Below are 57,671 nucleotides of genomic sequence, written 5' to 3'. Positions count from 1 at the left end.
TGCGGCGCTGCCGTTCTCGACCTGCACGGATGCCAGGCGCTCCGGGGTCAGGTCGTAGCGGCGCAGCAGCAGCGTCACCGGGCCGACCAGCAGCGCGGGCACGAGGCTGAAGCCGAGCAGCACGCCGAGCTTCGCCCCGTCGGACTGGGCCGCCGCGCCGCTCGCCGAGGAGGCGTAACCGGACAGCTGGAGGACCAGCGCGTACAGGCCGGGGCCGAGCGCGAGGCCGAACGTCTCCCCCGCCGTCCACAGGCCGGTGAACACGCCCGCCTGGCGGCGGCCGGTGCGCGCCGCGTCGTACGCCACGCAGTCGGGCAGCATCGCCATCGCGAACACCTGCTGGCCCGCGTAACCGACCCCGATCAGACCCGTGATGACGTACGCCACCACCGGCGGCACCGAACCCGCCACGACCAGCGCCAGCGCGCCACCGGACAGCAGCACCGAGGCCAGCACCAGCGCCTTCGTCTTGCCGACCCGCGCGCCGACCCGGCTCCACAGCGGCATCACCAGCAGCGCCGGGCCGACGAAGCAGGCGAACAGCAGCGTCGGGCCGTCCTCGGGACGCTGGAGCACGTGGTCGGCGACGTACTTGACCCCGGCCAGCATCGTCGCGACGCCGATCGACTGCACCACGAACACGGTCAGCAGCACGGTGAACGGCCTGTTCCGGCGTACGACGGCGAGTTGCGCGCGCAGCGTCGGCTCGCTCTCGGTGACCCGGCCGACGGGCGCGCGCCGGGTGCCGAAGAACGAACCGAGCGCGCCGACCACGATCAGCGCGGCGACGAACACGCCCATCCAGCGGTGTCCGGGCACGCCCCCGCCCCCGGCCTGCACCACGATCGGGGCGACCGCGCCGGAGACCAGGATCGCCACCGCGAGCACGGCGACCCGCCACGTCATCAGGCGGGTGCGCTCGCTGTAGTCGTCGGTCATCTCGGCGGGCATCGCCACGTACGGCACCTGGAAGAAGGCGTACGCCGTGGCGGTGAGCAGGAACGCGACCGCGACGTAGAGCGCCGCCCCCGAGCCCGCCCCGAACGGCCCGGCGAACATCAACGCGAACAGCACCGCCACGGCGAGCCCGCCGAACAGCAGGTACGGCCGCCGGGCGCCCCAGCGGGACACCGTGCGGTCGGAGATGCGGCCCGCGACCGGGTTGATCAGCACGTCCCAGGCCTTCGGCACCAGCACCAGCAGGCCGGCCAGGCCCGCGGCGACGCCGAGGTTGTCGGTCAGGTACGGCAGCAGCAGCAGGCCGGGCACGGTGCCGAAGGCTCCGGTGGCCAGCGAGCCCAGCGCGTACCCGGCACGTACCGCGCCGGTGAGCGGTTGGTCGGGGGCGGTGACCTCGGCGGATGTGGGGGGCGACACGGTCATGGCTGCGGATGCTACGCGGCGTGTGGCGCAGCGCACAGAGGGAGGTGAGGGAATTTCACACAGTTCTTGAGCCTTCAACAATCAAGTAGCAACGTGCGCGTCACCTGGACGGAGCACGTGCCGACGACGAGATGGTGAGCCATGACCGAGCAGCTGGGTGTACGCACGAGGGTGACCGTTCCGCTGCGCTTCCCCGACGGGTACGCCACCACCGCCGAGGTCTTCACCTTCACCGGCCTGTCCGACGGCCTGGAGCACCTCGCGCTCGGCCTCGGGGACTTCGCCAACGCCACCACGCCGCTGGTGCGAGCCCACTCGGAATGCATGACCGGCGACGTGTTCGGGTCGGCACGATGCGACTGCGGCCCGCAGCTGAGAGAGGCCGTCCAACGCATCACCGAGCGCGGCGGCTACCTGCTCTACCTGCGCCAGGAGGGCCGGGGCATCGGCCTCTACGCCAAGCTCGACGCGTACGCCCTGCAGGATTCGGGCCTTGACACCTACGCCGCGAACCGCGCGCTCGGGTTCGGCGACGACGAGCGGGACTACACCGCCGCCGCGCAGATGCTGACCGCGCTCGGCGTGCCCAGCATCGACCTGCTCACCAACAACCCCGACAAGCCCAGCCAGCTGCGCGACCACGGCGTCGAGGTGGCACAGGTGGTCCCCACCGGAGTGCACGCCAAGCCGGAAAACCTCCGCTACCTCCGCGCCAAGGTCACCCACACCGGCCACACCCTCACGCTTCCCGTAGCCGCCTGACCGCTGCTCCACCCGCCACCGGCGGCACTCGCGCGGCAGCCATCCCCGGTCAGGCCCGGTCGACGGTTTGGAAGGGCACCTTCTACAACGCATAGCGATGTGAAGGTGCCCTTCCTTTCACTCGGCGCGGAGGTTGTCGAGGTCGAAGGAGCCGGGGCTGATCCAGAGGTAGACGGCGTGGACCTCGCTCAGGGAGGCCGGGTCGCAGGACAGGCCGGTGTTCAGGTCCACTTCGACGCCGGCCAGGGCCGTGTCCTGGTTGACCCAGTTGAACGGCCCCTGGCACCAGGTCCAGGACGGCCCGGTCTGCAGGACGATGCTGGTCGAGGTGCCGACGGGGCCGGTACGCAGGTCGTACTTGACGTAGGACTTGCCTGACAGGTCGACGGGCGCGGGGAAGCTGACGCCGAACCAGCCGCCGTCGGCGGCGTCGGCGTGCAGGCCGGACGTGCCGTCGGTGGCGAACGTCGTCTGCCCGCTGAGGGTGCCCGCGTTGGTCTGCCAGTTGCCGGGGGCCCAGCCCTCGACGCCGGTCTCCCAGGAGGCGAGCGGGATGGCGGCGGTCGGGTCGGGCAGCACGGTCACGGTCACGGTGGCCACGTTGGACAGCCGGGCGGCCGTGTCGCGGATCGTGTAGCCCACCGCCGCCTTGCCGGTGAAGCCCTCATTCGGGGTGAACGTGAGCTGCCCGGAGGCGGCCAGGGCGAACGCACCGCCGGGCACGGTCGCGCTGGTCTGCCGTCCGTCCGCCGCCGGATCCAGGTCGATCCTGTCGACCCGGACGTGCGTCTGGTACGCGATGTCGTTGGCCGCCGGACTGAGCGTGGCCGTCGTGCCGAACGGCACCACGACGTCGTCGTGGTCGGCGACGGGCGGGAAGGTGCGCCGCCCGCTGCTGATGATCGTCCCGGCGTTGGTGATGGTCTGGCAGACCGTGCCGGGGCATGCCACGGTGAAGCCGTCGTAGTCGGGGTACATGGTGCCGTCGTCCTGGATGCCGTTGAGCATCCAGTAGAGGAAGCCGTCGCCCCCGTCGCTCGCGGCGGCGTCGGTCCACTGCTGATAGACCGGGTTGCGGGTGGCCTTGTCGCGCCAGCCGAACTCGCCGAGCATCGACGGTTTGGCGACCTTCTTGGCGTCGCGGTTGTGCCGCCTGATCCAGTCGGCGCCCCACTGGGCGGTCTTGTCGCCCCAGCCGTCCGGGTAGAGGTGGAACGAGACCACGTCCACCGCGGGCAGCCTGCCCAGCGCCACCGAGTCGACGCCCTCGCCGCAGTTGGTGGTCCAGTCCGCCGAGGCCGGGTCGTCGCAGTAGAAGCCCTCGTCACCGACGCCGACCAGGTGCTTGCTGTCGACGCTCTTGACGTGGCGGGTCATCTCGTCGGCCCAGGCGGTGAGCGTGGCCGGGGTGCACGACGCCGACGGCGGGTACAGGCCGGAGCCCTTGCAGCGCGGCTCGTTGCCCAGCTCCCACATCATCACCGCCGGGTCGTCCTTGTACGCCAGGCCGGTCAGCGGGTTCACCCGGTTCAGCAGGTGGCTGATCCAGTCCTTGTACCAGCCCTTGATGACCGGGTCGGTGAAGAAGTCGTCGTGGTTGTCGGCCCCGGCCCAGCGCACGTACTGGTCGATGCCGCCGAAGTCGGACCAGTTGTTGGTGAACGGGATGACCAGCTTGATCCCGGTCTGCCCGGCCTTCCACAGCACGTAGTCCAGCCGCTGCAGGCCGTCCGGCCCGTCGTGGTACGCGGGCCGCGTGCCGTCCCAGTACTGCAGGTAGACGCCGTTCTTCTTGCCCGACACCGATCCGGAGTCGTCCTGGTTGCCGATGTCGAGCCAGCCCCAGCTGCGCAGCACGGTGAGGTCCGCACCCTCGGCGCGGGCGAACACGTCGTCGACCATCGTCGGCGACTGGTAGATCAGGTAGTAGTTGTTCGTCCCGGCGAACCGGAACGGTTTGCCGTTCAGTTTCAGGTCACTGCCGTGGCGGGTCACGAACCCCGCGTCGTGGTGGCCGCCGGCCGCGGCGGCGGTGCCGCTGCCGGTGCCGAGCAGCAGGATCAGCGCCCCGGCGGCGACCGCCAGGATCCGTCTGTTCATGTGCATGCTCCTTTCGCCGCCTGCCCGTGCGGCCCGCCCGGACGCCGTCGGCGGTGCAACTGGACGGCGTCCGGGCAGACCGCGATGGCCGGTCGGCATCCGTGGAAGGAATGGGCCTTGCCGGAATTCCGGAGATCTTGACGGTCTGTGGCACTTGGGGCGACCACAGACCGTCAAGATCTCCGCTGGTGGTGTCAGGCGGTGATGTCGTTGACGCAGCGGAGCACCGGCTGGGCGGCCAGGGCGGCGGCGTCGAGGCGGGCGGTGGAGTGGACGGTGAAGGTGACCGACTCGCCCGGCAGCAGGGTGACCAGGGCCTGATCGACGGTGGCGGCCGGGTCGAGGCGGTCGGGGAACAGGGACAGGTCGCGCAGGATGGTCCCGGCGGTGACGGTGACGTCGTAGCCGCCGGTGGTGGGCTCGACGGTCACGTCGTACCGGGCGGCCGGGTAGTCGATCTCGCGGTCCTCGGCGTGGAACCACCAGGCCTGCTGCTCGCCGGCGACGGCCCGCAGCAACTCGGACCGGGGCTCCTCGGGCAGCGCGACGCCGTCCGGGATCGGCGTCACGACCACCGAGCGCGGCGCGACGTCGACCGTGACGGTGACCGCGGCCAGGGCCTTGCCGCTGAGATCGTGACTGGTCACGGTCGCCTCGGTCTGCCACGGCCGGTCGGTGTCGTTGGACGCGACCAGGGCCAGGCCGCCGTCGCGCGGCTGGATCGTGAGCAGGCGGTCGGCGTACGCGGCGCGCAGCGCGTGCCACAGCGGCTTGCGCCGCCCGTCGCCGTCGATCGCCGCCCAGGACGTCACCGGCCAGCAGTCGTTGAGCTGCCAGACGATGGCGCCCATGCAGACGGGCTGGTGGGACCGGAAGTGCTCGACGGCCAGCTGGATCGCGCGGGCCTGGTTGACCTGCGTGAGGTTGTGCCAGTCGTCGAAGCCGCGCGGCTCGGGCAGGTGCGCGTCCAGCCCGCGCCGCAGTTTGAGGTCGCCGTCGGCGGCCTTCTGGTGGTGGCGCATGCCGGGTGAGTCACTGGCCAGCGGCTCGTCGTGCAGCGCCCGGCGCAGCGTCGCGTACGCCGGCGGGGCCTGGAACCCGAACTCGGCGCAGAACCGGGGGATGTAGTCCCGGTAGTGCGCGTAGTCGATCTGGTTCCACACGTCCCAGATGTGCATGGTGCCGTGCGCCGGGTCGTTCGGGTGGATGTCCGGCGTGCCCGACCAGGGGCTGCCCGGCCAGTACGGGCGGGCCGGGTCCAGCTCGGCCACGATCGACGGCAGCAGCTCGTGGTAGAAGCCCGCACCCCAGCTGCGCCCGTGCAGCTGCTCCGGCCAGCCCCAGTCGGCGAAGCCCCAGATGTTCTCGTTGTTGCCGGTCCAGGTCACCAGGCTGGGATGCGAGGCCAGCCGCACCACGTGCTCACGCGCCTCGGCCGCCACCTCGGCGGCGAACGGCTCCTCCTCCGGGTAGGCCGCGCAGGCGAACAGGAAGTCCTGCCCGACCATCAGGCCCAGCTCGTCGGCCAACTCGTAGAAGTCCTCCGACTCGTACCGGCCGCCGCCCCAGACCCGCAGGTAGTTGATGTTCGCGTCGCACGCCTGGCGGAAGCGCTCGGCCAGCCGCTCGCGGGTGATCCGGGTGACGAAGGCGTCGTCGGGGATCCAGTTGACCCCCTTCACGAACACCGGCACGTCGTTGACCACCACCGTGTACGGCGTGCCGTGCTCGTCGGGGGTCGTGTCGACCCGCACCGTGCGGAAGCCGACGCGCCGCTCCCACCGGTCCAGCTCGCGCCCGCCCTCGGTGGCCAGCACCACGCGCAGCGGGTAGAGCGGCTGCTCGCCGTAGCCCCGCGGCCACCACCGCGCCACGTCCGGCACGCTCAGCCGCAGCGTGGCGCCGATGCTGCCGGCGCCGATCGAGGCCACCCCGACGACGCCGCCGACCTCGACGGTGACGTGCAGCGACTCGGTGGACGCCCGCTCGACGTCGACGTGCACGTCCACCACACCGGTCGTGCCGTCCACGGTGATCTGCGGGCGCACCTGCGCCAGCCGCGCCGTCGACCAGCTGTGCAGGCCGATCGGCTGCCAGATGCCGGCGGTGACCACGGTCGGGCCCCAGTCCCAGCCGAAGTTGCAGGCCATCTTGCGGATCAGGTTGTACGGCTCGTCGTAGGCCCCCGGCCGGGAGCCGACCTGCCGCGCCATGGCCGCCGTGTACTCGTACGGCGAGTCGAAGGTGATGCGCAGGTCGTTGCGGCCGGGGGTGAGCGCCGAGCGCAGGTCGAAGCGGTAGCCGCGGTGCATGTTCGCGGTGCGCCCGACCTCGGTGCCGTTGAGCGAGATCGTCGCGACGGTGTCCAGGCCCGCGCACACGAGGTCGATCCGGTCGTCGACCGGCCCGGACCACTGGAAGCTGGTCTCGTACGTCCACTGGGTGCGCCCGATCCAGCTCAGCTCGGTCTCGTTCGCGTCCAGGAACGGATCGGGAATGAGACCTGCCGCCAGCAGGTCGGTGTGCACGCACCCGGGCACGGCCGCCGGCACCCGGCTGACCGGCACCGGCGTGTTGCGCGCCGACACCTGCCAGCCGTGGTGGAGCTGGACCATGCTTCGGGACCGAGACGCCATCATCACGATTTGACCGCACCCTCCATGATGCCGCGGACGATCTGCCTGCCCCCGACGAACAACAAGATGATCAGTGGCACGGTAGCCACGAACGCGCCGGCGAGCACCCGCCGGTACAGCACATAATTACCGCTGGCCAGGTCGAACAGTGCGACCATCGAGGTCGGGTAGTCCGTGCCGCCCAGCGTGATCAGCGGCCACTGGAAGTCGTTCCAGCTGCCGACGAAGGTGAGCAGGCCCAGCACGGCCAGCGCGGGCCGGATCGCGGGCAGCACGATGCTCCAGTAGATGCGCATGGTCGTCGCGCCGTCGACGCGCCCCGACTCGATCAGTTCGTCGGGCACCGCGCCCAGGATGAACTGCCGCATGTAGAACACGCCGAACGCGCTGACCAGGCCGGGCACGATGACCGCGAGCAGGCTGCCGTTCCAGCCGCCCTCACCGGGCAGGTAGCCCATCAGGATGTAGAGCGCGACGATGCCGAGCTGGTTGGGCACGGTGAGGGTCAGCACGACCATCACCATCAGGATCCGGCTGCCCCGGAAACGCAGCTTGGCGAACGCGAACCCGGCCACCGAGCAGAAGAACAGCACCGACACCGTGATCACGGTGGACACGATGAGGCTGTTCACCAGCGACTCGGCGAAGTACACGTCCTGCAGCGAGAAGACCTCGTCGAGGTTCTTCATGAACTCGCCGCCCGGCAGGAACTTCGGCGGGATCTCGGCCAGCGCCGCGTCGGTGCTCGTCGCGATGACGAACATCCAGTAGATCGGGTAGATCGACAGCAGGAAGGTGAGGCCGAGCAGAAGATACGTCCACTTGCCGGCCGGGGTGTCCTGGGGCGCGCGCCCCGACAAGGACGGCTTGGCCTTGCGGCGCGGCGCGGCCCGGCCGGGGTCTGCGCCGGGCGGCGGCACGACGCGGGTGTCGGTGGTGGTGCTCACCGCTTTCCTCCTCCGAGCCGGTTGGTCACCACGGTGTTGACGACCGCGACGACCACGATGATCAGGAACAGGGCCCAGGACATCGCCGCGGCGTAGCCCAGGTTGAGGTTCTTCCAGCCGACCTTGTAGATGAGCTGGGCGATGGTCTGCCACTCGCCGTTGGAGCCGCCGCTGGCCGAGGCCGGGTTCGAGTCGAGCAGCATCGGCTCGGTGAACAGCTGCAGCCCGCCGATGGTGGACAGCACCACGGTGAAGATCACGACGGGCAGGATCATCGGCACGGTGATCCGCCAGAGCTGCTTCCAGGCGGTCGCGCCGTCCAGCGCGGACGCCTCGTAGATGTCGCGCGGGATGGTCTGCATCGCCGACAGGTAGAGCAGCGCGTTGTAGCCGATCCACTTCCAGTTGACCATCGTGGCGATGGCCACCCAGGACTGCAGCTTGCCCGCGCGCCAGTCGATCGCGTCCACGCCGACGACGGACAGCACCCAGTTGGCCACGCCGGTGTCGCGCCCGAACACCACCAGGAAGACCAGCGTGGACGCGGTCAGCGGGGTGATGTACGGCAGCAGCATGCTGACCCGGAACCAGGTCTGCCCGCGCAGCCTGCGGTTGAGCAGGAACGCCACGCACAGGGCGAGCAGCAGCTGCGGCACCGTGGACAGCAGGAAGATGCCGAAGGTGTTGTAGAGCGCGTTGCCGAAGTCCTCGTCGGTCAGCAGGCGCTCGAAGTTGGCCAGGCCCGCCCACCCGTCCTGGGCCGGATCGTCCAGCCGCCAGGTGCGCAGGGCCACCACGCCATTGAAGATCAACGGGAACAGCCCGAAGATCGCGAAGAGGATGAAGAACGGTGCGATCAGGACGTAAGGCATGTGCTTCACGTCGAATCGGTGCAGCCGGTGCGACAGCCCGCGCACGATTACCTCCGTTTACCGAGGATGGTCGATATGATGCGGAACGTGGCGAGCGCCATGGCGGGCCACGTCCCGTCGCGGCGGGCGAAGGGGTGGACGCCGTAGGGAGACGCCCACCCCTTCTGATCCCCACTGCAACGCGTCGCGTGACGCAGGGTCAGGCCTTCGAGGCCTTGTCGGCTTCCTTGAGCGCTTGCGCCCAGGCGTCGGCGGGCTTGGTGGTGCCGGCCTGGACGGAGTTGATGACGTTCTCGACCGCGACCCGGGTCGGGCCGTTCTTCTTGCCCAGGTACTGCGGGGTCAGGCCCTCAGCGGTCTTGCTGAAGATCTGGCCGACCGGGGCGTTGCTGAAGAACGGGTTCTTGAAGTCGGCGATGGCGGGATCCTTGTAGAGGGCGGGCTGCGAGGGCAGGTTGCCGACCTTCTTGAAGATCTCGATCTGCTGCTCGGGCTGGATCAGCCACTCCAGCAGCTTGTACGCCTCGTCGGCGTTCTTGCTCTGCTTCGGCACCGTCAGGAACGAGCCGCCCCAGTTGCCGCCGCCACCGGGGATGGCCGCGACGTCCCACTTGCCGGCGGTGTCCGGCGCGGTGTTCTTGATGTGGCCCTGCATCCACGCCGGGCAGGCCAGCACCGCGAAGTCACCCTTGACGAAGCCCGCGTTCCACTCCGGCGAGAAGGCCGGCAGGTTGGCCGACAGGCCCGCGCCGACCGCCTTGAGAGTGAGGTCGAACGCGGCCTTCGGGCCGCCGTCCATCTTCAGCGTCTCGGACTCGTCGTAGAAGCCGACCGGCTGCTGGCCCAGGATGGGGTTGAACAGGTTGGTGCCGTTGTCGACGAACTTCTTCTTCGACTTGGCGGTGTAGTCCTGGCCGGTCTTGATGAAGTCGTCCCAGGTCGGCCACAGGGCGGACACCTTGTCCCGCTCCACGGGCAGGCCCGCGGCCTTGAACAGGTCGGTGCGGTAGCACATGGCCAGGCCGCCGACGTCGGTGCCGAGGCCGATCTGCGTCTTGCCGTCGGCCGACAGCGACTGCTTCCACTTCCAGCCCAGGTATTTGTCCTGGTACTTGCTCGCGCCCTTGTCCAGCAGGTTCACGAACTTGTCGGCCTGGCTGCGGAAGCTGACGATGAAGCCCTCGTCGATCGCGGCGATGTCCGGGGCGCCGGAGCCGGCGATGAGCTTCTTCTGCAGGTCCTCGTGCTGGGCGTTGTACTCGCCCGAGTTGAGGACGATCTTGACGTTCGGGTTGGCGGCCTCGTACTTGGCCTTGAGCTCGTCGAGGCCGAAGTCACCCCAGAAAGCGATCTTCAGCTCGACCGCGCCGCCGGGCTTCGACGGCTCGTCGCTGCCGCCGCCCTTGCAGCCGGCGAGCGTGAGCGCGCCGACCGCGACGAGCGCGGTCGCCACGACCCAGCCGGACCTGTGCAGTCGCATGTGTCCTCCGAAACAACTTGGAGCGCTCCCAGATATAGCGGAGCGTCTACTGAACCGGATAAGTGAACACACGGTATGGGTGCGCTCCCAACGTGTCAATAGGACGTCATTCTCGTGACGATCCTGTGACATGGACCATGAAAACCGCTTAAGCAACTTCGTCGTACATCGATGGCTACACTGATCGGGAGGGAAAACCGTGCGGTGAACGCGCTCTCCGTACGGCATGATCAGCGGGCCGCACGAGGACGCCGAAGGGGGTGCGCAGCGCCGTGGCCGAAGACTTGAAGATCACTGAACAGCTCGTGATACCCGACAGCGAGCTGCGCGAACGCTTCTCGCGCAGTTCCGGTCCGGGCGGGCAGGGGGTCAACACCACCGACAGCCGAGTGGAGCTGTCCTTCGACGTGGAGCGCTCCCACGCCCTCTCCGACGAACTCCGGTCGCGCATCCTCGAACGGCTCGGCGGGCGGCTCGTCGCCGGCGTGCTGACCGTGGCCGCCAGCGAGCACCGCGCCCAGCTGTCCAACCGCGAGGCCGCCCGCGAACGCCTCGCCGGCCTGCTGCGCGACGCCCTGGCGCCCCCGCCGCCACCGCGCCGTCCCACGAAGATGAGCAAGGGCGCCAAGCAGCGCCGCCTACAGGCGAAGAAACACCGCTCCGCCATCAAGCAACTCCGCCGCGGCGCCCACGACTGACCCCGCCCCGCCCCGGCCCGCCGGGCCCGGTCGCAACTCTTGACGAGTCGCGGCCACAGCCACCTGCGCGAGGCGCGACTTTTTAGGAGTTGCGACAGCTGGTGCGGCGGGCGGTGGGGGTCAACTGCGGGTTTGGCGGACGTCGGTGTTGACGGGGGCCTCGACGGCCAGGCGGAGGAACAGGTCGCAGGCGGTCTGGGCCTGTACGCGGCGCTGATAGGCGCGGCTGGCCACGGCCACCGCGCCCGGACCGGCCTCCAGCCGCCACGCCCAGGCCAGCCGGCTCACCCGGTGGATCACAGGCTCGGCCTCGGCCGCCGCGGCGCGCACCTCGTCCACCGCCCGCAGGCATGCGTCGACGTCGGCGAAGCCCGCACCCGACCGGCCGAGGTCACGGTTGTTGCTGGACAGCAGCCGCCAGGTGACGCCGGCGCACGCCCGCTCGTAGAACTCGAACCGAGCGGTCAACGTCATCTCCAGCGGTCGGTGAGCCGATCACCCGACCCTTTCCCGCGGAGATGGACAGCTGTTGTCCTGGTGGTGAACAGAATGTCCCCCGCTGGGCGAAGAGACGGTCACAGGACCTCGCCGCGCAGCTCGGGGAAGACCTTGCCGACCTTGCCGAGCAGGTAGTCGCCGTAGGTCCCGGTGAACACCCGCAGGTCCTGGCCGTCCCAGCGGGGACGGCCGTCCGCGCCCTCGCGCGCCCGGCCGGGCAGCGGCGGGACCTCGGCCGAGAAGGCCGGATCGAAGAAGAACGGGAACGACAGCCGCTCGTTGCCGCTGACGTTGCGCACCCGGTGCGGCGTCGACCGGTAGTACCCGCCGGTCAGCCGGTCCAGCATGTCGCCGATGTTGCAGACGAACGTGCCGGGCACCGGCGGCGCGTCGATCCAGCCGGCCGGCGTACGCACCTGCAGGCCGCCGTTGCCGTCCTGGGCCAGCAGGGTGAGCAGGCCGTAGTCGGTGTGCTCGCCGACGCCCCAGCCGTCGTCCCCGGCCGGCGACGGCGGGTAGTGGAAGATCCGGAACAGGACCGTCGGGTCGGCCGTGTACCCGTCGGCGAAGTAGTCCTCGGGCAGGTCCAGGCTCACCGCGACACCGCGCATCACCTCCTGCGCGACGCCGGTCAGCGCCGCCAGATACGCCGGGACCAGCGCGGCCAGCTCGGGCACCTGCCGCGGGTACAGGTTGGACCCGTGCAGCGGCAGCCCGGCCAGCACCCGCGGATCGTCGGCGGGCAGGTCCGCGCCGAAGTACAGGCCCTCCTTGAGGTCCGGGCGGCCGGAGGTCAGCTCGCCGCCGACCGGGAAGAACCCACGCCAGGCCCGCCCGCCGCGGACCATCGCGATCTCCAGCTTCTCGTCCTCGGGCAGCGCGAAGAACTCCCGCGACGCCGCGTCGAGCCGCGCGAGCAGCTCGTCGGGGACACCGTGCCCGGCCAGGTAGAAGAACCCGCTGTCGCGGCAGGCCGCGCGGATCCCGGCGGCCACGGCGACGCGGTCGGCGGACAGGTCGACGATCGGCAGAGCACCTCTCATCCGATCATTCTGGCAGCCCGCCGCGGACCGCGCCGCCACTGCTCAGCCCGTCGGTGCCGGGCCGGCGACCCGGACGCAGCCGGGCGGGGAGTAGCCGTACACCGGATCCAGCGGCAAGCGGTAGGCGCCGCCGCCGATGACGCGCGTGCCGTCGGTCCACAGCAGATCCGAGCCGTGGAAGCACAGGGGCCGGGAGAAGCTGCCGGTGGCCGACAGATCCATCCGGTTCAGCACGCGGCCATCGGCGACGGCGAACCTGACCACGGCGGTCACCAGGCCGGCCCGGCCCGGCCCGGACCCCGAGATCTCCACTCCCGCGGTGCCGTCCGCGACGGGCAGGATGAACGCGATCTCGCTGTGCTCGCCGTTGCCGTGGTCGGTCCTGACGGCGACCGCGGACTCGTCGGCGCGGAGCACGCCGCGCAGGTTCACCGTGATCCGGCGCGCGGCCCCGGTCAGCGGATCGACCCGGTCGAGGGTGACCGTGGTGTCGGTGACCTGGCCCAGCCGCAGCAGCTCACCGCTGTCCAGCACCGCGGCGACGGGCTTGGCCGCATCGGACGGGACGGACTCGCGCACCGACCAGTCGTCGATCCTGACGAGCAACTCCCCGATCTCCGGGTAGCGCTGCGCGAACAGCCACCTCCCGGACGGCGACCACTGGGCCTGCGTCAGCTCGTACGGCAGCCGGTGCACGGTCGACGTGGTCAGGTCGCGGGCCACGGTCCCCTGGGGCGACGACCAGAGCAGCCACCGGCCGTCCGGCGACAGGATCGGCTCCACGGTGAACCCGCCGGTCGGCCGCGACGGCAACCGGTACCGGCGGCCGTCACCGCCCAGCAGCTCATGGACGGGATCGTCCGAATTCTGCTTCGTCAGCACCAGCGCACCGCCGCGCACGCCCCGGTCCGCGGGCAACTCGGGCAGGGCGTCACCAGGCGGCACGACGGTGGGCAGCGGCGTCACCGGCCCGCTCGGCGGGGCCGGCGCGGACGGGCTCGGCGAGCTGGTCACCGGTGGCGGCGCGGGAGTGGCGCCGGCCAGCGTGAACCAGACCGCGCCCAGCAGCAGCGGCAGCGCCGTGAGCACCGCCGCCGCACTTGTCAGCCGGGTCCGCCGACGGCGTGCCGCAGCCAGCGCGGCTGGGGCGTCGGCGTACTGCCCGGCGTGCTCGGCGACCAGCGGCAGCGAGCGCCGGAGGTTGGTCAGCGCGAGGTTGGTCTGGCTCTTGACGGTGCCCACCGAGCAGCCCATGGCCGCGGCGGTGTCCGCCTCGGACAGGTCCTCGTAGTAGCGCAGCACCAGCACGGCCCGCTGGCGCGGGGCGAGGGTGGCCAGCGCGCGGGTCAACACGACCCGTTCCACCACCCGGCCGGGCTCGTCGGGACCGACACGATCGGGCAGCTCGGCCATCGGCCGCGCCGGGCGCCGCCGCCACCACGAGATCTGCTCGTTGACCATGATCCGCCGGACGTACGCCTCCGGCTGGCCGTACTCCATGATCTGCCGCCACCGGGTCGCCGCCTTGGCCAGCGCGGTCTGCACCAGGTCCTCGGCCGCGTGGTGCTCGCCGGTCAGCAGGAACGCCGTGCGCGACAGCGCCCCGCCCCGGGCGACCACGAACTCGTGGAAGCCGTCGTATCGGCTCATCCGTCACCTCCACTCCCCCTACGCGGCAGCGTGCCCGGAGGTTGGGATCATCCGGCACGGCCGTCGCGGCGGACGGGCGGGCCACGTGCTGCGGCGTCGGTCCGCCGCCCGCACGACTGCGGGAGGCGGACCGGTCGCCGTCACGGAACCATCGACTCAAGCTGCGCGGAACGCCCGCAGCCCGCGGGCTCCACGCCGTTCATGAGATCGTGGGTCATCAGCACTTCCATGCCCTCGGGCACCTGTGCCCGACGGATGGTCGCCAGGTCGGTCCACAGCAGGTCCCCACCCCGGAAGCACAGCGGGAACGCCAGGCCGTCTGCCGGCACGGTGATACGGCGCAGCACCCGGCCGTCGGTGGTGGAGAACTGGAGCACCCCCACCACCTGGGCGGACCCCTGCGCGGAGACGCCGACCACCTCCAGCCCGGCCGAACTGCCGGGAGCCGAGAGGATCGACCACTTGTACACCGACTCGCCCTGCCCGAGCAGGCCGGCCACGTCGACGGTGAGCGCCCGCGCTGCCCCCGTCACCGGGTCAACCACCTCCAGGGGCACCGCCGTCGCGGTGGGGCTGCCTGCGGAGCGCAGCAGCTCACCGCTGTCCAGCACGACCTTGGTCACCCGGTCCCACAACGACACGGGCGCCAGCTCGCGGGGCGTCCAGTCGGGCAGGTGGAAGAGGATCTCGCCCTTGCCCGCCTGGGCGGGCAGCAGGAACCAGTCGCCGCCGGGCGACCAGAGCGGGGCGTTCGACGTCGGGGGCAGCTCGCGCACCTCGCTCCCGGTGAGGTCGCGCACCACCCTTGAGGTGGCCGTCGACCAGGTGAGCCAGCGCCCGTCCGGGGACAGCGCCGGGGTGCTCACGTAACCCGCCTCGGGCGGCGCGACCTCATAGTGGTGGCCGTCGACCGTGACCAGCAGAGTTCTCGAGCCCGGCTGCACCCCGCGGTCGTGCACCTGCAGCACTGCCGGCCCGATGCCCCGGTCGCCGGGCAGTCGCTCGATCGTGGCGTTCTCGTCGAGCCGGGACGGCAGCGCCGGCAGCGCCTTGGCCGGAGTCGGGATGCCGGACGGTGTGGTCGCCACCGGCGGCGGCGCGGCGTCGGGGCCGCGTACGGCGTACCAGAGCAGGCCCGCCAGCATCGGCACGGCCAGCAGCGCGGCGGCGACCGTACGGCCGGTCCGGCGGCGTCGCGCGAGGGCCAGGGCGGCCCCGCTGTCGGCGTACTCCCCCGCCTGCTCGGCAAAGCGCGGCAGCGCGCGCCGCAGGTGGCCCAGCGCCAGGTGGGTCTGGCTCTTCACGGTGCCCACGGAGCAGCCCATCAGCTCGGCGGTGTCCGCCTCGGACAGGTCCTCGTAGAAGCGCAGCACCACCACGGCGCGCTGGCGCGGGGTGAGCGTGGCCAGCGCCTGCCCGAGCGCGATGCGCTCCACGACCTGCCCCGGCTCGTCGGGACCGGCCCGCTCGGGCACCTGCGCCACGGGCCGGGCGGGCCGCCTGCGCCACCACGAGATCTGCTCGTTGATCATGATGCGCCGGATGTACGCCTCCGGCTGCGTGTGCTCCACCAGCCAGCGCCACCGCAGCGCCGCCTTGGCCAGCGCCGACTGCACCAGATCCTCCGCCGCGTGGTGCTCCCCCGTCAGCAGGAACGCCGTGCGCGACAGCGCACCGCCCCGCGCCACGACGAACTCGTGGAACCCGTCGTACCTGTCCATCCGCCACCTCCGCCCCCATGACGCGAGGGGACGCTGCGGGGTTGGAGGTCATCCTCCGGAAATCCGTGGCTGCCCGCAGGACGGTCGCGCGGGCGCGACCGTCCTGGCCGGGTCGGGGTGACCGGCCGGCGCGGCGTCCGGTCACCCGATCCTCGGGTCGGCAGGTCCGTGCCGCTAGCGCCAGAAGGCCGTCCGCAGACAACCCGGCAGCTGGTACGCGTCGTGGCGGTGGTCGATCGTGAACACCGCGCGGTGGGTCGGTTCGGCGCCCGCGACCCGGACGGCGACACCGTCGTGCCAGAGCATCTCCCCGCCCCGGAAGCACATCGGCCACACGACGTCCGTGCCCGGCGCGCCGTGCCCGGCGAGGTCGAGCCGCTCCTGCACCCGCCCGTCGGCGAGCGAGAACTTGAGCAGGGCCACCTCTCTGCGCTGCTGCAGCACCGACACGGTGCCCACGTCGCCGGTGCCGACCATGACGACGACGAGCTGCTCCTTCTCCGGGGTGGTGACGGCGACGGTGGTCTCGCCCGCGCGCAGCCATGGCGCGGCGTCGACGGTGAAGCGGGTACGCACCGCGCCGGTCATCGGATCGAACACCTTCAACGGCGTACGCGCCTCGGTGCGCGGCCCGTCGTAGGCCAGCGCGTGGCCGTCGTCCAGCACCGCGACGGGATACCTCGGCGGCGTGGCCGCCGGCGCCTCGTGGACGGTCCACCCGGCCAGCTCCACGTAGCTGTCCCGGCCACCGGGGACCTCCGAGTACAGCCACCTGGTGCCCGGCGACCACAGCACCTGCCGGGAACCGGGCAGCCGGTGCTCGGCCGTGCCGGTCAGGTCCCGGACGATCGTCGCCTCGCGGACGGTCCAGGCCAGCCAGCGGCCGTCCGGCGACAGCAGGAAGGTGACGCCGAAGTCGTCGTTCGGCACGGACAGGCGGTAGCGACGCCCGTCGGCGGCGATCAGCTCGGCCGTGTGGACCTCGGGCGTCGCCGTCTCGACGACCAGCAGCGAGACCGGGCCGACAGCGCGATCCCGCGGCAGGTCCTGGATGTCGTCGCTGATCCCCGCCAGCGACGACGGCAGCGGCGCGAGCGCCGACGTGGCCGACGGGCCCGGCGAGGGGGTGGTCAGCACCGGCGGCGGCACCGGCGAACCGCCGCGCAGCACGTACAGCGCCGTGGCGAGCGCGAGCGGGACCAGCGCGAGCGCGGCCACCGCGGCGACCCGCCGCGAGCGCCGCTGCCGGGCCCTGGCCACGGCCTGCGTGGCGTCGGCGTACTGGCCGGCCTCCTCCGCGAACAGCGGCAGGGCCCGCCGCAGGTGGCTCAGCGCGAGGTGGGTCTGGCTCTTCACGGTGCCGATCGAGCAGCCCATCGTCGCGGCGGTGTCCGCCTCGGACAGGTCCTCGTAGAAGCGCAGCACCAGCACCGCCCGCTGGCGGGGGGTGAGCGTGCCCAACGCCTGGCCCAGGGCCACCCGGTCCACGATCCGGTGCGGCTCGTCGGGGCCGGGCAGCTCGGGCAGATCGGCGACCGGCCAGGCCGGTCTGCGTCGCCACCACGAGATCTGCTCGTTGATCATGGTGCGCCGGACGTACGCCTCCGGCTGGCCGTACTCCATGATCTGCCGCCACCGGGTCGCGGCCTTGGCCAGCGCGGATTGCACCAGGTCCTCGGCCGCGTGGTGCTCCCCGGTCAGCAGGAACGCCGTACGCGACAGCGCCCCGCCCCGGGCGACCACGAACTCGTGGAAGCCGTCATATCTGTTCATCTGCCACCTCCGCCACCAATACGCGGCGGCTCGCCTCGAGGTTGGAGGTCGCCGCCGTCTCCCGCAACCGATTCGCACGGGTGCCGAACGAAACGAAAGAGTTTCGCGTTCGCTATGCTGCCGGTCACATCGCCGTGCATCAGGAGAGTGGCAGCGTGGACGCAGACGTCATCGTGGTCGGAGCCGGGCTGGCCGGCCTCGTCGCCACCGCCGAGCTGGCCGACGCGGGCAAGCGCGTCATCCTGCTCGACCAGGAGCCCGAGGCGTCGCTCGGCGGGCAGGCCTTCTGGTCGTTCGGCGGCCTGTTCCTGGTCGACACGCCCGAGCAGCGCCGGATGGGCATCAAGGACTCCCCCGAGCTGGCCCTGCAGGACTGGCTGGGCAGCGCCGGGTTCGACCGCGAGTGCGACGCGTGGCCGCGCCGGTGGGCGCAGGCCTACGTGGACTTCGCCGCGGGCGAGAAGCGGTCCTGGCTGCACGCGCAGGGCGTGCGCCTCTTCCCCGTGGTCGGCTGGGCCGAGCGCGGCGGCTACCTCGCCGACGGGCACGGCAACTCGGTGCCGCGCTTCCACATCACCTGGGGCACCGGGCCGGGCGTGCTGGCCCCGTTCATCCGCCGGGTCCGCGCCGCGGTGGACAAGGGCCTGGTCACGCTCGCGTTCCGGCACCGGGTCGACGAGCTGACGGTGACCGGCGGTGCCGTCGACGGCGTACGCGGCGCGGTGCTGGAGCCCAGCGCGGCCGCGCGGGGCGAGGCGAGCTCGCGTACCCAGGTGGGTGACTTCTCCTTCCGCGCGCAGGCGGTGATCGTCACCTCCGGCGGCATCGGCGGCAACCACGACCTGGTCCGGCGCAACTGGCCGCAGCGGCTGGGCACCCCGCCACAGCGGCTGCTGTCCGGCGTGCCCGCGCACGTGGACGGCCGCATGCTCGGCATCACCGAGGCGGCGGGCGGCAACCAGATCAACCGCGACCGGATGTGGCACTACACCGAGGGCATCGAGAACTGGGCCCCGATCTGGGACAAGCACGGCATCCGGATCCTGCCCGGCCCGTCCTCGCTGTGGCTGGACGCGACCGGCAAGCGGCTGCCGGTGCCGCTGTTCCCGGGCTTCGACACGCTCGGCACGCTGGAGCACATCATGGGCACCGGGCACGAGTACACCTGGTTCGTGCTCACCCAGAAGATCATCGAGAAGGAGTTCGCGCTCTCGGGCTCCGAGCAGAACCCCGACCTGACCGGCAAGAGCGTGCGGCAGGTGCTCAAGCGGGCACTGCCCGGCGCGCCGGGACCGGTCGAGGCGTTCAAGCGCAACGGGGCGGACTTCGTCGTCGCGGACACCCTGGCCGAACTGGTCGCGGGCATGAACAAGCTGACCGGTGCGGGCCTGCTCGACCTCGCCGATGTGCAGCGGCAGGTCGAGGCGCGCGACCGCGAGCTGACCAACACCTTCACCAAGGACCTGCAGATCACCGCGATCCGCGGGGCGCGCAACTACCGCGGGGACAAGCTGATCCGGGTCGCGACGCCGCACCGGCTGCTGGACCCGAAGGCGGGTCCGCTGATCGCGGTCCGGCTCAACATCCTCACCCGCAAGAGCCTGGGCGGGCTGGAGACCGACCTGGCCGGCCGGGTGCTGCGGGCCGACGGCACGCCACTGCCCGGGGTGTACGCGGCCGGCGAGGTCTCCGGGTTCGGCGGCGGCGGCGTGCACGGCTACCGGTCGCTGGAGGGCACGTTCCTCGGTGGCTGCATCTTCTCCGGCCGCCAGGCGGGCCGCGCCGCCGCCGCGGCCGTGTGACCGGGCCGTGGCCGACCACACCCGGCCACGGCCCCCGCACCTCCCCCGCCCGCCCCGCGCCCCGTTTCCGCGGCGCGCGCAGCGCATGACGGGTCAAGAAGGGCACCTTCCTCCACGCAAAGCGTTGAGAAGGTGCCCTTCCTCGCGCTCGGGGCGGGAGAATGCGGGGGTGACGGAGACGGCGGTGGGGGTCGTGGTCGCGACCCGGGACGGGCGGGTGCGGGGGCGGGTCGACGACGGGGTCGCGGTGTTCCTGGGCATCCCGTACGCGGCCGCGCCGTTCGGGGAGCACCGGTTCGCCGCGCCCGCGCCGGTGCCGCCGTGGACGGGCGTGCGCGACGCGCTGGCCTACGGGCCCACCGCGCCGAAGGCGCCGTTCCCGCCGCCGATGGACCGGCTGCTGTCGGATCCGTCGATCCCCGGTGACGAGTGCCTGAACCTCAACGTGTGGGCGCCCGCGGGCGCGACCGGGCGGCCGGTGATGGTGTGGATCCACGGCGGCTCGCTGCGCAACGGGTCGAACTGCCTGCCCGCGTACGACGGGCGGCACTTCGCCCGCGACGGCGTGGTGCTGGTGTCGATCAACTACCGGCTGGGCATCGAGGGCTTCGGCGTCTTCCCCGACGCCCCGGCCAACCTGGGCCTGCGCGACCAGATCGCGGCGCTGACCTGGGTGCGCGACAACATCGCGGCGTTCGGCGGCGACCCGACCAACGTGACGCTGTTCGGCGAGTCGGCCGGCTCCATCTCCATCGGCGCGCTGCTGACCAGCCCGTACGCGCGAGGGTTGTGCCACCGGGCGGTGCTGCAGAGCGGGGCCCCGGCCGCGCAGCCGCCCGAGGCCGCGGGCCGCTCCACCCGGCTCATCGCGAAGCGGCTGAAGGTCCCGGCGACCGCCGAGGCGTTCGCACAGGTGGACCGGGCCCGGCTGCTGGCCGCGCAGGTGTCGATCACCCGGGGCGGGCCGCCGATCGGCAACGGCAACGGGTTCACCCTGGCCGTCGACGGCGACGTGCTGCCCCGCGACCCGATGGTGGCGCTGCACGACGGCGCGGCCGCGGACATCGGTGTGCTGGCTGGCTACAACGCCGAGGAGTACCGGCTGTGGTTCGTGCCGACCGGCCTGGTCGACCGGATCAACCGGTTCACGCTGCGGCTGGCCCTGGCCAAGTTCCGGGTGCGGGCCCGCACCGCGCGCGCCTACCGCGCGGCCCGGCCGGAGGCGTCGCCGGGTGAGCTGCTCGGCGTCATCGCGACCGACCGGCTGCTGCGGCGACCGCTCAACCTGCTGGCCGACGCCCGGACGCCGGGCGACACCTGGCTGTACGAGTTCGCCTGGCCGTCCCCGATGGAACGGCTCGGCGCGTGCCACGCCCTGGAGATCGGCTTCGTCTTCGACACGCTGGGCACGCCCGACGGGCTGCCGCTGTCCGGCCCGAACCCGCCGCAGGAGCTGGCCGACGCGATGCACCGGGCCTGGGTGGACTTCGCCACCACCGGCGACCCGGGCTGGACCCGCTGGAACGACACCCGCCCGGTGATGCGCTTCGACGCGCCCGCCCCGCTGCTCGTCCACGCCCCCAACGACGACGAACTCCGCTCCTGGGCCTGACGCCCCGACCCGGTGCTGCGGTGCCGGTGGGTGTCAGGTGGTGGCGAGTTGGGCGGAAAGGAGGGTGGGGGCCTCCGCGAGGGACGGGCCGTACCAGGTGAGGTGGCGGCCGGAGACCAGGGCGCACGGCGTGCCGGGGAAGGCCTCGGGGCCGTCCTCGCGGGTGAAGGTGTAGGGCTCGTCAGGCAGCACGATCAGCTCAGCGTCCTGCGCGTGCAGCTCGTCAAGGGACGGGCGAGGATAACGCTCGGCGGCGTCGGCATACACGTTGACCAGGCCGAGGCGGCGCAGCACGTCCCCGGCGAAGGTGTCGCCGCCCAGCACGATCCAGGGGCGTCGCCACACCGGAACGACCGCGCGCCGGGGCGTCGGGGCCGGCAAGTCCGCCCAGGCGGCGCGGGCTTCGAGCAGCCAGTCCGGCTCGGCGGGCGCGCCCAGCGCGGTCAGCATCCGGCCCAGCTCGTCGAGGGCCTCGTCGACGGTGCGCGGGTAGGTGACGTACAGCTCGACCCCCGCGGCCCGCAGCGCCTCGGCGTCGGACTCCCGGTTCTCCTCGACGTTGACCAGCACGACGTCCGGCCGCAGCGCCAGCACCCGGTCGAGGTCGGGATACTTGCTGCCGCCCACGCGTGTCGCGGGCAGCCCCGCCGGGTGGGTACACCAGTCGGTGACGCCCACCAGCGCCCCGGGCAGCGTCGCCGCGACGGCCTCGGACAGCGACGGCACCAGGGAGACGATCCGCATCCGCCCGACCCTAGTGCGCCGCCGGCGCGTCGAGGTCGTCGACCAGCCAGGGGAAGGTCTCCGCGCCGGGCAGCGGTTTGCTGAACAGGTAGCCCTGGCCGAAGGGGCAGCCGATGTCGGCGAGGATGTCGCGCTGCTCCTGCGTCTCGATGCCCTCGGCGATGACCTCCAGCCCGAGCGTGTTGGCCAGCTGCACGATGCCCTCCACCAGTGCCCGCTGCTGGGTGGAGACGGCGATCTCGCCGACGAAGGACTTGTCCAGCTTCACCACGTCCAGCGACATCTGCCGCAGGTAGCTCAGCGACGAGTAGCCGGTGCCGAAGTCGTCGATCGCGACGCGTACCCCCGCCTCGCGCAGCTCGGCCAGGTCGGCCCAGACCTCCTCGTCCTCGTGCAGCAGCAGCGTCTCGACGATCTCGAGCATCATCCGGTGCGCGGGCAGGCCCGCCTCGTCCAGCTCCCGCAGCAGGTCGGCGACCACGCCGGGGGTGCGGAACTGGCGGGCCGAGATGTTGATGCTGACGTACGGGCTCAGCCCGGCCCGGGTGGGCCACCGCGCCGCCGTGGCGAGCGCCTGGCGCACCACCTGGGTGCCGATCGGGACGATCAGCCCGGACTCCTCGGCCAGGCCGATGAACTCGCCGGGCGCCAGCGTGCCGCGGCTGGGGTGCTCCCAGCGCACCAGCGCCTCGAAGCCCACGGTGCCGGCGCCGGTCAGCCCGACGACCGGCTGGAAGCGCAGGCTGAACTCCTCATCGGCGACGGCCCGGTCCAGGTCGGCCTTCAGCTGGAGCCGCTCGACCAGGGCCTCGTGCAGCGCCGGCTGGTAGCGCCGCCACTGGCCCTTGCCCTCCCCCTTGGCCGAGTACAGCGCCAGGTCGGCGTGGCGCAGCAGCTCGTCGCCGTCGCGGGCGTGCCGGGTGGTGGCGACCCCGACGCTGGCCCCGGCGGGCACCCGCTGGTCGCCCACCGGCACGGGCACCGACAGCACCCGCACCACCCGTTCGGCGACCGCCTCGATCGCGCCGGTCCCGGCGGAGTCCTCGATCAGCGCCGCGAACTCGTCGCCGCCCAGCCGGGCGGCGGTGTCGTGCGGGCGCAGCACGCCCTTGAGCCGCTCGGCGACCGAGGTCAGCAGCTCGTCGCCGACCGGGTGGCCCATCGTGTCGTTGACGTCCTTGAAGTCGTCGAGGTCGATGAAGAGCACGCCGGCGATGGTGCCGTTGCGGCGGGCCCGGTCCACGGCGAGCGTCACCCGGTCGATGAACAGGGCACGGTTGGCCAGCCCGGTCAGCGAGTCGTGGAAGGCCCGGTGGGTCAGCTCGCGCTCCAGCCGCCGGCGCTGCGTCACGTCGCGCAGTGTGATCACCAGGCCGCCGACCGCCGGGTCCTCCCGCAGGTCACGGCTGGAGACCTCCACCTGCAGCCGCCGGTCCCCGAAGCCCCACACGGTCCAGTCGGTGGTCTCGCCGCGCCGCTCCTGGCGCGCCCGCAGCAGGTAGCCCGCGCTGCGCTCGCGCTCCTCCGGCACGACGAGGTCGAGCAGGTGGTTGCCCTCCAGCGCCTCGCGGCCGAACATCGCCGCCGCGGACGGGCTGCAGTAGCGGATCTCGTCCTCGCCGGCCACGATCATGATCACGTCCGCCGTGTTGTGCACCAGCGCGCGGAAGTAGGCCTCGCTGTCGCGGCGGTTGACCTCGTCGTTCAGCATGATCCGGGACAGCGCCAGGGCCGCCTGCAGGGCGAGCACCTCCATCGCGCCGCGCAGCGTCTGCAGCACGTCCTCCTCGGCCGCGACCAGCAGCGTGCCGATGCTGTGGCCCCCCGAGGTGCCGTCCGCCGGCGCGAGTGGGCAGCTCAGCACGGTGTCGAACCCGGCCAGCTGGTCGGCGTGCTCCGGGGGCAGTTCGCCGGTGCGGCACAGCACCGCCGGCCGGGGCCCGCCGCCGGGCTGCTCCCCCTCGGCCGCCGCCCGCTCGGGCTCCTCGACCGCCAGGATCACCCGGTGCTCGGCGTGGCGGGGCATCAGCCCGGTCGCGGTGTCGCGTACGACGTCGCTGACCTGGGCTATGTCGGTGGCGGCGACCAGGCCGACGCCCGCCTCGCGCAGCATGCGCTCGCGGGCCAGCGCCTGGCGATGGATGCGCATGGCGTCCAGCAGCCGGATCAGCACCAGCACGAACATGGCGATGCACAGCAGCGCGATGCCCTCGGCGTTGCGCACCGGGCCGCGCAGCGCCTGGAAGAGCAGCACCATCGGCGGGATGAACGAGGACAGGCCCAGCACCACCACCCGGCGCCCGCTGAGCTCCGCGGTCGGGGCGGGACGCGGCTCGGTCAGCCAGACCATCGAGGGCAGCAGCGCGGCCAGCCCCCAGCCCCAGTAGAGCAGCATCCAGCCGACGTCGAGCGACCCGCCGATGTGCCAGAACCCGTCCATCCGCGCGAACAGGTGCAGGTTGTCGCTGACGAACATGCCGATGCCGCCCGCGGCCAGCAGCGCCACCGGCGCACTCCAGCGCGCGACCAGCACGATCCGCACCACCATCGCCAGCAGCAGCAGGTCGGCCAGGGGATAGGCGACCGCGGCGATCTGGTCCAGCGCTGTCAATCCGGGCGTACGGAAGCGCGGCTCGATGATGAACATCCAGGCCAGCAGACCCAGGCCCAGGATCAGGGTGACCGCGTCGAGCACGCCGGCCCGGTCCCGCATCGCCCAGCCGGAGCGGGCCAGGCCCATCAGGCCCAGGCTCATCACGACGAACATGGCCAGGTAGACCATGTCGACCAAGAACGGCACGTCGTAGGGCGCCAGGTAGTCGCTGTTGAGCACGGCGGAGCAGAGGTCCCCGAGGACGAACAGCAGGAGCGCCCCGGCCAGCAGATACCAGGGTCGGGGCCGGCGCGGCCGGTTGCGGCGCACGCCGTAGACGATCGCGGCCGCGCCGCTCAGCCCGAGCGCGGCCCACAACCCCACCTGCCACGGCCTGATGACGTAATAGAGCACGCCAAGCAGCACCATCCAGGCCGTGAAGAGCACTGAAACGGCGCGAGACGACACAATCCCCTCCGGATAACACTATTACGGGACCGGTTCCCTGATGGGGCAACGCGAAAACCAACGATTCGGGCAAAGCGGTGCACGTTCGTCGATCGTTTTGAGCGCCCCCGTGGATACCGGGTACTCTGACCGCCTGCCCCTACGGCACCGAGGCTGTCTCACGTAAAGATCTGCCGAAGCCACCGTCGCGCATCCCCGACGACGGCCCGGCCGCCCGGCCCGCTGCTCCCCCAGCAGCGCCGCCGCCGCGCCGACCCGTCCGCGCGGCGAACGACGGAAGGAAGCACCTCCGTGACCCCCACCGTCCCCCGGACACGACGACGCGCCGCCCACCTCGCGCTGCTGCTCGCTGCCTTGTTCCTGGTCGTGAGCGGGCTGGCACCGGCGGCGCCCGCGTTCGCGGAGCCCAACGAGGGCAGCTCCAAGACGCTCGCGCAGCTGCGCGAGAACCTCGAGGTGGCGGCCAAGGGCTACCTGGAGGCGGAGGCCGCGCTGGAAACCGCCAAGGCCTCGCAGAAGGCGCTCGCCGCCGAGCTGATCACCGCCGAGTCGGAGCTGGAGCGGCTGCGCGTGTTCGTCGGCCAGTACGCGGCGGAGGCCTACAAGACCGGCAAGCTCGGCGTGGTCAGTCTGATGATCAGCGGGAGCCAGCCGGGCTCGCTGCTGTCCAAGGCCAGCGCCATGGACCGGATGACCCAGCGCGACGAGGCCCGGATGGCCGACTTCCGGACCCGCAAGCAGGAGGTCACCGCGAAGAAGGCGGCGATCGACATCCAGCTGAAGCTGCAGCAGGACGCGCTCAAGGAGATCGAGAAGCGCAAGAAGGCAGCCGACCAGGCCCTGCGTGCCGTCGACGGGCGCAGCTCGAGCGGCTACATCAACCCGAACTCCCCGCTGGCCAAGCCCGCCCCGCGCAACGCCAACGGATCCTGGCCCAGCGAGGGCTGCTCGATCAAGGACCCGACCACCAGCGGCTGCATCACCCCGCGCACCCTGTGGGCGATGAACCAGGCCAAGGCCAACGGCTTCGGGCGCTACGTCTCGTGTCACCGCTCCGGCGGCGGCGGCGAGCACCCCAAGGGCCGAGCCTGTGACTTCGCCTCGGCCACCGGCGGCTTCACCAACTCCTCCGCCAGCGGCGGCGACCGCACCTACGGCAACAACCTGGCCTCGTTCTTTATCAAGAACGCCAGCCGCCTGGGCGTCATGTACGTGATCTGGTTCTGCAAGATCTGGATCAACGGCGGGTGGAAGAACTACAGTTCCGCGGGCTCCAACTGCGGCGACAACCCGGCCGGCGACCACACCAACCACGTCCACGTGTCCATCCTCTGACCCGGGCACGACGGCACCGCAGGGGCGCTTCTCCCACGGGAGGGCGCCCCTGTCGTACACCCCCCGGCGGCTTGTCGCGGATCGGTGGCGTAGCGGGCCCCCGAACGGGCAGAGTGATGACATGACGAACGTCGGAGATCCGCCGCAGTACTTCTGGTGCATCAAGCACAACAGGGTCGAGCACGGCGACGACAGATGCCCGTCGAAGTACCTCCTCGGCCCGTACCCCTCCCCCGCCGACGCCGAGCAGGCGCTGGCCAAGGTCAAGGAGCGCAACGAGGAGTGGGAGGAGGAGGACGCCCGCTGGCAGGGCGACCCCTCCTGACGCTCTGATCAGCGCGGGACGGTCGCCGCCTCGCGGAGCAGGATGGTCAGGTCGGCGGTGGCCGCGCGCTGCCGCCGTCCGCCGTGCTCCAGCTCGAAGGTCAGCCGCACCACGACCTCGGCGAAGCCCTTCGGCCGGGTGCGCGTGGAGAGCAGGTCCGCGCCCATCCGCACCTGCGCGCCCACCGGCACCGGGGCGCGCAGCCGCAGGTTGTCCAGGCCCTGGTTGACGGTCATGTCCACGCCCTCGACCCGCCAGATCTCGGCCAGCAGGGTCGGCGTCAGCGACATGGTGAGGAAGCCGTGCGCGATGGTGCCGCCGTACGGCCCGCTCGCGGCGCGCTCGGGGTCGGTGTGGATCCACTGGTCGTCCCACGTCGCCTCGGCGAACAGGTCCACCTGACGCTGCGTGATCTCATGCCACGCGCTGTGGCCCAGGAAGCTGCCGACGACGTCGGCGAGGTCGCGCACATGCGTCACGGTCTGCGGCACAGCCGCGATCCTATGCGGACCTCCGGCCTTTTGTGACCGGTGCAGGTGCCACAACCGGCCGATGCGCTGAGTCGGATCTCCGTGAGGTGTGCGAAGCTGCCTCGGGCTCGTCGGCTCGTGTCAGCGAGACGAGCAGCAATCCTTCCGACAGCGCGTTGTCTCGCGCGTTCACTTTGGAGGTCTTCGTGGCCTGGTTCATCGGCCAGTCGCTCCTCATGATCCTGACAGCGTTCCTGCTCGGCCTGCTGGTGGGCTGGCTGCTGTTCAGCAGGCGCGGCAAGTCCACCCCGGCGGAGCAGCCGGCCGCGACCGCCGCACCGTCCGCCCCGGTCGTGGCGCCGGCCACGCCGGTCGCCGCGGTCACCGTGGCCGACGAGCCCAAGGCCGACAAGCCGAAGGCCGCCAAGAAGCCGTCGAAGAAGGCCGTGCCCGCCCCGGCCGCACCCGCCGACGACGAGATCGAGGTGCAGCAGCGGCCGGTGTCGCTGGTCGCCCCGATCGCCAAGCCCGAGCCGGTCGCCGAGCCGGTAGCCGAGACCAAGCCGGAGCCGGCCGCGGTGGTGGCCGAGCCGGCCGCCGTCGCCGACGAGCCCGACGACGCGGTGGAGGCCGCGGTCGAGGCCGCGCAGGACAAGGCGTTCAAGGTCGAGGCGTCGACGCTCACCCCGATCGAGAACATGCTGGTCGCCGCGGGTGACAACCTGCAGCGCATCGAGGGCATCGGACCCAAGATGGAGGCCGCGCTGACGGCCGCCGGAATGGGCACGTACGCCGCGGTCGCCGCCGCCGACAACGACGCCCTGCGCGCTGCCATCGAGGCGGGCGGACTCAACTTCGCGCCCGCGCTGCTCACCTGGTCGCGCCAGGCCCAGCTGCTCGTCGACGGGGACGAGGAGGGGCTGGCCGACCTGCAGCGCCGCCTCGTCGCCGGCCGCGACACGGGACGGGAATGAGCATGGCGGACAACGCTCGCAGGTTCCACCCGGTGGTCGGGGTGGCGGTCGCGGTGCTCGGCCTGGCCGGCATCGTCACCGCGCAGCACCTGCCGTTCCGGGAGAACATCCAGGACGATCTCACGCACCGGTCCGAGCAGGCCCTGCAGGCCGCGGGGCTGTCGGCGGTGCAGGTCGACTTCATCGGTCGCGACGGCACGCTGAAGGCCGCCTCGACCGCCGAGGCCGACCGGGCGCTGGAGATCGTGCGCGGGCTGGCAGGCGTACGCGTCGCCGTGGCCGACGTGCCCACGGTGGCCGCACCGGCGCCGTCGGCGTCGCCGACCGCCCCGGCTGCCCCGGCTGCCCCGCCGACGGTCGCCTTCGCCTTGGGCGGCGGTCGCATCGCGGTCACCGGCACCGTGCCGAGCGAGGCCGCCCGTGCCGCGCTGGTGCAGACGGCCACCGAGCTGGCTGGGGCCGGCCAGGTGGACGACCGGCTGACGGTCGACGCCACGGTCACCGACGCCGGCCTGGCCGCCCTGCCGAACGTGGTCAAGGCGATCGCCAAGGGCACCAAGGAAGCGACTGTCGAGCTGCGCGACGGCAGCCTGACGCTGGCGGGCACCCTCGACAAGCAGGTGACCAAGGACGCTGTGGCGGCTGCCGCAGCCCAGGTGGGCGCGACCGTGGTCGACCGCACCGAGCTGGCGAAGGTCCAGCAGGAGTTGGTCAAGCTGCCCGCGGTGACCTTCCTGGACAACAGCACGACGCTGACCCCGGCGGGTCGTGCCGCGCTGGCCCAGGCGGCCCGCATCCTCACCGCGAACCCGCAGGTCAAGGTGCGGATCGAGGGCCACACGGACAGCAACGGCTCGACCGCGGACAACCTGGCGCTGAGCCGGGCCCGGGCCAAGACGGTGCTGGACTTCCTGGTGAAGCAGGGTGTCGCCACCGACCGGCTGAGCGCCGAGGGCTACGGCGAGAGCCGTCCCGCCCGCCCGAACACCAGCGAGGCCAACCAGGCCGTCAACCGCCGCGTGGAGTTCATCGTCCAGCCCTGAGCTGCACGTTCCGTGAACGCAAGTTAGGAAGGGCACCTTCTACAACGCATAGCGTTGTGAAGGTGCCCTTCCTTTGTTTCCTACTCGGCGCCGGTGTAGCGGACTCGGTAGATCTTGGCGTGGGGGTCGTCGGGGGCGGCGGTGTCGGCGTCGGGGTAGAGGGCGGTGAAGTAGAGGCCGTCGGGGCCTGCCGCCAGGCCGACGACGGTGGCCTTGCCGGTGCCGTTGTACTCCAGCAGCGTCTTCGGCTTGCCGACCTTGCCGCCGTCGAAGGTGAATTCGACGATCCGCTTGCCGTTGTCCTGCGGGCCGCTGGCGAAGGTCGGGCCGCTCTCCGCCACGAACATGTGCCCGTACTTGCCCTTCGGGAAGCCGGAGCCGTGGTGCACGTCCGGGTCGACGAACGCGATCGAGGTGGGCGCGGTCGACGGCGACCAGATGTGCAGTTTCGGCTTGAGCATGCTGTCGCGGGTGCCGTCCCAGCCGTAGTCGACGCCCTTGTCCACCCGCGACAGCCGGTCGATCGCGGTGCCGTTCTCGACCTGGTAGTAGCTGCCGTCGGCGCGCCACGCCCCGCCGAACGGGTTGCGGAAACCCGAGGCGTAGACGTAGTCGCGGGCGGTGATGCCGTCCTCGGCGTCGTAGAACGGGTTGTCGGCAGGCGCGCTGCCGTCCAGGTTCACCCGCAGGATCTTCCCGCGGAACGAGTTCAGGTCCTTGGCCGTGTACGCCAGCATGGCGTCGCCCATGTGCACGTAGAGCTTGCCGTCCGGGCCGATGGTGAGCTGGGAGATCTGGTGCGCGGCCGACTGCGCCTCGGCGGGCATGTCCAGCAGGGTCGTCTGCTTCGCCGCGGTCAGCCCGCCGTCCTTGCTGGAGAAGCGCACCACCTTGGGGTAGTGCGCGCCGCCGCGCTCGTAGAGCACCGAGGCGAGCACGTCGCCGTTGTTCGGGTCGACGACGATGCCGGTGACGCCTTTCTCGCCGGTGCCCGGGAAGGTGCCGCGCGGGTTGAAGTTCAGCAGGTTCTTCGCGTAGACGCCGGTGCTCAGGTCGCCCTTGACCACCTTGATCTGGCCGTACAGCTCGGTCACGTAGAACATCGGCTGCGCCGGGTCACCGGTGTGCCCCGGGGCCATCGCCAGGTGCACGGGCAGCTGGAAGCCGCCGGCCACCTCCTCGACCCGGTAGCCGTCCTGGCGGACGTGCCAGGTGCCGGCGCCGGCCAGCGGGGCGCGCTGCGGGAGGGTGCGGAACGCGCGGTAGCCCCAGGGACTCCACCGCTTCGCCTTGTCCTTGCTGTCGTCGCGGTAGCGCAGCCGCAGGTCGTACTCGCGGTCGGCGGCCAGGTCACGGCGGGCCGCGAAGGAGTTCTCGAACTCGCCGTCGCCGAGGTGGGCATGGACCAGCTGCGGGCCGTCCACGCAGGGCGAGTGCCAGACCCGCTCGGCGGGCTCGACGGACCAGATCTCCCACTCGGTGCAGACGTGTTTGACCTTCTTGCCGTTCTTGCGGGCCGGCATCGGGGCGCTCTCCATGTGCACGTCGGCGCCGCTGACCAGGTGCCCGTCGGCCCGCGGTTCGGTGACCGCGGGCGCGCCCGGCAGCGGCGCGCCGAGCGTGCGCACCGGCCGGGGCGGCGGCTGCGGTGCTCCGCTGCTGTACGCCTGCCGGAAGGAGAGGTAGCCGATGCCGGCCAGCACGATGGCCACCGCGGTCGCGGTGACCAGAAAACGTCTGTTTCTCATGTCTTCCCCACATCGCAGACAAGTCAGCGAATTCGGGCAAGGTTACCGGCGCGACGCCGGGCGGCGCGTGTTACACGCCCGGCGTCGCGCAGTTTGGCTGTGATCTCACAGGGTCGGGTCGGCGGTCACCACTGGTACATCTCGCCGTTCTCGTCGAGCATGAACCAGGCCCCGTCCATGCCCTGCCCGTGGGCGTCGCCCGGCTTGTCGCTCTGGAACCGGTAGAGCGGCAGGTTGCGGTAGGTGGTCTGCACGGTCCCGTCGGGCCGGGTGTACGTGGACAGCAGGAAGCCGTCCACGCCGTCCCCGTTGACCGCGTCCCCGACCATCGGCGGCCAGGTCACCGCGCACTTGTCGAGGCAGGCGCTCTTGCCCTTGGCGTCCTTGAGGAAGACGTAGAGGGTGCGGCCCTGCTGGTCGACCAGCGCCTTGCGACCGCCCACATTGGCGATCCGCACCGCGGCCCGGGCGGGTGACGGCGAGGCGGCCGCCGGGGCGGCGGACACACCCGCGGCCCCCGCGTCCGCCCCGGCGGGCGGGGTGTTGCTCTCGGCACAGGCCCCGAGGGCCCCTGCGGTGATCACGGCGGCAAGCAGAGCGAATCGGCGTACGTACATTGGTGCCACCCCGTTGGCGGATCCGACAAGTTGGCACAAAGCGTAGTGATCGCGGGACTTTCCACAGGTGAAACGCGCCAGAACACGCCCATCCGGGGGATATGAATCCAATTCGGATTTAACTAAGTTGAAACCGCAACCATGGTCGACAACGCTGTCGAGGGCTGAACGTGTCGTTATGTGACACCTATGTGTCCATCCGGTGGACGTTTCGGGGGTTGTGGTGAAGGTTGTTGCCCGTAACTCTCATGGGAGTCCCACCGATCAGTCGAGAGGCACAGTCGATGGCAGTCACCGGCGGCGCACCGCCGTGGGCACCCCAGTACGTCCAGGAAGCCGATGTTCCGATGGTCACGGCACGACGCCGCCGCCGTCGCTCCATCGGCTTCCGCCTGCTGCTGCCCATCGCCGTAGCAACGATCGGCGTCGGCGTGCTGGGCGGCCTGCAGACATCGGCGGCCATGGACGAGGCACGCGAGGCCGAGTCGTCCGGCGCGGTGGCGCAGGCGCTGACCGCCACCGTCAAGCTGAACCACCAGCTCGAACAGGAGCTGTCGGAGACCGAGGCGCTGCTGCAGCGTGGTGGTAAGGCGGGCGAGCTGCTGCTCACCGCGCAGCGGCGGCGCACCGACGAGGCCGTGGCCCGCTACCGGGCCACGGTGCCGGTCGCGGTGCAGGTCGCGCCGGAGGTCCGCGGGCTGGTCGACGACGCCGACGCCGCGCTCGCCGAGCTGCCCCGGATGCGGGAGACGGCGCAGTTCCCGCCGGAGGGCCAGCCGGCCGTCAAGACCTCCCCGGAGACCGTCTACGACCCGCTGACCCATGCCATGTTCGCCGTCGGCGAGGCGCTGGCCGCCGCGCCCACCGACGCCCGGCTCAACGCGCTGACCGAGACGGTGGCCGCGCTCAACGCGGTCGAACACCACGCCGCGGAGCAGCGCGGGCTGCTGCGCGCCGTCTTCGCCCGGGGCCGTTTCGAGCACGGCGAGCTGGCCGAGCTCGGCGAGCTGTACGGTGCCGAGGCCGAGCGGGTCGCGCAGTTCGAGCGGGTGGCCGGCCCCCAGGTGACCGCGCGCTACCGCGAGGTCGTCCGCGGCGCCGACGTCGATCGGGCCCGCACCCTGCTCGAGGGAGCGCTCACCGCCGACAGCACCCCCGCCGGCCTGCGCGTCGACCCGGACGCCTGGTTCATCGCCAAGTCCAACGCGCTGCGCCGGCTGTACCTGTTCGAGCTGGAGGTCATCGGCTCGCTGGAGGCCGAGGCCACTCGGCAGCACGCTGCCGCCGAACGGGACGCGCTGACCAGCGGTGGCGCGTCCGCCCTCGTCATCGCCGTCTCCCTCGGCATCGCCGTGCTGCTGTCCGTGCGCACCAGCCGCGGCCTGCGCCGGCTGAGCCGGTCCGCGATGGACATCGCCAGCGGCGAGCTGCCCACCGCCATCGCCGAGGTCTCCTCCGCGCCCGGGGTCGAGACCGTGCGCCGCCTGGTGCGCGCCTCGAACGAGCAGGCGGAGAAGGCGCTGTCCGGGCCCAACGACGAGATCGGCGAGGTCGGCGCGGCGCTGGCCAACCTGCACCAGCAGGCGCTGCGCCTGGCCGCGGACCAGGCCATGCTGCGCCACGACATCTCGCAGATGTTCGTGAACCTGTCCCGCCGTGGCCAGACGCTGGTGCAGCGCCAGCTGCACCTGATCGACGAGTTCGAGCGCGGCGAGACCGACCCGCAGTCGCTGGCCAAGCTGTTCGCCCTGGACCACCTCGCCGCCCGCATGCGCCGCAACGAGGAGAACCTGCTGGTGCTGGCCGGCGGTGAGCCGGGCCGCCGCTTCGTCAACGCCGAGCTGCTGGTCGACGTCGTGCACGCGGCCGCCGCGGAGATCGACCAGTACCCCCGGGTGGAGACCAACTCCATCGCGGACCTGTGCGTCGTCGCGCACGCCGTCGGCGACGTCGTGCACCTGCTGGCCGAACTGCTGGAGAACGCCACCGACTTCTCGCCGCCGAACAGCCGCGTGCTGGTCACCACCAGGCGCGGGGTGGACGGGCTCACCATCAACATCTTCGACGCCGGCATCGGCATGCCGCCCGGACAGCTGCAGGAGATCAACGAGCGGCTGATCCGGCCGTCCATGCTGACCAGTGAGCTGGCCCGCACCATGGGCCTGCTGGTGGTCGCCCGGATCGCCGCCCGCCGCGGGATAACGGTGCAGCTGCGCAGCAGCCCCGGCGGAGGTACCGTGGCGCTGGTGCTGCTGCCGACGGCGCTGCTGGCCCCGCCGCACAGCGCGGTGAGCAGGCTGACCGTCACGTCCGGCAATGGGAACCTGCCCGACGGCGAGACGCTGCGCACCCGACGTCCTGGCGCCCGCCCGGCCGCCGCCGCACCGGCCATGACCGCACGACCGCCCATCCCCGCGCCGCCGTCCGCCCCCAGCCCCACCGGCCCACCGTCCGCCGTCCAGTCCCCCGCCCCGACCCCGTCCACGTCCCCGACCCCGACTCCGTCCACGTCCATGCCAGCGCCCGCCGCCACCTTCGCGGCAGCCGCCGACGCGCCGACCCAGGCGATCCCTGGGGCCCGGCAGGCATCCCCCGACCGACCTCCGCTTCTGCCCTCCGGCCTGCCCCAGCGCCGCCCCGGCGACCTCGCGTCGCCCGGCCGCGCAGCCACCACCTCCTCCCGGACCGACAGCTCCGGACTGCTGGACCCCGAAGCGGTCCGGGCCCGGCTGTCCGGTCTGGCCGGCGGTATCGCGGCCGCTCACCGCGAACTGGCTCGTGAGCAGCGCCTGTCAGCCCCGCCAGCAACGAAGGAAAGCACTCGATGACTCAGAACCCCGCGCAGCTCGCCGGCGCCGACGAGATCGGCGGCCTCGACTGGCTGCTGACCTCCTTCGCCCAACGGATCGCCGACGTCACCTATGTGCTGGCCGTCTCTGTGGACGGCCTGACGATCGCCCACTCGGACGGGCTGCGTCAGGATCTGTCGGACCAGCTCTCTGCCATCACGAGCGGGATGGCCAGCCTCACCATCGGCGCGGCGCGCTGCCTGAGCAGCGGCCAGGTGCGCCAGACGGTGGTGGACATGGACGAGGGCGTACTCCTGATCATGGCGGTCCGCGACCGGGCGTTCCTCGCCGTGGTGGCCGCGCCCGGCTGCGACCTCGGCCAGATCGGCTACGAGACGGCGCTGCTGGCGCACCGCGTGGCGTACGCGCTGGAACCGGAGGCGCGGGTGGACGGCCAGTGGTGAGGCGCCGCCGGCTGGCCCTGCTGCTCTGCGTGCTGCTCGCCCCGGCGCTCGCCGCCTGCACGGCGGAGGCCGAAGCGGCGGCACCGGCCTGGCACGGCGGCACCCTGACCATCGGCACCGGCCCCACCAACGGCGTGTTCAACCAGGTGGGCGGCGGTTACGCAGATCTGATCAACCGGCACCTGCCGGGCTACGAGGCCCTCGCCCCGCCGACCAACGGCGCGGGCGAGAACCTGCAGCGGCTGGCCATCGACGACGTGCAGATCGCGTTCACGTTCGCCGACGTGGCCGCGGACGCCGCCGCCGGCAAGGGCCTGTTCGAGGGCAAGCCGGTGCAGTTCCGGGCGCTGGCCCGGGTCTTCAACGGCCAGACCCACCTGGCGGTGCGCCGCAACTCGGGCATCACGTCCATCAAGGATCTGAAGGGCAAGCGGGTCGGCACCGGCCCGCAGAACTCCGGCAGCGAGGAGGTGGCGGTCCGGCTGCTGACCGTCGCCGGCCTGGACCTCAAGCGCGACATCACTCAGGTGTCGGCTTCGCTGTCGCAGATGACGTCCTCGATGCGCACCGGCGACCTGGACGCGATGTTCTACTCGGCAGGCCTGCCGACCACGGGCATCCAAGGGCTGTTCGATCAGTCGCCGGGGGTGTTCATGCTGGTCCCGCTCGACGAGCTGGGCCAGGCCGTCAGCAAGGCGCACCCCGACATCTACGCCCCCGGCACCATCCCGAAGGGCATGTACGGCCTGACCGCCGACGTGGACACCATCGCGGTGCCCAACCTCGTCGTGGTGTCCGCGGACATGCCCGACGAGGTCGCGTACCGGCTCACCCAGCTGCTCTTCGACCACCAGGACGAGCTGGCCGCGGTGCACCCCGAGGGCGGCAACTTCAGCCGCGACATCGCGCCGCTGGTGTCGCCGTTGGAGCTGCACCCGGGCGCGAAGCGATTCTACGGAGTGTCCTGACCGGGCGCGGCGGAATCGCAGGACAAGACCCCTTCCGGACGGCCCCGGCGTAACGTCGGAGCCGTCCGGAGGTGTGTGATGCCGTTCTTCGCTGCCATCTGGTTCACCGTCGTCGTCGGCTGGCTGATCCACGTCGCCGTGGACAAGCACCCGGGTCGGCGTACCAAGCACCGCGTCGTCGAGCTCGCCCTGCTGTGGATCATGGTGGCCGGGGCGGGCATCTGGGGCCTGCTGGGCGGGCTCAGCCACATCGGCCCGACATCCGATCAGACCGCCGAGCAGATCGGCTACACCCAGTCGATGTTCCAGTGGGAGGTCGGCTGGGGCGACATCGCGGTGGCCGTACTGGCGATCGGCTGTGCCTGGCGGCGCTTGCGCGGCACCTGGCTGACCGCCGCGGTGACCGCGCTGGCCATCTCGTTCTGGGGCGACGCCTGGGGCCACTTCAACCAGTGGGTGTTCCACGACAACCACGCGCCGGCCAACGTCTGGGCGCTGCCGTCGGACATCCTGATGCCCCTGCTCGCCATCATCCTGCTGGTCATGTACCGCCGCGGCGCCCCCGCCCAGTCCTTCGAGCAGGCGTCCGCGGCCGTGCCCACCCGCCCCTGACCGCCAAGGTCACTCGACTTGCCAGGCACATGGGCGAATGCGAGCTCAAGATACGCACAGGTGCCTGGCAAGTCGGACGATCACCGCGCCGCGCGGGCGTGGCCGGTCAGGTCTGGCCGGGGGCCTCGATGACGTACGGGATCAGAGCTACCGGGAGTTCGGCGGCACCCGGCCCGCCGGCCGCGGCCCAGGAGGCGACGTACTCCACCGTCGCCTCGTCGAGGACGCCGCCCAGCCACACCGGGCGGCCGCCGTCGCGGCGACCGGACGGGCGCGGGTGCACCACCATCACGTTGGAGTGCTCGCAGACGTCCAGGCACTGCGCGATGCGCACCCGTACGCCCGCCTTCTCCAGCTGCCGCAGCTGTCCCTCATGATCGGTGTCCGGGTGCTTGGCGGTGCCGCAGCAGCAGTCGCGGCACACCGTGACCCTCGCCTTCACGCGGCCGCCCGCACGGCGGCGCTGTCCGCGACCGCGCCGGCCCGCAGCCCGGCCAGCCCGAACCCGACCCCGATCCCGGCCCACAGCACCACCGAGGCCAGCAGCGACAGCAACCGGAACGACCACAGCAGATCGGCCGGCGTGCTGATCTCGTCACCGGACGACGGCAGCGTGAACAGCAGGGCGAGCCCGACCAGCACCACCCCGACCGGGGCCAGCTGGCGCAGCGGCAGCGCCGCCCCGCGCTCGGCGAGACGGCCCGCCAGCAGGCCCGCCGCGGACACCGTGGCCAGCCCGATCGCGATCGCGGCCAGCCAGGTCACGGTCCGCGCCTGCTGGGTCGCCTCGCTGCCCACGCCGGGCGGGTTGGTCGGGTAGCGCAGGAACGGCAGCAGCGCCACGCCCAGGAAGCCCGCCCCGGCCAGGCGCAGCGCGCGGCCCCACGGGTCGGCCCCGGGATCGCGGCGGTGCAGCACCGCGTACACCAGGCCGAACAGCAGCCCGATCGCCATCCCGGCCAGGATCACCGAGACCAGCATGCCGACGTGCTGCGTGTCGCGGCTGAACAGCTCCGCGCCGTGGCCTTCACCGGCGTTGGCGTGTTCGAGGGCGATCGCCCGGTCGATGACCGGCTCGGCGAGCACCAGGGACACCACGGCGGAGAGGGCCCCGGCGCACGCACCGGCCAGCCCACCCCGCCCCATCAGCGAGAGCAGGGACATGTCCGCCCCGCTCAGTGGCAGTTGGCGGCGAACAGGTGCCGCCCGTCGTGGGACAGCTCGTGCAGGTAGTTGGCGCTACGGGAGAGCTCCCCGTACACCGGGGACAGCAGTGCGCCCTGGTCCAGGAACACCGCGTAGAGGATGAACAGTGCCAGTGCGACGAGCACACCGGCGATGACCTGATCCCGCAGCCGCCCCGCGATTCCGGCCGTCTCCTGCGACGGCACCGCGGGCGTCGACAACGCACCCATGAGAAACCTCCTCCTCGGGGTTCACCGCCCCGAACTGGACAACGACGGGTCAGTGTCCTGACTCCCGGGTGGATGGAACTTCGTCGCGCTTGCCGCGCCTTCCAGCCGCTGCGGCGGCCGTGGCTCGTGCGGGGCGCTCCCCGGTCACAGTGGCGGGACCGTCCCAGATTCTCACTGGGTTCCTGCGCACCGTCGTCTGATGTGAACTTGTTGCCCTCACCATGCCAGCTGCGCTCGCCGGCCGTCAAACCTTCTCAAGGGTGACGGTGATGAATGTCCGCGTGAAATACGCCGTGGTCGTGGCTGTGGCCGTGCTCGTGGCTGTGGCCATGGCTGTGGTCAGGGCGGTGATCATGGCTGTGCCCGGCGTCACCGGGGTGGTGGTGCGGGGTCTGCGGGGCGCCGACCCGGTCCTCGAAGCCCGGCAGGCTGACCCGGTACACACACGAGTCGCAGTTCATCCGGATGTCCCCGGCCAGCGCCTCGCCATAGCGCTCGATCAGCAGGTCGGCCAGGGCGTCGGTGTCGCCGAGCACGTCGGCGCAGCGCACGTCCACGTCGGGGTGCACCGCTGCCCAGGCCGCGGCCTGCTCGGCCACCCGGCGCGGCAGCACCCCGGTGAACAGGAAGTACGGCAGCACCACGATCCGGCGCGCGCCCAGCGCCGTGCAGCGGTCCAGCCCCGCGGGCACGCCGGGCGACGCGAGGGAGATGAACGCGTACTCCACCCCGGCCACCCGGGCCGTCTCGGCCAGCAGCCGGGCGGCCCGCGCCACCTCGGCGTTCGCGTCGGGGTCCGTGGAGCCCCGGCCGACCAGCAGCACCATCGCGCTTTGATCGGGATCCGCCGGATCGGCCTGCGCCTGGGCCAGCCGCTCCCGCAGCAGCGCCAGCACGGTCGGGTGCGCGCCGAGCGGGCGGCCGTAGGACACCGCCAGGCCGGGGTGCCGCAACTGCTCGCGAGCCAGCGCCGCGGGGATGTCGCCCTTGGCGTGCCCCGCCGCGACCAGCATCAGCGGCACGGCCGCCAGCCGGCGGTGCCCGCCCGCGACGAGCTCCGCCACCGCCTCGCCCAGCGGGGGCGGGGACAGCTCGATGAAGCCGCCGCCGACGGTCACGCCGCGCGGGGCGAGGCGTTTGCCGACCCGCTCGGTGAACGCGCGGAACTGCTCGGCGCCGTCCGTGTCGGACGTGCCGTGCCCGGCTATGAGCAGCGCGGGCGGGGTGGTGGTCACGGTCTCTCCTCCAGGGGTTGTCCAGGTGGCATCGATAGCGAGCCTGCGGGCAGGTCGGACCGCCTAGGGCTCCCGCGCGCCCGGCTGCCGGTCCTGGCCGTGCCGCGGCGAGTCCGGCCCGGCCAGGGCGAACGGTCCCTCCCCGCCGGGCGAGGGTTCCGCAGGTGCCAGGGGGTCGCCGTAGAGCAGGGCGTTCACGGCTGCCGCGGCGACGGCGGAGCCGCCACGGGCGCTCACGTTGGACAGTTGCGGCAGTCCTGACGCCCGTAGCGCCGCCTTCGACTCGGCCGCGCCGACGTAGCCCACCGGCAGGCCCATCACCAGCGCCGGGACGAGCTGTCCGGCCGCGGCCAGCCGCAGCAGCTCGAACAGGGCGGTCGGGGCGTTGCCGACAGCCCATACCGCCCCGGCGGGGTGCTCGGCCGCGGCCAGCCGCACCGCCGCCGCCGACCGGGTGACGCCCTCGGCCGCGGCCAGCTCCGCCGCGCGTGCCGAGCCGACCAGGCAGCGCGCCGGGTAGCGGGTGATCCCCGCGCCGACCATGGTCACGTCGACGACCAGCGGCGCGCCCGCCGCCAGCGCGGCGGCCCCGGCGGCCAGCGCCGCCTCGTCCAGCACCAGGTCGGCGACCCAGCCCGGATCGGCCGTGGTGTGCACGACGCGCTCGGCCACGTCCCGGCTGTGCCGCGGCAGGCCCGAGGTGTCCACCGCCGACCGCAGGATGCGGTAGGACTCCGCCTCGATCGGATGCACCGATCTCCGCACCACCGTCATCGCGCCTCCTGTCCGACCAGGACGACCGCGTCGACCGGGCACACCTCGACACACTCACCGCATCCGGTGCACAGGTCCGGCCGGGCGTACAACCGGGCCGGGCCCGTCCCGCCGATCGGCCGGATCGCGTGCGTCGGGCAGGTCAGCAGGCAGGCCCCGCAGCCCTGGCAGCCGTCGAAGCGCACCGGGCTCACCGCGCCATCCACGCGTACCCCCGCGGGGTGACCATGCGCCCGGCGACCGTGCGGGTGGTGCTGGCGCCCACGATCACCACGGTGTTCATGTCCACCTCGGCCGGGTCGACCGCCTCCAGGGTGGTCAGCGCGACCCGCTCGCCGGCCCGGGACGCGTCGCGGACCAGGCCGATCGGCGTGCCCGCCGGCCGGTGTGCGCCCAGGATCGCCAGCGCCGCCGGCAGCTGCCGGGTACGCCGCGCGCTGCGCGGGTTGTACAGGCACACCACGAGATCCGCCCGCGCCGCCGCCTCCAGCCGCCGCTCGATCACCTCCCAGGGGGTGTGCAGGTCCGACAGGGACAGGTACACGTGGTCGTGTCCCAGCGGCGCGCCCAGCAGCGACGACGCGGCCAGCGCCGCGGTCACCCCGGGCACCGCGGTCACCTCGATGTCGTCCCCGGCGAACTCCAGCGCCGGGGAGGCCATCGCGTACACCCCCGCGTCGCCGGAGCCGATCAGCGCCACCGCGTGGCCCTGCCGGGCCAGCTCGACGGCCGAGCGCGCCCGCTCCTCCTCCGCGCCCAGTGCGGAGTCGACGATCCGGGTGCCGGGGCGCAGCAGGTGCCGGACCTGGTCCACGTACTGGTCGAGGCCGACGACGACGGAGGACGCGCGCAGCTGCGCCGTCGCCCGGGGCGTGCGCAGATCCGCCGCGCCCGGGCCGAGCCCGATCACCGCGAGCCGGCCCGCCGGCACCAGCCGGGCCACCGCGACGGTCGCCATCGCCGACGCGGTCTTGCCCGCCACCAGCGCCGCTTCGCGGCCCCGGGCCCGGGCGGCCAGCAGTGCCGCCGCCTCGGCCACGCTCGGCGTGCCCACGGCGGCCCGGACCACCTCGGACGGGTTCGGCACGGGCACCGCCGCGAGCTCCGCCGCGGAAAACGTCAGCAGTGGCAGGCCACCCGACGCGGCGTACGCGACCAGCCCGGCCTCGTCGGCCTTCACGTCGGCGGTCGCCACCGCGCACACCGACTCCGCCGCCAGCCCCGCCTCGTCGAGCACCCGCGCCACCAGTTCCGCGATCTCGCCCTCGGACACGCCCCGGCTCGCCCCGATGCCGAGCACCAGCGACGGCGGACGCAGCACCAGCACCGACCGGGCCGCGGCTCCTCCGCCCGTGTCCGCACCGGACGCCGTGGCCGACACGCCGCCGCCCGGCCCGGCATCGCCCGGCCCGACGTCGGCAGGTCCGTCGACGCCCGGCGGGACATCGCGCGCAGGCAGCCCGGTGGGCACCAGGCGATCGGTGATCAGCACCGCACGGGCCGCGGCGGGGTGGTCCCCGAGATTGCCGGGCAGCGCGGGCAGCGGCCATACCTGATCGGACCGCAGGTGGACGGGCTCGCCGTCGAGCAGCGCCCGGGACACGGGTGCGACGGCCTCCGGGTTCGCGACGGCGAACCCGAGCATGTCCAACCCGGGCAGCCCGGTCGCATCGGTGCCCGTGGTCACCACCGGCGCCGCGCCCAGCACCTCGGACACCCGCGCGGCCAGCACGTTCGCCCCACCGCCATGGCCCCCGAGCAGCGCCACGGCCCACCGCCCCGCCTCGTCCACGCACACCACACCGGGCTGTGTGTGCTTCCCACCGGCCGCTCCCGGCGCGTCCCCCACCCCGCCGACCGCCTCGACCTGAGCGGTCCCGCCGGAGGCGAGATCGGCTGCGCTTTCCAGGAAATTGCGCGAATCACTGCACCCTGAGCTGCAGTTTCCCTGAAATTGCGGGCCGGGCCTGCCTTGCCCGGCGTCCGAGGCGGTCAGGAGGGGGGCCAGGAGGCGGACGGTGGCGCCGGTCGCGAGGAAGGCGACGATGGTCTCGGAGTCGGACCAGGCCCGGGTGAGCTGGTCGCGGACGCGTCCCTCGTGGAGGGTGCACTCGCCGGGCCAGGTGGCGGCGAGCCGCTGCGCGGCGGCCCGGCCGGCGGCGGTGGCCCAGATCAGGCCGATGGTCATGGCAGCTCCCCGGAGACGACGAAGACAGGATTGGTGGCGGCGAGCCGGTGCGCGCCGTCCGGCAGCACCGACAGCCGTGCGGCCTGCAGTTGCACGCCCTCGGCCCGGTACCCGGCCGCACTGAGCACGGCCAGCGCCGGGCCGACGCGTTCGACCCCGGCGACCGCGGTGACCAGGCGGGACGGCCGCCGCGCGGCGCAGGCCGCCAGCACGGGCGGGCCCCCGCCGCCGACGAACACCGCGTCCGGCTCGGGCAGCCCGGCCAGGCATCCGGGCGCGTCGCCCGCGACCAGCCGCACGCCGAGGCCGGCCGTGTTCGCCGTGATCAGCGGCAGGGCCGCGGGATCGCGTTCGACGGCGAGCACCGCCGCGCCGAACCGGGCACACTCCACGGCGACCGAGCCCGACCCGGCTCCCACGTCCCAGACCAGGTCGCCGATGCGCGGACCGAGGCGGGCCAGCACGTACGCGCGTACCTCCGCTTTGGTGATCATCGAGTCGCGGTGGGCGTAGGCGGCCTCCGGCAGCGCCCAACCAGCGGGCCCGGGGCCCGCCCCCGCGATCCATCCGGGGCCCGGCCGCACATCCGGGCGGGTCGGATCCAGCACCAGCACCACGTTCGGGTCGGCCCAGCCGGCCGTGTGCGCCTGCGCCGCCTCGACGGTGACCAGGCGCTCCTGCGGGGTGCCCAGCCGCTCCGCCACGACCAGCGTGCGCTCCCACCCGGCCAGCGCCGCACCCAGCTCCGCCGGCCCGCTGCCGGGCGCGGTCAGCACCGCCACCTTCGGGTACGCCCGGCAGACGTTCACCGCCCGCCGCAACCCGCCGCCATGCGGACCGGATGATCCGTTTGCGTGGACGCTGGACGTCGCCATAGGCACCTCCAGCGTCCACGAGAACGGATCATGGCGCCGCGCCGGGGCGTCGACGCGGTCGCGGCCGTGGGCGGACACGACGAGCGCGTCGTCCCAGGGCAGCCCGGCGCGGGCGAACGCGGCCGCGACGCTGGACACCGCCGGGATCACCACCGGTTCGATCCCGGCCCGGCGCAGCGCGGCGACGATGCCGAAGAAGCCGGGGTCGCCGCTGGCCAGCACCACGGCGTCGCCGTCGTGCGCGGCCACCCGGGCGACCACCGGCGCGACCGGCCCCATGACCAGGCATTCCGCGCTCACGTCCAGCCCGGACAGGTGCCGTTCGCCCCCGGCGACCAATGTCGCGCGGGCCAGCGCCGCACCCGCGGCGGCACCGAAGCCACCGCCGTCGTGACCCACGACCGTCACCTGCGGCATGGCACCCACCCCGGTCCGCTCGCCGCCACCGTCGCCTGGCTCACGCCACCCACCGGTCCGCTCGCCGTAGTTGTCGCCCGGCTCATGACACCCACTCCGGCCTGGTCGCGGCCACGACCGTCTTCCCGGTGAAGTCCACCATCGCGACATCGGCCCGGAGCGCGCCCTTGCCGAAGCGGACCAGGACGTCGCGCACCCGCGCGCACAGCACGTCGCCCGCGGCGCGCAGCAGGCCCGCCGCTTCCCACAGCTCGTACGCATGCCGCGCGGTGTTCGCCCCGCCGACCTCTTCGGCCAGCGCGGCCGAGCCGCCCACCGCCGTGGTGACCTGGCCCAGCAGCACGGTGTCCACGGCGGAACGGGTGTAGTGCGTCATCAGCACCCCGGCGGCGAGCTTGGTCAGCTTGCCGGCCATGCCGACGAAGACGACCCCGGTCATGCCCCGCTCGGCCGCGGTCCGCAGCGCCGCCCCGGTGAAGTCGCCGACCTCGACGAAGCACACCTCGGGCAGGCCGGGCAGCAGCGCCATCGCGCCCGCCTCGGTGCGCCCGCCGGTGCACAGCACGATCGTCTGCTCACCCTGCGCCGCGGCGACCTGCACGGCCTGCATGACGCTCGCCCGCCACGAGGCGGTGGAGAACGGCCGCACGATGCCGGTGGTGCCCAGGATCGAGATGCCGCCGAGGATGCCCAGCCGCCGGTTGGTCGTCTTGCGGGCCATCCGCTCGCCGTCCGGCACCGAGATCACGACCTCGACGCCGCGCCCGCCGGCCACCTCGGCGACCGCCTGCGTGATCATCTGGCGGGGCACCGGGTTGATCGCCGGGCCGCCCACATCCAGGCCCAGCCCCGGCCTGGTCACGGTGCCGACGCCGGAGCCACCGCGCAGCGCGACACCCGCACCGTCCAGCCAGCGCACGGTCGCGGTCAGCCGGGCTCCGTGCGTCACGTCCGGGTCGTCGCCCGCGTCCTTGACCACGACCGCGCGGGCCGCGTCACCGTCCAGCACCGACTCCGCGACGGCGAAGGTGACCCGCCGCCCCGACGGCAGCGCCACCTCGACCCAGCGCGGCGGCACCCCGCCGACCAGCAACTCCGTGGCCGCCTTGGCCGCCGCCGACGCGCAGGTGCCCGTGGTCCACCCGGTCCGCAGCGCCTTCGGTCGATCCTTCGCGGTCCGCGGCAGGTCAGGTTCGCGCAGCTCGGGGCCGTCCGGCCCGGTCTCGCCGGAGGCCTGTTTGCGCACGCGCCCGCGAGCCGGCCGCCGCGGGGGCACGCCGGGCGCGGCCGCTGCCTCCGCCGCCAGGTCACCGGGGTCCAGCTGCTCAGTCATGACTCGCTCGCCCGGCGTCCGCTGCCTCGGCCCGCCCCGCGCGCAGGGCGACCCGGGCCGCCGGATCGGCGCGGCGGAAGCCGTGGAAGTGGCCGGGGTGGTAGAGGTGGCTGCGGGTGCCCGCGGCCTCGCCGAGGGCGGCCCCGACCAGGAACAGCGTGTGCTTCCAGAGCTTGTGCTCCTTGACCGCGGCCTCCAGGGTGCCGACGGTGCAGCGCACGATCAGCTCCTCCGGCCAGGTCACCCGATAGGCCACCACCACCGGCGTGTCCGCCGTGTACCCGCCCGCCAGCAGCTCGGCCGCGAGCTGCCCGGACCGGGCCGCGGACAGGAACACCGCCATCGTCGCGCCGTGCGCGGCGAACGCGCGTACCGACTCGCGCTCCGGCATCGGCGTCTTGCCGCCCTCCAGCCGGGTCAGCACCACCGACTGCGCCACCTCGGGCACGGTCAGCTCGCGCTGCACCGCCGCGGCGACCGCGGTGAACGAGGACACCCCGGGGATCACTTCGGTGGGCAGGCCCAGCTCCCGGCATGCGTCGAGCTGCTCGCCGAGCGCGCCCCACAGCGCCGGGTCGCCGGAGTGGATCCGCGCCACCACCAGGTCGCGCGCGGCGGCCTCGCGGTAGAGGTCGAGCGTCTGCTCCAGGGTCAGCGCCGCCGAGTCCACGATCCGCGCCCCCGGCCGGGCATGTCCGAGCACGTCCGGGTGGACCAGGCTGGCCGCCCAGACCACCACGTCGGCGGCGGCGATCGCGGCCGCGCCGCGCAGCGTGAGCAGATCGGCCGCGCCCGGCCCGGCTCCGATGAAGACGACCTTCACAGCTTTCCCCCTCGTGCGTCGCGGCGGCCGGGCACCAGCACCGCCGACAGGTACGGCGCCTCGACCGCCTCGGCCAGCGGCGTCACGCTCTGGCCCGGCAGGCCCAGCCGGGTGCCGAGCAAGGCGTCGTCGAGCCGCCCGGCCTCCTTCACCGCGGCGGCCACGTCCGCCAGGTGGCGGCCGCCCTTGTACGCGACCACCGTCCCGTCCTGCGCGTACGCCAGGGCGGCCGACAGCGCCGTCGCGCCCCGGGCCAGCGGCACCAGCACCAGGGGCTCGACGCCCTCGGCGAGCGGCACCCCGGCGGCGGCGGCCAGCGCCTGCATCGCGGTGATCCCGGGCGCGGTCCGCACCTGCACCTCGGGCAGCAGGGCACGGACCGTCGCGGCGAGGTAGCCGAAGGTCGAGTACACGTTGGGGTCGCCGATGGTGGCGAACGCGGCGGTGCCGCCGGTCTCGCGCAGCCAGTCGGCGACGCGCTCACCGGCGGCGTCCCAGTGGGACTCGCGGCGGCGCGCGTCGTCGCGCTCGTTGAGGGCGAACACCAGCCGCTCGACGCGGTCGTGGCCGGCGTGCGCGCGTACCGTCGCCTCGGCCCGGCCCTGCTCGGCCGGGTCCATCACGGGCACGAAGACCCGGTCGGCCTCGCGCAGCAGGCGCACCGCCTGCAGCGTCACCAGTTCCGGGTCGCCGGGCCCGACTCCCACCCCGATCAGGCGCATGCGGCACGCACCATCCGGCGCGCGAAGCCCGGCTGCCCGGCCCAGTGCAGGTGCAGGTACGACGCGTGCACGCCGCCCTGGACGAAGCCCTCGGCGGGCTGCCCGCGCCACGCCCAGGCGGGCGACGGACCGGCCGCCGGGGTCACCGCGGTGCGGTGGAACTCGTGCCCGGTGACCCGGGTGCCCGCGTCGGCCAGCACGCTGCCGGACACCGCGACCGCGTCGCGGTAGCCCAGCGTGAGCCGCTCGGTCATGACCGCCTCGGCGTCGAGCACCCCGCACATCTCCCGCCCGTCCAGGGACCGGGCCAGCCACAGCAGCCCCGCGCACTCGGCGGCGACCGGCGCGCCCGCGGCGGCGAGTTCGCGTACCGCGTCGCGCAGCGGCTTGTTGGCGGCCAGCTCATCGCCGTACACCTCGGGGAAGCCGCCGCCCACCACCAGCCCGGCGGTGCCCCGCGGCAGCGCCTCGGCGCGCAGCGGGTCGACGTGCACGACCTCGGCCCCGGCGGCGCGCAGCAGCTCGGCCTGCTCGGCGTAGCCGAACGTGAACGCGGGACCGCCCGCCACCGCGATCACCGGGCGGTCGCCGACCGCCTCGTCAGGCGCTGCGGGCTCGCCGGTCCCGGCCCGCACGGCGTCGGCCGCCGACCACGGTGTCACCGCCAGCGGCGGTGCGCTGTGCGCCACGGCCAGCATCTCGCCCAGGTCGACGCCGTCCTCGACCAGCGCCCCCATGGCCGCCACGGCGTCCACCGCCGCGCCGCTGCGCTCGGCCGCGGGCACCAGCCCGAGGTGCCGCGACGGCACGGCCACCGCGCCGGCGCGCCGCAGCACGCCCAGCACCGGCGTGCCGACCTCCTCGCAGGCCTCGCGCAGGATCTGCGCGTGCCGGTCGGAACCGACCCGGTTGAGCACCACCCCGGCCAGCCGCGCCGAGCCGAACGAGCGGAAGCCGTGCAGCAGCGCGGCGACAGACCGGCCCTGGCCGGTCGCGTCCACCACGAACACCACGGGCGCGTCCAGCAGCCGCGCCACGTGCGCGGTCGAGCCGAAGTCGCCCTCGCCCGACCGGCCGTCGTAGAGGCCCATCACGCCCTCCACGACCGCCACCTGCGCCCCGGCCGCCCCGTGCGCGAACAGCGGCGCGACCAGGTCCTCGCCGACCAGCGACGGGTCCAGGTTGCGGCCGGGCCGCCCGCAGGCCAGCGAGTGGTACGTCGGGTCGATGTAGTCCGGCCCGACCTTGAACCCGGCCGCGGTCATCCCCCGCGCCGTCAGCGCCGCCAGCAGCCCCGTCGCCACGGTCGTCTTCCCGTGCCCCGACGCCGCCGCTGCGATCACGACCCTGGGCACCCCTACCATGACCTGTCCGTTCGCGACTGCGGGGCTCGCTTCGCTCGCTCCTCGCGCTTCACCATGACCTGTCCGTTCGCGACTGCGGGGCTCGCTTCGCTCGCTCCTCGCGCTTCACCATGACCTGTCCGTTCGCGACTGCGGGGCTCGCTTCGCTCGCTCCTCGCGCTTCACCATTCGATCCCCGCCTGGCCCTTGCGTCCCGCGTCCATCGGATGCTTCACCTTGCCCATCTCGGTGACCAGGTCGGCCAGCTCCAGCAGCGGCGGCGCGGCATACCGGCCGGTGATGACGACGTGCTGGGAGCCGGGCCGGGCACGCAGCGTGTCGACCACGTCGGCGGTGTCCACCCAGCCCCAGTGCATGGGATAGGTGAACTCGTCCAGCACGTAGAAGCCGTAACGCTGCGCTGTCAGGTCGCGCTTGACCTGCGCCCAGCCCTCGGCCGCCTCGGCGGCGTGGTCGCGCTCGTCGCCGGGCCGGGCCAGCCACGACCAGCCCTCGCCCATCTTGTGCCAGGTCACCGGCGCGCCCGCGCCCGACTCGTCGTGCGCGCGGCCCAGCGCCCGGAACGCCGCCTCCTCGCCGACCCGCCACTTGGGACTCTTCACGAACTGGAAGACCGCGATCGGCCAGCCCACGTTCCAGGCCCGCAGCGCCATCCCGAACGCCGCGGTCGACTTGCCCTTGCCGATCCCGGTGTGCACGGCCAGCACCGGAGACTTCCGGCGCTGCCGCGTGGTCAGCCCGTCGTCGGGCACCGTCTCCGGCTTGCCCTGCGGCATCAGCGTTCTCCCGTCATCCGCACCGTCATCACGCCGCCCTGCGCCGGTCGCGGCGCGCCACCCCGGCCAGGCCCTGGGCGGTCACCTCCGCCAGCGGCACGTGCTCCGCGCCGAGCCGCGCGGCCAGGCGGGCGGCCAGCCCGAGCCGGACCACCCCGGACTCGCAGTCCACGACCACGGCCGACACGCCGCCCGCGGCCAGCCCGTCGGCGATGCGCATGGCCTCGCCGACCGGGTCGGCCCCGGCGGTGGCCCGACCGTCGGTCACCACGATCAGCAGCGCTCGCCGGTGCGGGTCGCGCAGGCGCTCCACCCGCAGCGTGTGGGCTGCCCGGCGCAGGCCGGCGGCCAGCGGGGTGCGTCCGCCGGTGGGCAGCTCGCGCAGCCGCGCCGCGCCCGCCTCCACGCTGGACGTCGGCGGCAACGCCAGGGCCGCCTCACTACCCCGGAAGGTGACCAGGCCGACCTTGTCGCGCCGCTGGTACGCGTCGAGCAGCAGGGACAGCACCGCGCCCTTCACCGCGCCCATACGCCGCCGGGCCGCCATCGAGCCGGAGGCGTCCACGCAGAACAGCACCAGGTTGGACTCGCGCCCCTGCCGCACCGGCTCGCGCAGGTCGGCCGCGGCCAGCCGCAGCGGGCCGCCGGGGGCCCGGCCGCGGGCCTGCTGCTGCCGGGCCGCGGCCCGCACGGTCGCCGCCAGGTGCAGCGCGGTCAGCGTGCCGCCGGGCACCCGCGCGCCGACGGTCCGGCCCATCCGGGTGTACGCGGGCGAGCGCCGCCCCGCCGCCCCTTCCCCGGTCCCCTTCACCGCGAACAGCCGCGCCCGCCGCGGCGCGGCCGCCTCGGCGTGCTGCTGCCCCGCGGACGCGTAACGCCCCTCGTCGACCCCGTCCCGCTGCCGCGTGTCCCCGTGCGGCACCGGCCGCAGCGGCGTGCCGTCCTCATCGGGGACCGCACCACCGGGCCCGCCCTGCCCCGGACCGCCGTCCGGCCCGTCATCGTCGGGCCCGTCCGGCCCGTCGTCCGGGCCGGAGCCGTCGCCGTCCAGGTCGCCGTCACCGTCCCGCTCGGCCGCGCCGTCCGAGCCGCTGCCGAGGCCACCGTCCGGGCCGTCGCCGCGCCGGTCGCGGTCGTCCGCGTCGTCGGGCCCGCCAGGGTCGCCGCCGTCACGGGCTCCGTCGGCGTCCGCGGGCGGGGGCGCGCTGTTCAGCGCGTCCTCCAGCGCCTGCTCGTCCAGGTCGGGGGCGTCGAACGGGTCGCGCCGGCGGCGGTGTGGCAGGGCCAGCCGGGCCGCGTCGCGCACGTCCTGCGCGGTGACCCGGTCCCGGCCGTGCCAGGCGGCCAGGGCCAGCGCGGCGCGGGCCACCACCAGGTCGGCACGCAGCCCGTCGACCTCGAACGTGGCGCACACGTGGGCGATCCGGGTCAGCTCCGCGTCGGGCAGCCCCACCGCGGGCAGCCGCCGCCGGGCGATGTCGATGCGCTCGGCCAGCTCGGCGTCGGCGTCGGCCCAGCGCGCGGCGAACGCGGCCGGGTCGGCCTCGTACGCCAGCCGCCGCCGCACCACCTCCACCCGCTCGCGCGGCTCGCGCGGGGCGCGCACCTGCACCGCCAGCCCGAACCGGTCGAGCAGCTGCGGGCGCAGCTCGCCCTCCTCCGGGTTCATGGTGCCGACCAGCAGGAACCGGGCGGCGTGGCGCACCGAGACGCCGTCGCGCTCCACGTACGCCTCGCCCATGGCGGCGGCGTCGAGCAGCAGGTCCACCAGGTGGTCGTGGAGCAGGTTCACCTCGTCGACGTAGAGCACGCCGCGGTGCGCCGCGGCCAGCAGGCCCGGCGAGTACGCGGCCTGCCCCGCGGTGAGCGCGCGCTCCAGGTCGAGCGCGCCGACGAGCCGGTCCTCGGTGGCCCCGACGGGCAGTTCGACCAGCCTGGCGCGCCGGACAACGACGCCCTGACCGGCGTCCTGACCGGCGCTGTGCGGCCCGTCCGGGCACGCGCCGTAGGGCGACGCCGGGTCGCAGCCGAACCGGCACCCGGCGACGACGTCCATGCTGGGCAGCAGCCGGGCCAGGGCGCGTACGACGGTGGACTTGGCGGTGCCCTTCTCGCCGCGCACCAGCACCCCGCCGATGGCGGGCGAGACGGCGTTGAGCAGCAGGGCGAGCCGCAGGTCGGCCAGGCCGACGACGGCTGCGAACGGGTACGGCGGGGTCATGTCCCGCCCAGGCACGAGCCCATGCGCGAGTCCTCTCCGCGGGTTTCCTCGCCCGCGAACTCCGCCGGTGGCCCGTCCCCGCGGCGCGCCGGAACGGCGCACCACCGAGGGCCGCCCTCCGGCGTCGGTGACGTCACGACGCCGTGCGGCGTCGCGAGCGGCCGGAGTGTCCTGGCTCCCGGATCGACGCTTCCCCTCGGCCTTCCAACCGTGTCAACGGCCGTGGCCTGGTGCCGAAACGGCACGCGTCATGCCGACGGCGCCGTTCGGGAGGGGTCGCTCCCCGGTGACAGTGGCGGGACCGCCCCGGATTCGCACCGGGTTCCTCCACTGCCGCTCACCGGTCATCGTGACGGACGCGGTGCGCCGCGTCAAAGCGGGTCGCCCGTCCGGAGGCGAGTGTCACGGCCGCGGCTCGCCGCGACATCAGTACGTAACAATCAACTTCGATATTGCTATGTATCGTTGTCTTCCGCTAGCTTCCAGGGAAACTCTCCGGCGATCCGGCGCCAGAAGCGCTCGGCGCCGGGTGGACCTTGGGAGGATCCTGTGCGGAATTCACTACGAACGGCACTGCGTGCCGGCGCGATCGCGCTGGCCGGTGCCATGCTCGCCCTGGGCTCGGCCGCGGTCCCGGCGCAGGCCGCGCCGGCCGCCGACCCCGGCCCGATCACACCGCAGGTCGTGGGCGGCACCCCGGCCGCGCAGGGCGAGTTCCCGTGGATCGTGCGCCTGTCCATGGGCTGCGGCGGTGCGATGTACACCCCGAGCCTGGTGCTCACCGCGGCGCACTGCGTCGGCGCGACCGGCAACAACACCTCGATCACCGCCACCTGGGGCGTGGTCGACCTGCAGGATCCGACCCGGACCACCCGCACCTCCAACTACGTCTACCGCGCGCCGGGCTACAACGGCAACGGCAAGGACTGGGCGCTGATCCGCCTGTCCAGCCCGATCACCGCCGCCCCGCTGCTGAAGATCGCCACGGACACGTCGCTGCACAGCGGCAACTTCCAGGTGATGGGCTGGGGCGCCGCGACCGAGGGCGGCGGCCAGCAGCGTTACCTGCTCAAGGCGCAGGTGCCGTTCATCAGCGACACCCAGTGCCAGGGCGCGGGCGGCAGCTACTCGGGCCTGATCTTCAACGAGGAGATCTGTGCCGGCAACTACACCTCCGGCGGCGTGGACACCTGCCAGGGTGACTCCGGCGGCCCGATGGTCAAGCGCAACGCCAGCAACGAGTGGATCCAGATCGGCATCGTGAGCTGGGGCATCGGCTGTGCCCGCCCGCAGAACCCGGGTGTGTACACCGAGGTCCGCTACTTCGCCACCGACATCTACAACGCGGCGGTCTCCCTCGGCGGGGCACCGGGCGGCGTGTCCGTCACCGGCCCGGGCAACCAGTCGACCACCGTCGGCAACGCGGTCACCCTGAACAGCTCCGCGTCCGGCGGCACGTCGCCGTACAGCTGGTCGGCCAGCGGCCTGCCGGCCGGCACGTCGATCAACTCGTCGACCGGCCAGATCACCGGCACGCCCAGCACCGCGGGCACCTACACCGTCACCGTCACCGTCAACGACAGCGCCGGCGGCACCGGCACCGCCTCGTTCACCTGGACGGTCAACCCGGTCGGCAGCTGCGCGGCGGCCACCAACGGCACCGACGTCAGCATCCCCGACAACAACACCACCGGCGTGTACAGCAACATCACGATCTCCGGCTGCACGGGCAACGGCTCGACGACGTCCAAGGTCGAGGTGCACATCGTGCACACATACAAGGGTGACCTGATCGTGGACCTGGTCGCGCCGGACGGCTCGGTGTACAACCTGCACAACCGCTCCGGCGGCAGCACGGACAACATCGACACCATCTACACGGTGAACCTGTCCTCCGAGGTCAAGAACGGCACCTGGCGCCTGCGCGCCCGCGACGCCGCCTCGATCGACACCGGCTACATCAACTCCTGGACGCTCACCCTCTGAGTCCGTCGCACCACCCCGGGCCCGGCTCCGCGACCAGCGGGGCCGGGCCTTCCGCCAGAACTCGCGCCTCCACCTACCCCCTCGGAGGTAATCCCGTGCGCAGACTCGCGCTAGTCCTCACCGCGCTGGCCACCGGCGTGGCCCTGATCGTGCCCGGCCCGGCCGGCGGCGCGCCCGCCGACGACCTCACCCTCGCCGGATCCCAGCAGTACAAGGTCACCGGCCCGAGGACCTTCGACGACCGCAACGCGGTCGCCGGCACCGGAGCGGCGATCGACCTCATCGAGCACGGCATCATCTACATCACCGCGAACGCGGCCGAGGCCGACCGCATCCGCCGCCTCGGCTTCGGCCTGGAACTGCTGCCCCCGCCGTCGTCGCGGGTCACCGGACCGAACGCGGTGCCGCTGGACTTCCCGTCGGCCGACGGCGGCTACCACAACTACGCCGAGATGAACGCCGAGCTCAACCAGATCGTCGCGGACCATCCGACGCTGGTCCGCAAGAGCGTCATCGGCACCTCGTACGAGGGCCGCCAGATCGTCGCGCTGAAGATCTCCGACAACGTCGCCACCGACGAGGACGAGCCCGAGATCCTGTTCAACGCGCACCTGCACGCCCGCGAGCACCTCACCGTCGAGATGGCGCTCTACCTGGCCAACCTGTTCACCGACGCGTACACCACGGACAGCCGGGTGCGCGCGGTGGTCGACTCGCGCGAGATCTGGATCGTGCCGGACCTCAACCCCGACGGCGGCGAGTACGACATCGCCACCGGCTCCTACCGCTCCTGGCGCAAGAACCGGCAGCCCAACTCGGGCTCCTCGGCGATCGGCACCGACATCAACCGCAACTTCGGCTACAAGTGGGGCTGCTGCGGCGGCTCCTCGGGCAGCGCGTCGAGTGAGACCTACCGCGGCCCGTCGGCGTTCTCCACCCCCGAGGCGGCCGTGCTGCGCGACTTCGTGCTGTCCCGGCGGGTCGGCGGCGTGCAGCAGATCAAGGCGAACATCGACTTCCACACCTACGGCGAGCTGATCCTGTGGCCGTTCGGGTACACCACCGCCGACACCGTGAACCCGGGCATGACCACCGACGAGCGCAACACGTTCGCCAACATCGGCCAGCAGATGTCGGCGACCAACTCCTACACCGCCGAGCAGGGCAGCGACCTGTACGTCACCGACGGCGACATCACCGACTGGCTGTGGGGCGACCAGCGGGTGTGGACGTACACCTTCGAGATGTACCCCAAGTCGTCCAGCCCCGGCTTCTACCCGCCGGACGAGGTCATCGCGGCGCAGACCTCGCGCAACAAGACGGCCGTGCTGATCCTGTCCGAGTACGCCGACTGCCCGTTCCGGGCCATCGGCAAGCAGGCGCAGTACTGCACCGCGGCGAACGACTTCTCGATCGCGGCCGCGCCGGCCTTCGGCTCGGTCAACCCGGGCGGCTCGCTGACCTCCACCATCAGCACCGCCGTCACCAACGGCGTCGCGCAGACCCTGAACCTGACCGCGAGCGGCCTGCCGAGCGGGGCGACCGCGTCGTTCAGCCCGTCGTCGGTCACCGCGGGCGGCTCGTCGACGCTGACGATCAGCACCAGCGCGTCGACCCCGGCGGGCAGTTACGCGGTCACGGTCATCGGCACGGGCAGCGGGGCCACCCGGACGGTCACCTACTCGCTGACCGTGAACGGCGCGCCGGGCTGCACCGGCACCAACCCGACCGACGTGACCATCGTCGACGTGGCCACGGTCTACAGCGACATCACCATCGCGGGCTGCAACCGCAACGCGTCGTCGACGTCGACGGCCGAGGTGCACGTCGTGCACACCTACAAGGGTGACCTGGTGGTGTCGCTGCTGGCGCCGGACGGCACCGCGTACACGCTGCACAACCGGTCGGGCGGCAGCACCGACAACATCGACACCACCTACACCGTGAACCTGTCGAGCGAGGCGGCCAACGGCACCTGGCGGCTGCGGGTGCAGGACGCGGCCTCCGGTGACGTCGGCTACGTCAACAGCTGGACGCTGACCCTCTAGGAAGACCCCCGGTGGCGCCCGCAACGGCGCGGGCGCCACCGGTAAATCGCTTGCCCTCGCTGTTAGACAGGCAGGGTGACGAATGAACTCCACATCCGCGAGATGACCATCGAGGACGTGCCGGCGCAGGCGCACATCCGCTACGCGTCGTTCGGCTGGTTCATCTCCAGCGTGGCGCAGCAGGAGATGTGGTGGCGCACGACTCTCCCCAAGGCCCGCGTGCTGCGGCTGCTGGCCCTGCGCGACGGGCAGGCCGTGGGCAGCGCCGTCGGCGGTTTCAACGTCACCACCTCCGAGCCGGGCGCGAGCTACGTCCAGGTCGACGTGCATCCCGACCACCGCGGCCAGGGCGTCGGCAGCGCTCTCTGCCAGCGGATCGAGGAGCACCTGCGGGCCATCGGCGCCCGCCGGGTGCGCGCCTTCGCCACGGAGGACCCGGCTGACCAGCGCTGGGCCGAGGCGCGGGGCTACGCCCAGGGCGCGCACGACCGGTACGCCAAGCTGGACACCGCCGAGCTGCCGCCCCTGCCGCCGCTGCCGTCCGGCGTGACGACGGCCAGCCTCCGCGAGGCCGGCCCGCGGACGGTGTACGACCTGGACCAGGCCGCCTCGGTCGACGAGCCCGGCGACATGTCCTTCGACGGCATCCCGTACGACATCTGGCTGGCCCGCTACTGGAACAGCCCCGACCAGCAACTCGACATCGGCACCGTGGTGCTGGTCGACGGCGTGGCCGCCTGCGCCACGTTCCTGGAGGCCAACCTCGACCTCGGCAAGGGCATGTCCACGGGCACCTGCACGCTGCGCGAGTACCGCGGCCGGGGCCTGGCGAAGATCGCCAAGTCGGTCGCCCTGCGCAAGGCCGCGCAGGCCGGCATCCACACCGCGATCACCTGCAACGACTACACCAACGCGCCGATGATCGCGGTCAACGACTGGCTCGGTTACCAGCCCTTCGCCAGCGAGTACGCCTACCTCAAGCAGCTCGCCGACTGAGCGTGGCCGGGGGTCAGCCCTCCAGGCTGCCCTCCGCCTCCAGGTAGGCCTGGCGCAGCGCGTCCAAGGTGGCCGGGTCCGGCTCCGCCCACAGGCCGCGGTCGGCGGCCTCGATCAGGCGCTCGGTGATGCCGCGCAGCGCCCACGGGTTGGACCGCTCCATGAACTCGCGGACCTCGGGATCGAACACGTACGCCGCGGCCAGCTTCTCGTACATCCAGTCGTCCACGACCCCGGCCGTGGCGTCGTAGCCGAACAGGTAGTCCACGGTCGCGGCCAGCTCGAACGCGCCCTTGTAGCCGTGGCGTCTCATCGCGGCGATCCAGCGCGGGTTGACCACCCGGGCCCGGAACACGCGCTTGGTCTCCTCGCCCAGGGTGCGCGTCTTCACGCTGTCGGGCAGGTGCGAGTCACCGATCACCGCGGTCGGCGAAGCGCCGGTCAGCGAGCGCACCATCGCGATCATGCCGCCGTGGTACTGGAAGTAGTCGTCGGAGTCGACGATGTCGTGCTCGCGGGTGTCCACGTTCTTCGCGGCGACGCTGACCCGGCGGTAGACCCGTTCCAGGTCCGCGCGGGCCGCCCGGCCGTCCAGGTCGCGGCCGTAGGCGTAGCCGCCCCAGACCGCGTACACCTCGGCCAGGTCCCTGTCGTCGCGCCAGTTCCGGGCGTCGATGAGCGGGAGCAGGCCCGCCCCGTACGCCCCCGGCTTGGAGCCGAAGATGCGGGTGGTGGCCCGCCGCCGGTCGCCGTGCTCGGCCTCGTCGGCACGGGCATGCGCGCGCACGAAGTTGTCCTCGTCGGCCTCGTCGAGGTCGGCCACCGCCCGCACCGCGTCGTCGATCAGCGCCACCGCGTGCGGGAACGCGTCGCGGAAGAAGCCGGAGATGCGCACCGTCACGTCCACCCGCGGCCGGCCCAGCTCCGCCGGCGGCACCACCGCGAACCCGGTCACCCGCCGCGACGCGTCGTCCCAGGTCGGGCGGCAGCCCAGCAGCGCCAGCACCTCGGCGATGTCGTCGCCCTGGGTACGCATCGCCGACGTGCCCCACACGGTCAGCCCGACCGTGCGCGGCCACTCGCCGGTCTCCTGCCGGTGCCGGGCCAGCAGCGAGTCGGCCAGCGCCACACCCACGTCCCAGGCGTTGCGCGACGGGATCGCCTTCGGGTCGACGGAGTAGAAGTTGCGCCCTGTCGGCAGCACATTGACCAGGCCTCGCGTCGGCGAGCCGGACGGGCCGGCGGGCACGTAGCGCCCGTCCAGCGCCTTGAGCACCGCGGTCACCTCGTCCACGGTGGCGTCGAGCCGGGGCACCACCTCGGTCGCGGCGAAGCGCAGCACCGCCTCGACGGCGTCGTCCGGGCCGCCCAGCACCTCGGCGACCACCGCCGGGACCTTCGACGGCTCCCAGCCCAGCGTCTCGTTGCCGATCACCAGCCGCCGGGCCACGCCCTCGATCAGGTCGACGGCGTCCGCGCCGGTGCGGGCCGGGCCGTCGGCGATGTCGGTCAGGTCGGCGGGCACGGCCACCGCCGCGCCGGGCTCGGCCAGCAGCGCGGACTCGTCCAGGCCGTACCGGCGGCACAGCGCCGCCCGCAGGCCCGGCAGCGCCCCGCGCACGCCGCCCCACACCTGGTTCGCGCGCAGCACCGCGAGCACCAGGTTGATCCGCGCCTCGCCCTCGGGCGCGCCGCCGAGGATGTGCAGGCCGTCGCGGATCTGCGAGTCCTTGACCTCGCACAGGTAGCCGTCCACGTGCAGGATGAAGTCGTCGAAGTCGTCCGCGCCGGGCATGTCGGCCTGGTGCAGGTCGTGGTGCAGCTGGGCGGCCTGGATCAGGGTCCAGATCTGGGCGCGCACCGCGGGCAGCTTCGTCGGGTCGAGCGCCTGCACGGTCGCGTACTCGTCGAGCAGCTGCTCCAGTTTCGCCATCTCGCCGTACGTCTCCGCGCGGGCCATCGGCGGCACCAGGTGGTCCACGATCACCGCGTGCCCGCGCCGCTTGGCCTGGGTGCCCTCGCCCGGGTCGTTGACGATGAACGGGTACACCAGCGGCAGGTCCCCCAGCACCGCGTCCGGCGCGCACTCGCGGGACAGGCCCAGCCCCTTGCCCGGCAGCCACTCCAGGGTGCCGTGCTTGCCCAGATGCACCACCGCGTCCGCGCCGAACTCGGCGTCCAGCCACCGGTACGCGGCCAGGTAGTGGTGGCTCGGCGCGAGGTCCGGGTCGTGGTAGATGGCGACCGGGTTCTCCCCGAAGCCGCGCGGCGGCTGGATCATCAGCAGCACGTTGCCGAAGCGCAGCGCGGCCAGCACGATCTCGCCCCGGTCCACGTACAGCTCGCCCGGCGGCTCGCCCCACGCCGCCAC

At 72.9% G+C, this 57,671-nt stretch carries 42 protein-coding genes, 4 pseudogenes and 2 riboswitches (2 of these 48 only partly in view); of the genes and pseudogenes, 15 read left to right on the top strand and 31 right to left on the bottom strand.

The genetic code is table 11. From position 1 onward, the window contains the following. On the bottom strand, positions 1-1,383 hold the 5' portion of the coding sequence (locus tag HAV39_RS19610) for an MFS transporter (RefSeq protein ID WP_191840645.1). Its footprint begins 21 nt before the window's first position; the window shows 1,383 of its 1,404 coding nt (coding positions 1-1,383); it begins with the start codon at positions 1,381-1,383; the stop codon falls past the left edge of the window. 141 nt (positions 1,384-1,524) lie between these two features. Here HAV39_RS19610 and HAV39_RS19605 point away from each other — a divergent pair, with 141 nt between their 5' ends. Further along, a complete protein-coding gene (locus HAV39_RS19605) occupies positions 1,525-2,145 on the top strand; it encodes a GTP cyclohydrolase II (RefSeq protein ID WP_191840644.1) in 621 nt (206 codons plus the stop codon). A gap of 117 nt (positions 2,146-2,262) precedes the next feature. Here the strand turns inward: HAV39_RS19605 and HAV39_RS19600 are convergent, their stop codons facing one another. From HAV39_RS19600 to HAV39_RS19580, 5 genes are all read right to left on the bottom strand, one after another. Then, a complete protein-coding gene (locus tag HAV39_RS19600) occupies positions 2,263-4,245 on the bottom strand; it encodes a cellulase family glycosylhydrolase (RefSeq protein WP_191840643.1) in 1,983 nt (660 codons plus the stop codon). Between the two features lie 194 nt (positions 4,246-4,439). Then, positions 4,440-6,860 carry a glycoside hydrolase family 2 protein gene (locus HAV39_RS19595; RefSeq protein WP_239120519.1) on the bottom strand — a complete coding sequence of 807 codons (2,421 nt, stop codon included), beginning with the start codon at positions 6,858-6,860 and terminating at the stop codon, positions 4,440-4,442. Between the two features lie 23 nt (positions 6,861-6,883). Further along, positions 6,884-7,741, bottom strand: coding sequence for a carbohydrate ABC transporter permease (locus HAV39_RS19590; protein WP_191840735.1), 858 nt, complete (start codon positions 7,739-7,741; stop codon positions 6,884-6,886). 83 nt (positions 7,742-7,824) lie between these two features. Beyond that, entirely contained in the window at positions 7,825-8,700 is an 876-nt protein-coding gene (locus HAV39_RS19585) for a carbohydrate ABC transporter permease (RefSeq protein WP_191840641.1), read from the bottom strand. 199 nt (positions 8,701-8,899) lie between these two features. After that, complete coding sequence (locus HAV39_RS19580) at positions 8,900-10,180, bottom strand: ABC transporter substrate-binding protein (protein WP_120316626.1); 1,281 nt, start codon at positions 10,178-10,180, stop codon at positions 8,900-8,902. Positions 10,181-10,470: 290 nt separating this feature from the next. On the opposite strand from HAV39_RS19580, the gene arfB reads away from it, so the two are divergent. Then, on the top strand, positions 10,471-10,878 hold the full coding sequence (gene arfB, locus HAV39_RS19575) for an alternative ribosome rescue aminoacyl-tRNA hydrolase ArfB (RefSeq protein WP_373311734.1): 408 nt from the start codon (positions 10,471-10,473) through the stop codon (positions 10,876-10,878). Between the two features lie 120 nt (positions 10,879-10,998). Here the strand turns inward: arfB and HAV39_RS19570 are convergent, their stop codons facing one another. From HAV39_RS19570 to HAV39_RS42765, 5 genes and pseudogenes are all read right to left on the bottom strand, one after another. Next, positions 10,999-11,346 carry a hypothetical protein gene (locus tag HAV39_RS19570; protein WP_203736211.1) on the bottom strand — a complete coding sequence of 116 codons (348 nt, stop codon included), beginning with the start codon at positions 11,344-11,346 and terminating at the stop codon, positions 10,999-11,001. 107 nt (positions 11,347-11,453) lie between these two features. Further along, positions 11,454-12,419, bottom strand: a complete 966-nt coding sequence (locus HAV39_RS19565; protein WP_191840638.1) for an isopenicillin N synthase family dioxygenase — start codon at positions 12,417-12,419, stop codon at positions 11,454-11,456. Positions 12,420-13,610: 1,191 nt separating this feature from the next. After that, positions 13,611-14,069, bottom strand: a pseudogene (locus HAV39_RS42770) (SigE family RNA polymerase sigma factor); the annotation flags it as partial. A 140-nt stretch (positions 14,070-14,209) separates the two neighbouring features. Continuing rightward, positions 14,210-15,790 carry a SigE family RNA polymerase sigma factor gene (locus tag HAV39_RS42280; RefSeq protein ID WP_203736210.1) on the bottom strand — a complete coding sequence of 527 codons (1,581 nt, stop codon included), beginning with the start codon at positions 15,788-15,790 and terminating at the stop codon, positions 14,210-14,212. 1,314 nt (positions 15,791-17,104) lie between these two features. Next, positions 17,105-17,563, bottom strand: a pseudogene (locus HAV39_RS42765) (SigE family RNA polymerase sigma factor); the annotation flags it as partial. Positions 17,564-17,718: 155 nt separating this feature from the next. On the opposite strand from HAV39_RS42765, the gene HAV39_RS19545 reads away from it, so the two are divergent. Both HAV39_RS19545 and HAV39_RS19540 read left to right on the top strand, forming a co-directional pair. Beyond that, positions 17,719-19,365, top strand: a complete 1,647-nt coding sequence (locus tag HAV39_RS19545; protein ID WP_191840636.1) for an FAD-binding dehydrogenase — start codon at positions 17,719-17,721, stop codon at positions 19,363-19,365. Positions 19,366-19,534: 169 nt separating this feature from the next. Then, positions 19,535-20,977: a carboxylesterase/lipase family protein gene (locus HAV39_RS19540; protein ID WP_203736208.1), complete on the top strand. Its 1,443-nt coding sequence runs from the start codon at positions 19,535-19,537 to the stop codon at positions 20,975-20,977. Between the two features lie 33 nt (positions 20,978-21,010). On the opposite strand, the gene HAV39_RS19535 is transcribed toward HAV39_RS19540, so the two are convergent. Both HAV39_RS19535 and HAV39_RS43290 read right to left on the bottom strand, forming a co-directional pair. After that, a complete protein-coding gene (locus HAV39_RS19535; RefSeq protein WP_191840634.1) occupies positions 21,011-21,721 on the bottom strand; it encodes a helical backbone metal receptor in 711 nt (236 codons plus the stop codon). Between the two features lie 10 nt (positions 21,722-21,731). After that, on the bottom strand, positions 21,732-24,743 hold the full coding sequence (locus HAV39_RS43290) for a putative bifunctional diguanylate cyclase/phosphodiesterase (RefSeq protein WP_191840633.1): 3,012 nt from the start codon (positions 24,741-24,743) through the stop codon (positions 21,732-21,734). Between the two features lie 330 nt (positions 24,744-25,073). Between HAV39_RS43290 and HAV39_RS19525 the strand changes: the two genes are divergently transcribed. Both HAV39_RS19525 and HAV39_RS19520 read left to right on the top strand, forming a co-directional pair. Beyond that, positions 25,074-26,117 carry a coiled-coil domain-containing protein gene (locus HAV39_RS19525; RefSeq protein ID WP_239120518.1) on the top strand — a complete coding sequence of 348 codons (1,044 nt, stop codon included), beginning with the start codon at positions 25,074-25,076 and terminating at the stop codon, positions 26,115-26,117. A gap of 121 nt (positions 26,118-26,238) precedes the next feature. Beyond that, positions 26,239-26,442 carry a hypothetical protein gene (locus HAV39_RS19520; protein WP_120316634.1) on the top strand — a complete coding sequence of 68 codons (204 nt, stop codon included), beginning with the start codon at positions 26,239-26,241 and terminating at the stop codon, positions 26,440-26,442. A gap of 8 nt (positions 26,443-26,450) precedes the next feature. On the opposite strand, the gene HAV39_RS19515 is transcribed toward HAV39_RS19520, so the two are convergent. Then, positions 26,451-26,933, bottom strand: a complete 483-nt coding sequence (locus HAV39_RS19515) for a MaoC family dehydratase (protein ID WP_203736207.1) — start codon at positions 26,931-26,933, stop codon at positions 26,451-26,453. Between the two features lie 185 nt (positions 26,934-27,118). Here HAV39_RS19515 and HAV39_RS19510 point away from each other — a divergent pair, with 185 nt between their 5' ends. Then, positions 27,119-27,886, top strand: a complete 768-nt coding sequence (locus tag HAV39_RS19510) for a helix-hairpin-helix domain-containing protein (protein WP_191840632.1) — start codon at positions 27,119-27,121, stop codon at positions 27,884-27,886. 2 nt (positions 27,887-27,888) lie between these two features. Next, complete coding sequence (locus HAV39_RS19505) at positions 27,889-28,929, top strand: OmpA family protein (RefSeq protein WP_191840631.1); 1,041 nt, start codon at positions 27,889-27,891, stop codon at positions 28,927-28,929. Positions 28,930-29,009: 80 nt separating this feature from the next. Here HAV39_RS19505 and HAV39_RS19500 read toward each other — a convergent pair whose 3' ends face one another. Beyond that, on the bottom strand, positions 29,010-30,677 hold the full coding sequence (locus HAV39_RS19500; protein ID WP_191840630.1) for a PQQ-dependent sugar dehydrogenase: 1,668 nt from the start codon (positions 30,675-30,677) through the stop codon (positions 29,010-29,012). A gap of 125 nt (positions 30,678-30,802) precedes the next feature. Beyond that, on the bottom strand, positions 30,803-31,261 hold the full coding sequence (locus HAV39_RS19495) for a COG4315 family predicted lipoprotein (protein ID WP_191840629.1): 459 nt from the start codon (positions 31,259-31,261) through the stop codon (positions 30,803-30,805). Positions 31,262-31,578: 317 nt separating this feature from the next. Between HAV39_RS19495 and HAV39_RS19490 the strand changes: the two genes are divergently transcribed. From HAV39_RS19490 to HAV39_RS19475, 4 genes are all read left to right on the top strand, one after another. Beyond that, positions 31,579-34,122, top strand: a complete 2,544-nt coding sequence (locus tag HAV39_RS19490) for a sensor histidine kinase (protein ID WP_191840628.1) — start codon at positions 31,579-31,581, stop codon at positions 34,120-34,122. Further along, on the top strand, positions 34,119-34,547 hold the full coding sequence (locus tag HAV39_RS19485; protein WP_144125048.1) for a roadblock/LC7 domain-containing protein: 429 nt from the start codon (positions 34,119-34,121) through the stop codon (positions 34,545-34,547). The genes HAV39_RS19490 and HAV39_RS19485 overlap by 4 nt, the downstream gene beginning before the upstream one ends. Next, positions 34,541-35,515 carry a TAXI family TRAP transporter solute-binding subunit gene (locus HAV39_RS19480; protein WP_191840627.1) on the top strand — a complete coding sequence of 325 codons (975 nt, stop codon included), beginning with the start codon at positions 34,541-34,543 and terminating at the stop codon, positions 35,513-35,515. The genes HAV39_RS19485 and HAV39_RS19480 overlap by 7 nt, the downstream gene beginning before the upstream one ends. Before the next feature lie 78 nt (positions 35,516-35,593). Further along, positions 35,594-36,127, top strand: coding sequence for a DUF6790 family protein (locus HAV39_RS19475; RefSeq protein WP_191840626.1), 534 nt, complete (start codon positions 35,594-35,596; stop codon positions 36,125-36,127). A gap of 106 nt (positions 36,128-36,233) precedes the next feature. Here HAV39_RS19475 and HAV39_RS19470 read toward each other — a convergent pair whose 3' ends face one another. The 14 genes and pseudogenes from HAV39_RS19470 to HAV39_RS19405 all read right to left on the bottom strand — a co-directional run bounded on the left by HAV39_RS19470 (position 36,234) and on the right by HAV39_RS19405 (position 50,270). Next, positions 36,234-36,569 (bottom strand): (2Fe-2S) ferredoxin domain-containing protein, encoded by a 336-nt coding sequence (locus HAV39_RS19470; protein ID WP_191840625.1) that lies wholly within the window; start codon positions 36,567-36,569, stop codon positions 36,234-36,236. Beyond that, positions 36,566-37,291: a CbtA family protein gene (locus tag HAV39_RS19465; protein WP_191840624.1), complete on the bottom strand. Its 726-nt coding sequence runs from the start codon at positions 37,289-37,291 to the stop codon at positions 36,566-36,568. The genes HAV39_RS19470 and HAV39_RS19465 overlap by 4 nt, the downstream gene beginning before the upstream one ends. 11 nt (positions 37,292-37,302) lie before the next feature. Next, a complete protein-coding gene (locus tag HAV39_RS19460; RefSeq protein ID WP_120316643.1) occupies positions 37,303-37,542 on the bottom strand; it encodes a CbtB-domain containing protein in 240 nt (79 codons plus the stop codon). A gap of 30 nt (positions 37,543-37,572) precedes the next feature. Next, a riboswitch (cobalamin riboswitch) is annotated at positions 37,573-37,768 on the bottom strand. A 28-nt stretch (positions 37,769-37,796) separates the two neighbouring features. After that, positions 37,797-38,777 (bottom strand): sirohydrochlorin chelatase, encoded by a 981-nt coding sequence (locus HAV39_RS19455; protein WP_191840623.1) that lies wholly within the window; start codon positions 38,775-38,777, stop codon positions 37,797-37,799. 180 nt (positions 38,778-38,957) lie between these two features. Then, positions 38,958-39,542 (bottom strand): annotated as a pseudogene (locus HAV39_RS19450) (precorrin-8X methylmutase); the annotation flags it as partial. 20 nt (positions 39,543-39,562) lie between these two features. Then, a pseudogene (locus HAV39_RS19445) lies at positions 39,563-39,757 on the bottom strand (4Fe-4S binding protein); the annotation flags it as partial. Beyond that, positions 39,742-41,739 (bottom strand): precorrin-3B C(17)-methyltransferase, encoded by a 1,998-nt coding sequence (gene cobJ, locus HAV39_RS19440; protein WP_191840620.1) that lies wholly within the window; start codon positions 41,737-41,739, stop codon positions 39,742-39,744. The gene cobJ and the pseudogene HAV39_RS19445, both read right to left, overlap by 16 nt. After that, positions 41,736-43,031 carry a precorrin-6y C5,15-methyltransferase (decarboxylating) subunit CbiE gene (gene cbiE / locus HAV39_RS19435; RefSeq protein WP_191840619.1) on the bottom strand — a complete coding sequence of 432 codons (1,296 nt, stop codon included), beginning with the start codon at positions 43,029-43,031 and terminating at the stop codon, positions 41,736-41,738. The genes cobJ and cbiE overlap by 4 nt, the downstream gene beginning before the upstream one ends. An 82-nt stretch (positions 43,032-43,113) precedes the next feature. Next, on the bottom strand, positions 43,114-44,364 hold the full coding sequence (locus tag HAV39_RS19430) for a cobalt-precorrin-5B (C(1))-methyltransferase (RefSeq protein ID WP_191840618.1): 1,251 nt from the start codon (positions 44,362-44,364) through the stop codon (positions 43,114-43,116). Continuing rightward, positions 44,357-45,187, bottom strand: a complete 831-nt coding sequence (gene cobM, locus HAV39_RS19425) for a precorrin-4 C(11)-methyltransferase (protein ID WP_191840617.1) — start codon at positions 45,185-45,187, stop codon at positions 44,357-44,359. The genes HAV39_RS19430 and cobM overlap by 8 nt, the downstream gene beginning before the upstream one ends. Next, entirely contained in the window at positions 45,184-45,909 is a 726-nt protein-coding gene (cobI, locus tag HAV39_RS19420) for a precorrin-2 C(20)-methyltransferase (protein WP_191840616.1), read from the bottom strand. Before cobI ends, cobM begins: the two co-directional genes overlap by 4 nt. Next, positions 45,900-47,273 carry a cobyrinic acid a,c-diamide synthase CobB gene (locus HAV39_RS19415; RefSeq protein ID WP_191840615.1) on the bottom strand — a complete coding sequence of 458 codons (1,374 nt, stop codon included), beginning with the start codon at positions 47,271-47,273 and terminating at the stop codon, positions 45,900-45,902. Before HAV39_RS19415 ends, cobI begins: the two co-directional genes overlap by 10 nt. A gap of 161 nt (positions 47,274-47,434) precedes the next feature. Then, positions 47,435-48,049, bottom strand: coding sequence for a cob(I)yrinic acid a,c-diamide adenosyltransferase (cobO, locus tag HAV39_RS19410; protein WP_191840614.1), 615 nt, complete (start codon positions 48,047-48,049; stop codon positions 47,435-47,437). A gap of 28 nt (positions 48,050-48,077) precedes the next feature. Beyond that, positions 48,078-50,270, bottom strand: a complete 2,193-nt coding sequence (locus HAV39_RS19405) for a VWA domain-containing protein (protein ID WP_191840613.1) — start codon at positions 50,268-50,270, stop codon at positions 48,078-48,080. Between the two features lie 164 nt (positions 50,271-50,434). Next, positions 50,435-50,598: riboswitch (cobalamin riboswitch) on the bottom strand. Positions 50,599-50,819: 221 nt separating this feature from the next. Here HAV39_RS19405 and HAV39_RS19400 point away from each other — a divergent pair. The 3 genes from HAV39_RS19400 to HAV39_RS19390 all read left to right on the top strand — a co-directional run bounded on the left by HAV39_RS19400 (position 50,820) and on the right by HAV39_RS19390 (position 55,300). Next, positions 50,820-52,256 (top strand): trypsin-like serine protease, encoded by a 1,437-nt coding sequence (locus HAV39_RS19400; protein WP_239120517.1) that lies wholly within the window; start codon positions 50,820-50,822, stop codon positions 52,254-52,256. A gap of 95 nt (positions 52,257-52,351) precedes the next feature. Then, positions 52,352-54,304, top strand: a complete 1,953-nt coding sequence (locus HAV39_RS19395; protein WP_373311730.1) for a M14 family metallopeptidase — start codon at positions 52,352-52,354, stop codon at positions 54,302-54,304. A 75-nt stretch (positions 54,305-54,379) separates the two neighbouring features. Then, complete coding sequence (locus tag HAV39_RS19390; RefSeq protein ID WP_191840612.1) at positions 54,380-55,300, top strand: GNAT family N-acetyltransferase; 921 nt, start codon at positions 54,380-54,382, stop codon at positions 55,298-55,300. A gap of 13 nt (positions 55,301-55,313) precedes the next feature. Here the strand turns inward: HAV39_RS19390 and cobN are convergent, their stop codons facing one another. Beyond that, positions 55,314-57,671, bottom strand: partial view of a cobaltochelatase subunit CobN gene (cobN, locus tag HAV39_RS19385; protein ID WP_191840730.1) — the 3' portion only. 1,284 nt of this gene lie beyond the right edge of the window; 2,358 of the gene's 3,642 nt are visible here — the last part of the coding sequence; the start codon falls outside the window, past its right edge; its stop codon occupies positions 55,314-55,316.

This window comes from Catellatospora chokoriensis (assembly GCF_011297315.1).
Lineage (GTDB): Bacteria > Actinomycetota > Actinomycetes > Mycobacteriales > Micromonosporaceae > Catellatospora > Catellatospora citrea.
This window is presented reverse-complemented; position numbering and strand designations above follow the sequence as displayed.

Excerpts from the sequence above, each read along its gene's own strand:
- HAV39_RS19605 (WP_191840644.1), top strand. The coding sequence starts at position 1,525 with ATGACCGAGCAGCTGGGTGTACGCACGAGGGTGACCGTTCCGCTGCGC.
- HAV39_RS19600 (WP_191840643.1), bottom strand. The coding sequence starts at position 4,245 with ATGAACAGACGGATCCTGGCGGTCGCCGCCGGGGCGCTGATCCTGCTG.
- HAV39_RS19595 (WP_239120519.1), bottom strand. The coding sequence starts at position 6,860 with ATGGTCCAGCTCCACCACGGCTGGCAGGTGTCGGCGCGCAACACGCCG.
- HAV39_RS19585 (WP_191840641.1), bottom strand. The coding sequence starts at position 8,700 with ATGCCTTACGTCCTGATCGCACCGTTCTTCATCCTCTTCGCGATCTTC.
- HAV39_RS19580 (WP_120316626.1), bottom strand. The coding sequence starts at position 10,180 with ATGCGACTGCACAGGTCCGGCTGGGTCGTGGCGACCGCGCTCGTCGCG.
- HAV39_RS19565 (WP_191840638.1), bottom strand. The coding sequence starts at position 12,419 with ATGAGAGGTGCTCTGCCGATCGTCGACCTGTCCGCCGACCGCGTCGCC.
- HAV39_RS42280 (WP_203736210.1), bottom strand. The coding sequence starts at position 15,790 with ATGGACAGGTACGACGGGTTCCACGAGTTCGTCGTGGCGCGGGGCGGT.
- HAV39_RS19535 (WP_191840634.1), bottom strand. The coding sequence starts at position 21,721 with ATGCGGATCGTCTCCCTGGTGCCGTCGCTGTCCGAGGCCGTCGCGGCG.
- HAV39_RS43290 (WP_191840633.1), bottom strand. The coding sequence starts at position 24,743 with ATGGTGCTGCTTGGCGTGCTCTATTACGTCATCAGGCCGTGGCAGGTG.
- HAV39_RS19520 (WP_120316634.1), top strand. The coding sequence starts at position 26,239 with ATGACGAACGTCGGAGATCCGCCGCAGTACTTCTGGTGCATCAAGCAC.
- HAV39_RS19505 (WP_191840631.1), top strand. The coding sequence starts at position 27,889 with ATGGCGGACAACGCTCGCAGGTTCCACCCGGTGGTCGGGGTGGCGGTC.
- HAV39_RS19500 (WP_191840630.1), bottom strand. The coding sequence starts at position 30,677 with ATGAGAAACAGACGTTTTCTGGTCACCGCGACCGCGGTGGCCATCGTG.
- HAV39_RS19490 (WP_191840628.1), top strand. The coding sequence starts at position 31,579 with ATGGCAGTCACCGGCGGCGCACCGCCGTGGGCACCCCAGTACGTCCAG.
- HAV39_RS19485 (WP_144125048.1), top strand. The coding sequence starts at position 34,119 with ATGACTCAGAACCCCGCGCAGCTCGCCGGCGCCGACGAGATCGGCGGC.
- HAV39_RS19475 (WP_191840626.1), top strand. The coding sequence starts at position 35,594 with ATGCCGTTCTTCGCTGCCATCTGGTTCACCGTCGTCGTCGGCTGGCTG.
- HAV39_RS19465 (WP_191840624.1), bottom strand. The coding sequence starts at position 37,291 with ATGTCCCTGCTCTCGCTGATGGGGCGGGGTGGGCTGGCCGGTGCGTGC.
- HAV39_RS19460 (WP_120316643.1), bottom strand. The coding sequence starts at position 37,542 with ATGGGTGCGTTGTCGACGCCCGCGGTGCCGTCGCAGGAGACGGCCGGA.
- cobJ (WP_191840620.1), bottom strand. The coding sequence starts at position 41,739 with ATGACCATCGGCCTGATCTGGGCCACCGCCGCCGGCCGGGCCGCCGCG.
- cbiE (WP_191840619.1), bottom strand. The coding sequence starts at position 43,031 with ATGCCGCAGGTGACGGTCGTGGGTCACGACGGCGGTGGCTTCGGTGCC.
- HAV39_RS19430 (WP_191840618.1), bottom strand. The coding sequence starts at position 44,364 with ATGACTGAGCAGCTGGACCCCGGTGACCTGGCGGCGGAGGCAGCGGCC.
- cobI (WP_191840616.1), bottom strand. The coding sequence starts at position 45,909 with ATGCGCCTGATCGGGGTGGGAGTCGGGCCCGGCGACCCGGAACTGGTG.
- HAV39_RS19415 (WP_191840615.1), bottom strand. The coding sequence starts at position 47,273 with ATGGTAGGGGTGCCCAGGGTCGTGATCGCAGCGGCGGCGTCGGGGCAC.
- cobO (WP_191840614.1), bottom strand. The coding sequence starts at position 48,049 with ATGCCGCAGGGCAAGCCGGAGACGGTGCCCGACGACGGGCTGACCACG.
- HAV39_RS19405 (WP_191840613.1), bottom strand. The coding sequence starts at position 50,270 with ATGACCCCGCCGTACCCGTTCGCAGCCGTCGTCGGCCTGGCCGACCTG.